The following is a 57,671-nucleotide window of genomic DNA, read 5'->3' as shown; positions in this document are numbered from 1 at the left end:
ATGGATTAGAATAGATGAAGTTCTTATATTGTCACATAAATCTATTGGGGCAGCATTGAAAACGGTGGGCAGCCTTACGCTTCAAATGGGAATTGCCGCATCACTTGCACTTTTATTTTTATCTTTATTTGATTATTTGTACCAGAGGTATGATTATGAAAAAAATATTCGGATGTCGAAACAGGACATTAAAGACGAATTTAAAAATACTGAAGGGGATCCTTTGATAAAGTCTAAGGTGAAACAAAAGCAGCGTGAAATGGCAATGTCACGGATGATGCAGGAAGTCCCAAAAGCCGATGTAATTATTACAAATCCTACTCATTATGCCATTGCTCTAAAATACGATGATGAAAATGACGATGCGCCAGTCGTAATAGCAAAAGGAATAGATTTTATGGCGCAAAAAATTAAAAGTATTGCTAGTGAACATAATATTATTATGGTTGAAAATCGCCTTTTGGCTCGTTCTTTATATGATCAGCTCGACATTGGGCAAAAAATTCCTGATGAGTTTTTTAAAGCAGTTGCGGAAATTCTTGCTTATGTCTATAGAATTAAACATAAAATCTAGTTTTTTAGTGGAGAGATAGTTATGAAAGTGAAAGACCTTGCAATTCTATTAAGTGTAATATTAATTGTTGCCATGCTGGTTATCCCTTTTCCTACATGGTTATTAAGCTTGCTCATCATAATAAATATTTCACTTGCTCTTCTGGTATTATTAACATCTATGAATATGCAAGAACCTCTCCAATTTTCAATTTTCCCGTCATTACTTTTACTGTTGACACTTTTTAGATTAGGCCTGAATGTTTCAACGACAAGATCGATCCTTTCAAAAGGTGATGCTGGCGGTGTCGTTGAAACGTTCGGGACTTTTGTTGTCGGTGGAAACGTACTAGTTGGTCTAGTCGTGTTCTTCATATTGGTTATTATTCAATTTGTGGTTATCACAAAAGGTGCGGAACGTGTTTCCGAGGTTGCGGCGCGTTTCACTTTAGATGCGATGCCGGGGAAACAAATGAGTATTGATGCTGATTTAAATGCTGGAGTCATATCTGAGCATGAAGCACGGGAACGAAGGGAAAAGGTTTCAAGAGAATCAGATTTTTACGGTGCAATGGATGGAGCAAGTAAATTTGTTAAAGGTGATGCGATAGCAGGAATCATCATAGTTATAATCAACCTTTTATTCGGAATCATTATTGGTATGCTTCAACAAGGACTACCGATAGGTGAAGCAGCATTGAAATATTCAATGCTGACAGTCGGGGATGGAATTGTGAGTCAAATCCCGGCGCTGCTTATTTCTACCGCCACCGGAATAGTCGTTACTAGGGCAGCTTCCGAAGGGAATCTTGGTTCTGACATTATCGGCCAGCTATTTGCTTTTCCGAAAATGTTGTACGTAGCAGCAGGTACCATCTTTCTGCTAGGCTTAGCAACACCAATCAACGATATTTTAACGATTCCAATCGCCGCTTCACTTGCTGTTGGTGGCATTGCTCTTTCTCGTGTACCTGCCAAGCAAGAGGCAGATTTGTTAGATCAGCTTGATGATACTGAAGCGGATGACTTAAAAAGCCCAGAAAGCGTAATTAATTTACTTAATGTAGAAGCTATAGAATTCGAGTTTGGTTATGGTCTAATCCCTCTTGCAGACGTGAACCAAGGTGGAGATTTACTTGATCGTATTATTATGATTAGAAGGCAGTTAGCATTAGAATTAGGTATTGTCATCCCTGTCGTTAGAATTAGAGATAATATTCAACTAGAACCTAATGCTTATCGATTAAAAATAAAAGGCAGTGAAATGGCGAGGGGTGAGCTATTATTAGATCATTACTTAGCTATGAGCCCAGGTGGAGAAGATATGCTGGAAGGAATTGATACGATCGAACCTTCATTTGGTCTACCAGCAAAGTGGATTACAGAAGAAGTAAAAGAACAAGCAGAAATACTAGGATACACAGTTGTGGATCCTCCATCTGTCGTTTCCACTCATATTACTGAAATATTAAAAGCGAATGCGTATGAGCTATTAGGAAGACAAGAAACAAAGCAGCTTATTGATCATCTAAAAGAATCATTTCCAATTCTGATAGAGGAAGTAACTCCAAACCCGCTTACCATTGGTGAGGTTCAAAAGGTTCTGGCAAAACTGTTGAAAGAGAATGTTTCAATAAGAAATTTACCTGTTATTTTTGAAACTTTGGCGGACTATGGGAAAATGAGCACGGATACTGATTTACTTTCAGAGTATGTAAGGCAAGGATTGGCTAGGCAAATAACAAATCAATATGCAGATGGAAATTCAATGTTAAAGGTGATTACTGTATCAGGTAAAGTGGAAAAATTAATTGCAGACAGTGTGCAGCAAACAGAACATGGGAATTACTTATCAATGGATCCCGATGATTCCCAATCAATTCTTGAAGCGACAGCAGCCCAAATTGAACAGCAATCATTAATGCAGCAAGCTCCTATTTTACTTTGTTCACCTGCTGTTCGGATGTATGTAAGACAATTAACAGAAAGATATTTTCCACAAGTTCCTGTCCTTTCATATAACGAACTGGAAGCAAACGTGGAAGTTCAAAGCACTGGGATGGTGAGTGTTGAATGAATATTAAAAAAATTATTGCCCCGACTATGCCGGAAGCAATGAAAAAAATTAAGCTAGAGTTAGGCGAAAATGCTGTCATATTAAATTCGAAAGTGATTTTCCATGGTGGCTTCCTTGGTCTATTTCGAAAAAAAAGCATTGAAGTTATTGCGGCCTTGGATGAACAACCAATTCATCAAGCGTTGACAAGAAAAAATAATAACAGAAAGAGTCCAATTGCAAATAATACAACAACTCCTACTTATATCCAACCAACAGCACATAAGGAACAGGATATATTCTCGGAAATTGCCGAGTTAAAATCTGAGCTTAAATCAATAAAGAAAAGTAACTATTCAAGTTACAATCAGTTTCCGGAAAACATCCAAAAGTCTTTGCTTAAGCTACAAGAGGAAGAGGTAGATGAGACATTTTTATTGAATATTGGCGAGGCGTTACTCGAAAATTGGCGAAGCTCTGAAAATGAACCAAGTGAATCTGAGATTGATCAATGGTGTATATCACAAATGATCAATCAACTAAATCTAGTCAACTTTGATGGAATATCATATGAAAAGAAATTTATCAATTTTGTTGGTCCAACAGGTGTCGGAAAAACAACAACTATTGCTAAATTAGCGGCGGAAGCAGTTCTAGAACATCATAAAAAAGTAGCTCTTATTACGACTGACACATATAGAATTGCTGCTATTGATCAATTAAAAACTTACGCACAATTATTAAATATTCCGGTTGAAATAATTTATGATGAAAAAGACATTCGTAAAGCTATCAACAAGTACTCGGAATATGATGTCGTCCTTATTGATACAGCAGGGCGAAACTATCAGGAAAAAAGATATATTGATGACTTAGTAAAACTGTTCGGCGATAAAGACAATATGGATACCTACTTAGTATTATCAATTTCCATGAAAGAAAAAGACATCGAAAGAATTGTGGAAAATTTCTTGGAAATGGCATTCAACAAATTTATCTTTACTAAAGCTGATGAGACGAGAAACTTTGGAGTTATGTATAATTTAATATGCAAATACAAAAAAGGGGCTGCCTACATTACTACGGGACAAGACGTACCGGACGATATTATAGCAGCCACTCCTGAAGTTATTGCAAAATATATTCTTAGGCGTGAATCCTCATGAAAGACCAAGCCGAAAAGTTGCGATTGAAAATGACTAGCCTATCCAAAAACAATGCTAAAACGATTGCAGTTGTAAGTGGGAAAGGTGGGGTTGGGAAATCCAATATTTCCATTAATATTGCATTATTGTTAAACAAAAAGAAGAAACGTGTCTTATTATTTGATTTTGATATCGGCATGGGTAACGTAAATATTATTCTTGGGAAACAGGCTCGTCTAACGCTCTCTGATTTTTTATATGAAGAGGCAACATTAACGGATGTTGTAAATGATACGCATGAAGGTTTTTCATATATTGCCGCCGGAAATGGTTTAAATGAAACAATCCAAATTGATGAAAGAATGTTGGCGAGACTCCTCGATGGTTTAAGGGAGCTGCAACAACAATATGACTATATTATTTTTGATATGGGAGCTGGTGCAAGTGCAGCATCCTTAAAGGTATTACTAGCAGTCGACGATATTCTAATTATTTCTACACCTGAACCTACAGCTATAACAGATGCGTATTCAATGATGAAATTTATTTGCTTGGAAGGGGCTGCCGGGAACTTTTTCTTAATTTGCAATCGTGCAGATACAGAAAGGCAAGGAAGAGAAACACTGGAACGATTAAAACAAACAGTTTTAAAGTTTTTACATAAAGAGTCTGTAATGCTCGGAGTTTTGCCTGAAGATAGTCATGTAAGGAAAGCTGTCATTAACCAAACGGCATTTACAACAGCTTATCCAAATTCGAATATTTCGGTGAAAATGGAGACGATCGTTCAATCATATTTAAACGAAAACAATTTAGGTTATAAAGAAACGGATTCATTTATTAATAGACTTCGACGATTTTTCTTTAAGTAAGTCTAGATTCTTTATGTTTGTTGTTTGTAAAAGCCCAAAAGCCGGCTTTTACTCCTAATAAGGAAGTTCTTATAATGCTAGTAGCTCTTTTCCCATATTACTATCAGTTTCAAGGATAAAATCTATTTCTCATTACTTATATTTACATCAAATAGCAACAATGATAAGGAAAAGAGCTTTTAGTAAAATTTAGAGGAGTAGTAGTAGATTATGACATCATGTAAAAAGCTGCAGAGGAAAAAAATCATATGTATCGGAACATCAACGGGTGGTCCTCGAGCATTGCAAGCGGTATTAACACAATTACCGAAAAATTTAGATGCATCTATTGTTATTGTTCAACATATGCCTCCGAAATTTACAAAGTCATTGGCTGATAGATTAAACACAATATGTGATATAGATGTGAAAGAAGCTGAAGATGGCGAGCAATTAAAGGAAGGTACTGCCTATATCGCTCCCGGCGGCAGACATATGACAATTATTCAAACCGGAGGAAGGGCAAAAGTGAAAATAGTGGATAGTCCCACTGTTAACGGACATCGTCCTTCTGTAGATGTCTTGTTCAACTCAATAAATAAATTAACAAATTTCGATAAAATTGTTGTAATTATGACAGGAATGGGAACTGACGGTGCGGCTGGTTTGGTAGAATTGAAGAAAGATAGTAATGTTTACTCGATAGCCGAATCCGAAGAAACTTGCATCGTTTATGGTATGCCAAACGCTGCCATTGCCACTAAGCAAGTTGACGTTATCGCAAAACTGGGTGATATAGCTGATACGATTTTGAATTATATTAGATAAAGGACGTGTGCTTATGGATATGAATCAATATCTAGAAGTATTCATTGATGAGAGTAAAGAGCATTTATTATCTTTGAATCAAAATCTCCTTGAACTAGAAAAGGATCCTCATAATCTTGAAATTGTGAACAATATTTTTAGAGCTGCCCATACGTTGAAAGGTATGTCGGCTACAATGGGGTACACAGACTTAGCTAACTTAACACATATAATGGAAAATGTGTTGGATGGAATTAGAAATGAGAAAATGCAAGTTAGTACGGAATTATTAGATATTGTGTTTCTTGCAGTAGACGATTTAGAAGCAATGGTAGAATCCATTGCCACCGGCGGAGATGGAACTCGAGATGTAAGTGTGGCCATTTCAAAGTTAGAACAAATAGAGCAAGGAAATATACAAGCAATAAGTGGTAAAGCCAAAGATGAAACAGCGGCAGCGCTTGCGTCAATTACATATCCAAAAAATAAATATGATCAATATGAAAAAACAGTTATCGAGCAATCAAGGGAACTAGGCTTTGATTGTTATGAACTAACAATTTCGTTGCGTCCAGATTGCTTATTAAAAACAGCCCGTGTATTTATGGTTTTTGAAGTTTTGGAAAAATGTGGAGAAGTCATAAAATCTATGCCTTCGGTTGAACAATTAGAAGAAGAACAGTTTGATTCTGAGTTTACTGTGACGTTAATTACAAAAGAATCTGGGGAAGACTTACGTAAAAAAGTCATGAAAATTTCGGAAATTGATTCGGTTGAGGCGAACTTAATCGATACATTTTCAATAGAACAAAATAGTGAAGAAGATGTGCTTGAAGATTTAGTTGTAAACGAAAAATCGCAAATAGAGATTTCTGTACCTCAATCTTCCAAAAAACCGGAAATTATTGAAAAGAAACAAAGTAAAGCTGCCAATAAAACGATTAGAGTGAATATTGAGCGTCTTGATATGTTAATGAATCTTTTTGAGGAGCTTGTCATTGATAGAGGCCGTCTAGAGCAAATTGCACAAGATATAGAGAACTTGGATTTATCTGAAACAGTTGAAAGAATGACGCGTATATCTGGTGATTTGCAAAGTATTATTTTAAATATGAGAATGGTGCCTGTTGACAATGTATTTAATCGATTTCCTCGAATGGTTAGACAGCTTGCAAAGGATTTGGACAAGTTGCTTGAATTGGACATTATCGGAGCAGAAACAGAATTAGATCGAACAGTTATTGATGAGATTGGTGACCCTATTGTTCATTTATTAAGAAATGCAATTGATCACGGTATCGAAAGCCCTGAAGTCCGCAGAGCAAATGGAAAATCAGAAACAGGAAAAATTCAATTAAAGGCATATCATAGTGGAAATCATGTGTTCATAGAGATTGAAGATGATGGTGCAGGCATAAATCGAAATAAAATTATTGCAAAAGCAATGTCAAAAGGAATTATTTCACAAAATGAAGCTGCTGAGTTAACCGATTCGGAAGCATTTGAATTGATCATGGCACCAGGTTTTTCGACAGCTGAAACGATTTCTGACATCTCAGGACGTGGAGTAGGATTAGACGTAGTAAAATCCAAAATTCAATCATTGGGCGGTACAGTTTCCATCGATTCAGTTGAAGGAAAGGGATCGAAGTTTTCTATCCAATTACCATTAACTTTATCAATTATATCCGCAATGTTGATTGAAATTGGACCTGAAAAATATGCTCTACCTTTATCCTCCATAATTGAAACAGCGATCATTAAAAAATCTGATATCATGTTAGCGCATGATCAACAAGTTATTGATTTTAGAGGTAAAGTAGTTCCGCTCATTTCTTTAAAGGAAATTCTTAGTCTTCATACCGACAGTGATATAGGTGAGTTCATTTCGATTGTAATCGTTCGTAAAGGTGATAAAATGGCAGCCCTTATCGTTGATTCTTTTATTGGGCAACAAGAAATAGTGCTTAAATCACTCGGGTCTTATTTGACAGAAGTATTTGCCATTTCAGGCGCCACTATTTTAGGTGATGGACAAGTTGCTCTCATCATTGACTGCAATGCATTAATCAAATAAATAGACTTTCAAAATTTCAAGCCGCAAATCTAACGGTTTTTGCAAACATTGTTGCTTTACAAAGATAGTGCGTGGTTGATTTCCGCTACAGTTGCTCGCTCTCCGGAAAGCGTCCGCCTGGAACGGAAATCAACGTTTGCAGGCACTTACTAGGTATGTAGTTTATTATTTCGTTCAATCATAAAATGGTTAATTCGGCAATTCTAATAATAAAAATTGAAATATCCCATGGATAGGAGCTGATAAAATGAATAATTCAATCGCTGCATCGGAACAAAAAGTAATCGTTTTAAAACTAAATGATAAGGAATATTCTATTTCAGTTGAGCATGTGACCGCAATTGAAAAAATGCTCCATTTAACAAGAGTACCGAACGTTCCTTCCTTTATTAAAGGAGTGACGAATTTACGCGGAGTTATAATTCCAATCATTGATTTGAAAAATCGTTTCGATCTTGGAGATGCAGTGTACACAGATCGTACTAGAATCATTATTGTTGCCTATAAGAATATGACTGTTGGGATGATTGTAGATGAAGCTAATGATGTTTTAGATATACCAGTATCCCTTATTGAGCCATGCCCAGATGTTGCAGGTGCGGCACCACCTGAATTCATCGAAGGAGTCGCAAATTTAGAAAAAAGACTAATTTTATTATTAAATCTCGAAAATATCGTGAGTCCTCTTTCTTTAAGGGGTGGAATGTATGGAGCTTAAAAAAATAATTACCCCTTTTCATTTAGACGTTTTAAAAGAAATTGGTAATATTGGCGCTGGTAATGCAGCAACTGCACTTTCCGTTTTAGTTGGAAAAAGTATTGACATGAAAGTTCCATCAGTCAGAATTGTTACTTTTGATGAAATGCTAGAAATGGCTGGTGGCCACGAAAAAATCGTTACTGCAGTGTTTTTGAGGGTAGAAGGTGATGCATCAGGAAGTATGTTTTTTATTCTCCCTATTGAACAGGCTACTAAATACGTACAAAAATTAACTGGAGATATGTCTTTTTCTTTTGAACATCCACCATATTCTGAAATGGGACTATCCGCAATGCAAGAATTGGGTAATATATTGTCCGGTTCTTATTTATCATCCTTATCAGATTTTACAGGCCTGGACCTTTACCCGTCTGTTCCATCTATTAGTGTTGATATGGCAGGTGCAATTATAAGTTACGGACTAATAGAATTATCACATTCCCAAGACTACGCAATTGTTATCGATACGGCCTTAAATGAGGAAAATACTAATTCCGAAAGTGTAAACGGTCATTTTTTTCTACTCCCTGATCCCAGCTCGTTTTCGGTCATATTTAATACACTGGGAGTCGAAATGAATGATTGATACAGTAGTAAGGGTAGGTATTGCGGAAATGAAAATAGTGAAATCACCAGATAAAATAAGAACTTCAGGACTGGGGTCGTGTGTTGGGGTAGTTGTTTATGATAAACAAGTTAATCTAGCTGGACTCGCGCATATCATGTTGCCTGATTCCGCACTTGCAAGAGGAGATAAGACGATAAATAAGGCGAAATTTGCTGATACTGCTCTGAGAGAACTGATTCATGTGCTTATATCTCTTGGAGCAAATCATTCAAGGCTTAAGGCAAAAATTGCCGGTGGAGCACAAATGTTTCATTTCTCGTCAAAAAATGATCAAATGAGAATTGGTCCACGTAATATTGAAGCGGTAAAACAAGAGTTGAAATCATTGAATATTCAACTCGTTGCTGAAGATACCGGAGGACATAACGGCCGAACGATAGAATTTGATACTAAAAACTGTATGCTGCAAATAAAAACAGTTTACCAAGAAACGATTGAAATCTGATCAGCATGCTAAAATCGCTTGTAACTGTGAGGAGGGATTATATGTCGAACTCACCACCGATGGAAGAGAAGAAATATTGGGAGCTTTGGACTCATTCCCGTGATGCTGATGCAGGAGATATGCTCGTAGAAAAATACATGCCTTTAGTTTCTTATCATGTTCAACGCATATCAGTAGGTTTGCCTAAAAATGTTAGTAGGGAAGAGCTCAAAAGCTTAGGACTATTGGGCCTTCTGGATGCTTTAAATAAATATGATATTTCAAGGGAACTTAAGTTCGATACATATGCTTCATTTCGAATTAGGGGTGCAATTATTGACGGGTTAAGGAAAGAGGATTGGCTCCCTAGGAGTACGAGAGAAAAGGTTAAGAAAATAGAAGCTGCCACACAAATGCTTGAACAAGAATTAATGCGTCATGCTTCGGTGGAAGAAATTGCGTCTGTTAGCGGATTTTCTGAAGATGAAGTATGCAAAACATTAAATGAGCACTTTTTTGCAAGTGTCTTATCAATTGATGAGCATATGTATGATCAAGACGAAGAAAGTCAAAGCCATAATATTAAAGATGACGAAACACTGACTCCGGAAGAACAGCTAGTTAAAAATGAATGGCTTAAAGATCTTGAGTCTGCACTAACGGGTCTTAATGAAAAAGAACAATTAGTATTAAGTCTATTTTATAAAGAGGAATTGACGTTTACAGAAATCGGAGAAATATTACAATTATCCACTTCAAGAATTTCCCAAATTCATTCTAAGACGATTGTTAAATTAAAGGGTGTACTTCTAAAATAACGGGGGTATAAAAAAGGTGAGTCTAAAATCGATTGAAATGCAAGTTGCCCTTCCCAGAACGGTTGAAGCGGGGAAAATCTCTGATCAACTCCAGCAAAGAGGGCAAATCATCTTAGACCAAGCAGCGAAAGAAATGGAAGAGAAACTTGAGCGAGAGCGTCACGGGATTATGGAAATGGATCGAAAAGACAAACTACTATTAAAAGATGGCCAATCCCATCATAATGGTGATGAAAATCCGCCTAATAGGAATAAAAAAAAGAAACCAATAAAAGTAGAGGGAACTCACCCTTATAAAGGTACGACAATTGATTACAACGGGTAGGGATAATATTGATCGGTATACTAATCTTTTTCTTATTTATGTTGAATATTTTCTTGATTTTAGCAGTGGTTATTTTATATCAACGTCAAAACCGTTTCATAGAAATTGAACGGAATCAACGTAAAATTCAAGAAGAGTCTGAAGAAATGTTATCAGCGTTTCTATTGGAGCTTAAGGAAGAAAATAAATCATTTATTACTCAATTTCAGCATTCACCAAAGAATAACAAACAATCTGGCGACGAGCAGTTAACTAAGATAGAACCTGAAGCAGTAGTAGAGAAGGAAGCTCCTATTACCGCAGAGACGTATTCACGGCTGCTGGCTACTGAAGTGTATAAAAATAATCAGACTGAAGTAGATACAAAAAAAACGTTCGCTGAACAAGTAGAAGATCTATCACAAAAAGGATTATCTAGCAGCGAAATAGCAAAACAATTAAAAAAAGGGAAAACCGAAGTGGAGCTGCTTCTTAAGTTTCATGAAAATCGAAGTAATACTTGATAGCAATCTTTTTTTATGCTATATTGATTGATGGTGTTAATACACACGTTCCGTGATTTTGTTGCATGGTGCTGTTTTTATAACAGAATGTACAAAAAATGAGCGGGACGGAGGAAAAAAACCAAGGAGGAAAAAACACTATGTCAGTAATTTCAATGAAGCAATTGCTTGAAGCTGGTGTTCATTTTGGACATCAAACACGCCGTTGGAACCCAAAAATGAAAAAGTACATTTTTACGGAACGTAACGGTATTTATATTATCGATCTTCAAAAAACGGTGAAAAAGGTCGAAGAAGCTTATAACTTTATGAGAGAGCTTGCTGATAACAATGGTAAAGTTCTTTTCGTTGGAACAAAAAAACAAGCTCAAGAATCTGTTAAAGAAGAAGCAGAGCGTGCCGGACATTACTATGTAAACCATCGCTGGCTCGGTGGAACTTTAACTAACTTTGAAACTATTCAAAAAAGAATCGAACGCTTAAAAGCAATCGAAAAAATGGAAGAAGATGGAACCTTCGAAGTATTGCCTAAAAAAGAAGTCGTTATGTTGAAGAAAGAATATGACCGCCTCGTTAAATTTTTAGGTGGCATTAAGGATATGAAAACTCTTCCAGATGCTATGTTCATAATTGATCCTCGCAAAGAGAGAATTGCTGTTGCAGAGGCACGTAAATTGAATATTCCTATCGTCGGAATCGTTGATACAAACTGTGATCCGGATGAAATCGATCATGTAATTCCTGCTAACGATGATGCAATCCGTGCAGTAAAGCTTTTGACTGCTAAAATGGCTGATGCATTGCTCGAATCCAAACAGGATGAAGAAGCAGAAGAAGCAGCTGAAACTGCAAACGTCTAACATATAAAAGAACTCAGCCTGGTATTTGACAGAGCTGTATCATTACGATAAAAGGTGATAAGAGTGATAGACACTTATCACCTTTTTTCAAACTATCATTTAGGAGGCAAAACAAATGGCAATTACTGCACAAATGGTAAAAGAATTGCGTGAAAAAACAGGCGCAGGTATGATGGATTGTAAAAAAGCCTTGACTGAAACTAACGGAAATATGGAAGAAGCTATTGATTTTCTTCGTGAGAAAGGGATTGCTTCCGCTGCGAAAAAGGCTGACCGTATTGCTGCTGAAGGAACAACATTTATTTTAAGTAAAGGTAATGATGCTGTAATCCTTGAAGTAAATGCTGAAACAGATTTCGTTGCTAAAAACGAAAACTTCCAAAACTTAGTTAAAGAATTAGCTGAGCATTTACTTGCAAATAAACCTGCATCTGTTGAAGAAGCATTAGAGCAAAAAATGTCTAATGGCCAAACAGTCGGTGAATATGTAAATGCTGCTATTGCAAAAATTGGTGAAAAAATCACGTTACGCCGTTTTGAAGTGAAAACCAAAACCGACAACGGTGCATTTGGTGAATACTTGCATATGGGTGGCCGCATAGCAGTACTAACTGTTTTAGAAGGTACTACAGAAGAAGCGGTAGCAAAAGATGTAGCAATGCATATCGCTGCTATTAACCCTAAATATATTTCCCGTGATCAAGTATCAGCAGAAGAAACTGAGCGCGAGCGCCAAGTGCTTACACAACAAGCATTAAACGAAGGCAAGCCTGAGAACATAGTTGCGAAAATGGTAGAAGGTCGCCTACGTAAATTCTTCGAAGATATTTGCTTGCTAGACCAAACATTCGTAAAAAATCCAGATCAAAAGGTTCGTCAATTTGTAGAGTCAAATGGTGCTAATGTTGTAGAATTTATCCGTTTTGAGGTTGGAGAAGGTCTTGAAAAGCGCCAAGAAAATTTTGCAGAAGAAGTTATGAGTCAAATTAAGAAATAATAACGAAGGGAACATTATGTGTTCCCTTTTTTTCAAAGAAAAGGAAGTTCACCAAAAGTGACTCTCTTACGCAAAAATAATACATAACTACATACGGAGGTTCTTATGAGCAAACCTAAATATAAACGAGTTGTACTTAAACTCAGTGGTGAAGCACTAGCTGGAAATGAAGGCTTCGGCATTAAACCAACCGTTATCAAATCAATTGCTGAACAGGTAAAAGAAGTAGCTGAATTAGGCGTTGAAGTAGCTGTAGTGGTTGGTGGAGGAAATATTTGGCGTGGAAAAGTAGGAAGCGAAATGGGAATGGACAGGGCAACGGCTGATTATATGGGGATGCTTGCAACTGTCATGAACTCATTAGCTTTACAAGATAGTTTGGAACAACTCGGAATAGAGACGCGAGTTCAAACTTCAATTGATATGCGCCAAGTTGCTGAGCCTTACATTCGTCGAAGAGCAATCCGTCACTTAGAAAAAAACCGCGTCGTCATTTTTGCAGCTGGAACTGGTAATCCGTATTTCTCAACAGATACTACTGCCGCCTTAAGAGCTGCTGAAATAGAAGCTGAAGTTATACTTATGGCTAAAAACAATGTAGATGGTGTCTACAATGATGATCCAAAAATCAACAAGGATGCAGTAAAATACGATCAGCTTTCTTACTTGGATGTTTTAAAGGAAGGATTGGGGGTAATGGATTCTACCGCTTCTTCTCTATGTATGGATAATGATATTCCTTTAATCGTATTTTCATTCACGGAAAAAGGAAACGTAAAGCGCGCTGTCATGGGTGAACAAATAGGAACATTAGTGAGGGGGAAAGATTAATGGCAAAACAAGTAATTTCCGAAACGAAGAACAAAATGGAGAAAGCTATCCAAGTTTATACTCGAGAACTTGCAAGCATTCGTGCTGGAAGAGCGAGCGCATCGCTGTTAGATAGGCTAACAATTGATTACTATGGTGCTCCCACGCCCGTGAATCAAATGGCTTCTATTTCTGTACCAGAGGCAAGATTGCTTGTCATTCAGCCCTATGATAAAACGATTCTTGGTGATATCGAAAAAGCTATTTTAAAATCAGATCTAGGCCTTACGCCTTCAAACGATGGCTCTTTAATTAGACTTTCCATTCCACAACTTACAGAAGAACGTAGAAAAGACCTTGTGAAAATTGTAAGAAAAGAAGGCGAAGATGCAAAAATTGCTATTCGTAATATCCGTCGGGATGGTAATGATGAGTTGAAAAAGCTAGAAAAAAATGGGGACATTACTGAAGATGATTTACGTGGTTATTCTGATGATATTCAAAAATTAACGGATAATCATATAAAGAAAATTGATGATATTACAAAAGAAAAAGAGCAGGAAATACTAGCTGTATAAATACAATTCATTGAAAAGACTATTCTCCCTTTATAATGAAGGGAGTTTTTTTGTCTAGCTCCAGTCGCCAGCCCCTCGAGGTCATAAACCAGCGTCAATAAAAGTCTAAATACAGACTTTTTTTGACTCAGAACATTTGCTTGTCAGGGCTGTTCAGGCGACTTCCGCTTTTTTGTCATAAATTGTAACTAATTCATTCTTTCTGCATCATTCTCTATCCAAATAGTAATATTTTCTTTATAATAGGAATTATGGCTCTTTCGAATATAAGGAAACAACTCTGATGGAGGATCCTTTCATGTTAAATAAAATTAAATTATGGAAAAGTTCACAAAAAACTCTAACATTAAATGATAGGGTAGAACAAGTGCAAAAACTGCCAATTCCAAATCATATCGCCATCATCATGGATGGCAATGGCAGGTGGGCAAAAAAACGAGCTCTTCCCAGAATAGCGGGTCATCACGAAGGAATGAGAGTAGTACGAAAAATTACGATGTTGGCGAATAAGCTTAATGTTGATACCTTAACGCTCTATGCATTTTCGACAGAGAATTGGAAACGTCCTAAGCATGAAGTTGATTATTTAATGGGATTGCCTGAGGAATTCCTTGGGAACTTTCTACCTGAATTGATTGATGAAAATGTAAAAGTTTGTATGATAGGCAATGATAATAGAATTCCTGATCGTACTAAACGAGCTGTTGAAAAAGCAATAGTAGAAACTTCCTCAAACACAGGGTTAAAATTAAACTTTGCTTTAAATTACGGAGGAAGGGCAGAAATTATTGAAGCAGTCAAGAAAATTTCCAATGATGTGAAAAATGAAAAATTACAACTCGTTGATATTGATGATGAATGCTTCTCGAAATATTTGATGACTCACCATCTGCCTGATCCAGACCTGTTAATCCGGACGAGTGGAGAGCTTCGCATCAGCAATTTCATGCTATGGCAAATCGCTTATTCGGAATTATGGTTTACAGACGTTTTATGGCCTGATTTTACTGAAATGCATTTGCTTGAGGCAGTTGAGGCATACCAGCGCCGTTCAAGACGATTTGGAGGAATACATAGCGAGGAGTCAAAAAAATGAAACAAAGAATTATTACAGCATCCATTTTGATTGCCATATTTTTGCCGGTTGCAATTATGGGTGGCATTCCTTTCTTGTTCCTAGCTTACATAATGGCTTCTATTGGATTATATGAACTTTTTCATATGAGAAAACTATCGGTTTTTTCATTTCACGGTTTAATAGCATTTATTTTATTGTGGATCTTTTTATTGCCAGATCATTATTTTAATCTGATTAATATAACAGAACTGTCCAAAATTGAAATTGCTTTTGCGGCCGTCTTAATATTTTTATCATATACAGTTATTGTTAAAAACCAGTTTACATTTGATGATGTTGGATTTATTCTATTGTCTGTTTTGTATATTGGCATTGGTTTTTTCTATTTTGTACAAATTCGTGAAGAAGGGCTCGTTTATCTTTTCTATGCATTATTCGTAGTATGGGTAACCGATTCGGGAGCCTATTTTTTTGGAAGGAAATTTGGTAGAAATAAATTATGGCCGGATATTAGCCCTAATAAGACGGTTGAAGGTTTTTTTGGTGGAATTGCATCCGGGTTGCTTGTCGCTGTTTTATTCATTTTCTTTTCCAACATTCAAATACATTTCTTTCATTTATTAATCGTTACAATAATCATTTCTATTTTTGGACAAATGGGCGATTTAGCTGAATCTGCATTAAAACGTCATTATGCGGTAAAGGATTCAGGGAACCTATTTCCAGGCCATGGTGGTATTCTTGATCGCTGTGACAGCTGGTTATTTGTATTGCCTCTTCTCCATTTCTTAATTTTTTAATTGATTTTATCTTCAAGGAGCGAAAAGAATGAAATATATAAGTTTGCTCGGAGCAACAGGTTCAATCGGTATACAAACTTTAGATGTTATACGGAAAAATCCAGAACAATTTAAGCTTTTGGCGATTTCAGCAGGGAAAAATATTGAACTTGTTAGAAAAATAATTGCTGAGTTTAATCCTGAATATGTTTCTATTCAAAATAAGGCAGATTATGAAACCTTAAAAACCGAGTACTCGCAAGGTATAACATTTGGATATGGTTCTGATGGATTAATGGAAGCTGCAGTTTATCCTAAAGCAAACTTACTTTTAAACGCAGTGATTGGAAGTGTAGGTCTTACACCAACTCTTCAGGCGATAAAAGAAAAAAAGACGATTGCACTCGCTAATAAAGAAACTTTGGTAACAGCGGGACATCTTGTCATGAATTTAGCGAAGGAAAATAATGTTCCTATTATTCCGGTTGATAGTGAGCATTCAGCGATTTTTCAATGTTTGCAAGGGGAAAAATTATCGAGCGCAAGAAGGCTGATCTTAACAGCATCTGGTGGCAGCTTTAGAGAATATAGTCGCGCGGAACTAAAAAATGTTACTATAGAACAAGCGCTTAATCATCCAAATTGGTCAATGGGTTCCAAAATTACGATTGATTCTGCTACAATGATGAACAAAGGACTAGAAGTGATAGAAGCTCATTGGCTTTTTGAGAAACCATATGAAAATATTGAAGTTCTTTTACATCGAGAAAGCATTATCCATTCTATGGTTGAATATGATGACAGCAGTATAATCGCACAATTAGGTAGTCCAGATATGAGAGTCCCTATTCAATATGCACTAACATACCCCGAGAGACTCGATTTTCAAACAGAAAATCGTCTCGATCTTGCAAAAATTGGTCATCTTCAATTTGAAGAAATGAACTTTGAAAGGTTTAGATGTCTAAAATTTGCATACGAAGCTGGGAAATTTGGAGGAACAATGCCTACTGTTTTAAATGCTGCTAATGAAGAGGCTGTACATGCTTTTCTATTAGGAAAAATATCTTTTCTTGCAATTGAAGATTTGATTGAAAAGGCGCTTGAACGCCATAATATGATTAAAGACCCTGATCTAGCTTCTATTCGAGAAGTAGATGAAGAAACAAGGGTATTTGTGAATTCACTTATTTAATACGGACCAAAATCAATTTAGAAAACGGCTTTTAATGAAAGGAGTTGTATGATTTGAATACCGTTATATCCTTTATCATTATATTTGGTGCTCTCGTATTTTTTCACGAGTTAGGGCATTTTATATTCGCTAAACGTGCAGGAATACTTGTTAGAGAGTTTGCGATCGGGTTTGGTCCGAAGATTTTTTCGTATAAAAAAGGAGAAACGATATATACCATTCGCCTTTTGCCGATAGGTGGTTTTGTAAGAATGGCAGGGGAGGATCCTGATACGCCAGAAATTAAACCGGGACATAGGATTGCTATTTTATTTGACCAAAGTAATAAAGTGAATAAAATTATATTGAGCGGTAAGAATCGTTATGCGAATGCAAAAATGATTGAAGTGGAAAAAGCAGATTTGGAGCATAGTCTAGTCATTTCTGGATATGAAGAAGGAGAAGAGGAGCTTCTTCAAACTTTTTCTGTGTCACGTGATGCAGTAGTTGTTGAGGATCAAGTTGAAACTCTAATTGCTCCTTGGGATCGCCAATTTGCTTCAAAAAAATTAAGTTCAAGAGCTATGACGATTTTTGCTGGTCCACTGTTTAATTTCATACTAGCAATTGTCGCTTTTACGATAATTGGCATTATACAAGGTGTACCCGTAGATGAGGCTAAGCTTGGTAAAGTGCTTTCAGATGGTGCGGCCCAAGAAGCTGGTTTGCAGCAAGGGGACTTAGTACTGAGCATCGACGGTTCAGAGGTTAACACTTTTACAGATATGACTACAATTGTAAGAGCCCATCCAGAGGAAGAACTTGTCTTTACAATAGAGCGTGAAGGGCAGACGCAGGATATACAAGTAACTCCTAAACGGATTGTTGAGGATGAAGGGGAAATCGGATTGATTGGTGTTCAATCTTATTTAGATAAATCATTCTCTAAAGTTGCACTAAGTGGTTTTATTGAAACATACCATTGGACGGTTAAAATTGTACAATTACTTGGACAATTAGTCATAGGTCAGTTTTCTATCGACATGCTCTCCGGACCAGTTGGAATTTATAAGTCAACAGAAGAGGTTGCTAAGGCAGGAATTCTTTATTTAATGAAATGGACTGGGCTTCTAAGCATTAATCTAGGCATTATGAACTTATTGCCGATTCCAGCGCTTGACGGTGGACGACTTCTATTTTTTGGTGTAGAAGCCGTTAGAGGCAAGCCGATTGATCGCCATAAAGAAGGAATGGTGCATTTTATTGGGTTTGCACTATTAATGGTCTTAATGATTGTCGTTACATGGAATGATATTCAGCGGTTCTTTATTAATTAAACGTTAAACGTGTAGATTTTTAAGATGGGGTGCGAGCAATGAGACAAAGTATGACACTAATCCCTACCCTTCGCGAGGTGCCAGCCGATGCTGATATTAAAAGCCATCAGCTCCTACTTAGGGCAGGATTTATAAGGCAAACAGCAAGCGGAGTATATACGTATATGCCCCTTGCTAAAAGAACATTGGATAAGATTGAAAAAATTATTCGTGAAGAAATGGAAAATGCCGGTGCAGCTGAATTACTGATGCCAGCTTTACAGCCAGCAGAGCTTTGGCAGGAATCTGGGCGTTGGTACACGTATGGTGATGAATTAATGCGTATGCATGATAGACATGGAAGGGACTTCGCTTTAGGGGCTACACATGAGGAAGTCATCACGAGTCTAGTCAATGATGAAGTACAATCGTACAAGCGCCTGCCTCTTACACTTTACCAAATCCAGACAAAATTCAGGGATGAACAACGTCCAAGATTCGGTCTACTGCGAGGACGGGAGTTTATCATGAAGGATGCATACTCATTTCATACATCTGCTGAAAGCTTAGATGAAGTATATAATAAAATGTATACAGCATATATGAATATTTTCACTAGATGTGCTCTCGATTTCAGAGCGGTCCTAGCTGATTCCGGAGCAATTGGCGGCAAGGATACTCAAGAATTCATGGTTTTGTCTGAAATTGGTGAAGACACAATTGCATACTCCGATTCTTCCGATTATGCTGCCAATATTGAAATGGCTGAGTGTGTAATTGAGTACGAGATTCCAAAAGAAGAAGAAAAAGAAGTTGAAAAAGTTAAAACACCAAATCAAAAAACAATTGCAGAAGTTTCGTCTTTTTTCAATGTAGGACCTGCAAATTGCATAAAATCTTTAGTATTTAAAGTGGATGATGAACCGGTTATGATACTTGTTCGTGGAGATCATGACGTCAACGATATTAAGGTGAAAAATGTACTGAATGCAAAAACAGTTGAGCTTTGTGCTCACGAAGAAACAGAGGAGATTTTAGGATGTCCTACTGGTTCACTTGGTCCTGTCGGTGTGGCAGGGAAAATCAAGGTATATGCTGATCATGCGGTTAAGGCGATGGTAAATGCCGTTTGTGGGGCTAATGTTGATGGTTTCCATTTAATTAACGTTAATCCTGGAAGGGATTTTGAGGTTGAAAATTATGCTGATTTTAGATTCATTATGGAAGGCGATCCTTCTCCGGATGGAAATGGGACAATCCGCTTTGCTCGTGGAATCGAGGTTGGTCATATTTTTAAGCTTGGAACAACGTATAGTGAAGCAATGGATGCGAATTATTTAGATGAAAATGGCCGAGCTCAAAACTATATTATGGGCTGTTACGGTATTGGAGTTTCTCGTACTTTATCGGCGGTCGCCGAACAATTTAATGATGAAAATGGACTTGTTTGGCCAAATCATATAGCTCCTTTCCATATACATGTCATTCCAGTGAATATGAAGGATCAAGATCAGGTTGGGCTCGCCGAAAAAATATATAATTTATTTAAAGCAAATCGATATGAAGTTTTACTAGATGATCGTTCTGAAAGACCTGGTGTTAAGTTCAAAGATTCAGATCTAATTGGCTTGCCAATCCGTGTTACAATTGGGAAGAGGGCTAGTGAAGGAATTGTTGAGGTAAAGGTAAGGAAAACAGGCGAATCATATGAAGTGGAAACAGCAGAGTTACTATCATTAATCAATCAATTAATTAAATAAAAAAAGAAAAGGTACCTAATTATAAGGTACCTTCCTTCATGGGAGGTTGAGGCAATGAATCCCGCCGATAAAAAAGAGAGATTTCAGTTGCTTCTTCAACAGCTTAATTTAACTGAAGATGCATATGCTCAACATTTTTATAATGCAGAAATTTCTAAGCTGACAATAGAACGAAATAAAAAACAATGGCATTTTTCCTTCGTTTTTGAAAAAATCATTCCGCATAATGTGTTTTCTACTTTTTCTAATCATCTTCAAAAATCTTTTCAACATATCGCCACTGTAAGTTTTGGAGTTGAAACAAAAGACCCTACGCCAACAGAGGAACTTATAGTGGATTATTGGAAAGGGTGCGTTAAGGAAATAGATGGCATTTCACCTATGCTATTAACCTTATTAAACGAACAGACCCCTAAAATAAATGGAAATAAAATCATCATCCGCACTCGGAATCATACAGAAGCGGAGACATTAAAAACGAAATATGGCAGCTTATTCCTTGAAATATATAGAAGCTTCGGCTTTCCTTTACTTCAATTCGATACCGAGGTCAGTGAAGAGCAACAAACAGAGGAAGATCAGAAAATCATCGAGGCTAATCGAAAAGAGGATGAGGAAAGGGCAAGACAAGCAGTTGCTGATATGCAACGTATTGATTCAGAAAAAGATCAAGGCAATGGGGTTCCGGCCGGACCGCTTACGATTGGTATTACTATTAAAAATGATGATGAAATTAAGAAGCTTGAAGAAATTATCGACGAAGAAAGAAGAATCGCCGTAGAAGGATATATTTTTGATGCTGAAGTTAGAGAGCTCAGAAGCGGACGTTCATTATTAACATTTAAGATAACAGATTACACGGATTCGATTTCAGTTAAAATGTTTTCAAGAGATAAAGAAGACGCGGAAATGTTAAAGATGGTTAAAAAGGGAATGTGGGTCAGAGTGCGAGGGAGCGTTCAAAATGATACGTTTGTGCGCGATTTAGTCATGATGGCCCACGATATTAACGAAGTACAACCGAAAGCGCGCCTTGATTTAGCCGACAAAGAAGCTAAGCGCGTTGAATTGCATCTTCATTCTCCAATGAGTCAAATGGATGCAGTATCTTCCATATCGAGTTATGTTGCACAAGCGAAAAAATGGGGACATAAAGCAATAGCGATTACTGATCATGCAGTTGTGCAATCTTTTCCTGAAGCTTTTAGTGCAGGCAAAAAAAATGAAATAAAAATCCTATATGGCTTAGAAGCAAATTTAATCAATGATGGTGTCCCAATTGCCTATAATAGTGTTCACCGTCTACTTGAAGATGCCGAATACATTGTTTTTGACGTGGAAACAACAGGTCTTTCTGCTATCTACGACACGATTATAGAGCTTGCTGCAGTGAAAATTCAAAATGGAGAAGTTATTGATAAATTTGAAAGTTTTGCCAATCCACATCATCCATTATCAGCGACGACGATCGAATTAACTGGAATAACAGATGATATGGTGAACGATGCTCCAGAAGTAGAAGAAATGCTTCAGAAATTTTACGAATGGTCGGAAGATGCCATTTATGTTGCACATAATGCATCCTTTGACATGGGCTTTTTAAATACAGGGTTCCAGAAAATCGGCATTGGCAAGTCAAAAAATCCGGTTATAGATACGTTGGAACTTGCTAGGTTTTTATACCCTGAATTTAAAAACCATCGCTTAAATACGCTTGCTAAAAAGTTCGATATCGAATTGACCCAACATCATAGAGCCATTTATGATGCCGAGGCTACCGGATATTTATTTTTAAAAATGTTAAAGGATGCTGGAGAAAAAGAGATAGAGTATCATGATCAGTTAAATGACTATATGGGTGAAGGCGACGCATATAAGCGTGCAAGGCCGAGTCATTGTACGTTGCTGGCTAAAAATGAAGTTGGCCTAAAAAACCTTTTCAAACTTGTATCTATTTCTCACTTAAACTATTTTTATCGAGTTCCACGAATCCCCAAGTCACTTCTAGAAAAATATCGAGAAGGGATTCTTGTTGGTTCTGGCTGTGATAAAGGAGAAGTTTTTGAGGCAATGATGCAAAAAGGACGAGCTGAAGCTGAGAAGGCTGCAGCATTTTACGATTACCTAGAAGTTCATCCTAAATCTGTTTATGCCCCTTTAATAGAAATGGAGCTTGTTAGAGATGAAAGAGATTTAGAAGATATTATTCGGAATATAGTGGATATGGGCGAGAAATTAACTTTACCGGTTGTTGCAACTGGTAATGTCCATTATTTAAATGAAGAAGATAAAATCTATCGTAAAATTTTAATTAACTCACAAGGTGGGGCAAATCCTTTAAATAGACATGAATTACCGGATGTTCATTTTAGAACGACAAATGAAATGCTTTCTGAATTTGCTTTTTTAGGGAAAGAACAAGCTGTGAAAATTGTTGTGGAAAATTCCAATGCTATTGCAGATCTGATTGAAAATATCAAGCCTATTAAGGATGATCTCTATACACCAAAAATAGAGGGAGCCGAAGAAGAGATACGTACGATGAGCTATGATATGGCTAAAAGCATTTATGGCGACCCTCTTCCAGATATAATAGAAGCAAGATTAGAAAAAGAGTTAAAAAGCATTATCGGGCATGGTTTTGCCGTTATATATCTTATTTCTCATAAACTTGTTAAAAAATCTTTGGATGATGGCTATTTAGTTGGTTCCCGTGGATCGGTTGGATCTTCATTTGTAGCTACGATGACTGAAATTACTGAAGTAAATCCGATGCCGCCGCATTATGTTTGCCCGAATTGTAAACACTCTGAGTTTTTTGTGGACGGATCGGTTGGTTCAGGATTTGATTTACCTGATAAAGATTGTCCACAATGTGATACTGCATACAAAAAAGATGGTCATGACATCCCGTTTGAAACATTTCTAGGCTTTAAAGGTGATAAGGTACCAGATATTGACCTTAATTTTTCCGGAGAATATCAGCCTCATGCCCATAATTATACGAAGGTTCTCTTCGGGGAAGATTATGTTTATCGTGCAGGAACAATCGGTACAGTAGCTGAAAAAACAGCCTTTGGTTATGTAAAAGGTTATGCCCAGGATAATAATCTTCACTTGAGAAATGCTGAAGTTGACCGATTAGTTCAAGGTTGTACAGGTGTTAAAAGGACGACAGGGCAGCATCCCGGTGGAATTATTGTTGTACCAGATGATATGGAGATTTTTGATTTTAGCCCTATCCAATTCCCTGCGGATGATAGTGATTCAGAATGGAAAACGACCCATTTTGATTTCCACTCAATCCATGATAATTTATTAAAACTTGATATTCTTGGTCATGATGATCCGACTGTCATTAGAATGTTGCAAGATTTAAGCGGTATTGATCCAAAAACGATTCCTACTGATGATCCCGAGGTAATGAAAATTTTTAGCGGGACGGAATCACTTGGTGTTACAGAAGAGCAAATAATGTGTAAAACCGGAACACTTGGCATACCGGAATTCGGAACTAGGTTTGTCCGCCAAATGTTAGAAGATACAAAACCAACTACATTTTCGGAGTTAGTACAAATATCAGGACTGTCTCACGGTACAGATGTATGGATTGGAAATGCTCAGGAACTAATTCATAATAAAATATGTACATTGCCAGAAGTAATTGGTTGTCGTGACGATATTATGGTTTATTTAATTTATCAAGGACTTGAACCATCACTTGCATTTAAAATAATGGAATCAGTTCGTAAAGGGAAGGGTCTATCTCCTGAATGGGAAGACGATATGAGGAAAAATAATGTTCCTGAATGGTATATTGACTCTTGTAAAAAAATTAAGTATATGTTTCCTAAAGCCCACGCAGCCGCTTACGTATTAATGGCTGTAAGGATAGCTTACTTTAAAGTACATCATCCACTTTATTATTATGCGGCTTATTTCACTGTAAGGGCAGAAGATTTTGATTTGGAAGCAATGGTAAGAGGATCGCAAACTATACGAGCGAAAATTGAAGAGATCAACATGAAGGGTCTTGACGCCTCTCCAAAAGAAAAAAGCTTACTTACAGTGTTGGAGCTTGCTCTTGAAATGTGTGAAAGGAATTTCAAATTCCAGCGTGTTGATCTTTATCGCTCAAGCGCGGCGCAATTTATCATTGATGGAGATTCATTAATACCTCCATTTAACTCCATCCCTGGACTCGGAACAAATGCGGCATTGAATATTGTAAAAGCCAGGAAAAATGGTGAATTCTTATCGAAAGAGGACTTGCAGCAGCGAGGGAAAGTTTCTAAAACAATTATTGAATATCTGGACAAGCACGGCTGTCTTGAGTCATTGCCAGAGCAAAATCAGCTCTCATTGTTTTAGAGCCGTAATTTGCATAAAAATGATGGATATGGTATATTTTTAATGGAAATACTGTGAATAACTCTCTGTTGACAAAAAGAGTGGGCGCCCCCCACTCTTTCGTGTATTTAGATACTCTAAAATTGAAACTATTGAAACTCTCATCATGGAGGTCATTATGAGTAAGGTAACTGAACTCGTTGAAGAACTCGTAACTCCCATTTTAGAAGATATGAAACTTGACCTTGTTGATACTGAATATGTAAAGGAAGGGAAAAATTGGTTTCTCCGAATCTTTATTGATAAGGAAAATGGTGTGGATATTGAAGAATGTGGTATTGTAAGCGAAAGATTTAGCGCAATTCTAGATGAATTGGATCCAATTCCTCATAACTACTTCTTAGAAGTATCTTCGCCAGGTGCCGAACGCCCATTAAAAAAAGAGTCTGATTTCGAATCTTCAATTGGTAAAAACATTCATATTAAAACATACGAACCTATTGATGGTGAAAAAACGTTCGAAGGTAAGCTCATTCATTTTAATGAAGGAATCATAACACTTGAGGTAAAAATTAAAACACGTGTTAAAACGATTGAAATTCCATATGAAAAAGTTGCAAAAGCTAGATTGGCCGTAGTTTTTTAAACAAGGTAAAAAGAGATGAATTAAAGGGGATGACCATAAAAATGAGCTCGGAATTATTGGATGCTCTCATTATTCTGGAAAGAGAAAAAGGAATTAGTCGTGAAGTATTGATTGAAGCAATTGAAGCGGCTCTTGTTTCAGCTTATAAGCGAAACTTTAATCAAGCACAAAATGTTCGTGTGGATTTGAATTTGGGAACTGGGACAATGCGAGTGTTTGCCCGTAAAGAAATCGTTGATGAAGTGTTTGATTCTAGACTTGAAATTTCTCTTGATCAAGCTAAAAACATTAATCCTGCTTATGAAGCAGGAGATATCGTTGAGTTAGAGGTCACTCCGAAAGATTTTGGAAGAATAGCGGCACAGACAGCGAAACAAGTTGTTACACAAAGGGTTCGTGAAGCAGAGAGAGGAATCATCTACTCCGAATTTATTGATCGAGAAGATGATATTATTACAGGAATTGTTCAGAGGCAAGATCCAAGGTTTATTTATGTTAGCCTTGGAAAAATTGAAGCATTACTTCCACAAAGTGAACAAATGCCAAATGAAACATACAAACCACATGATCGTATTAAAGTATATATCACAAAAGTTGAAAAGACGACAAAAGGTCCCCAGATATACGTTTCTCGTACGCATCCCGGTTTGTTGAAAAGATTATTTGAAATTGAGGTTCCTGAGATTTATGATGGCACCGTAGAAATTAAATCAGTAGCCCGCGAAGCAGGAGATCGTTCAAAAATATCTGTAAGTACTGATAACTCGGAAGTTGATCCAGTAGGGTCTTGTGTCGGGCCTAAAGGTGCTCGTGTCCAGGCTATTGTTAATGAATTAAAAGGTGAAAAAATTGATATCGTAGAATGGTCTTCCGATCCCGTCGTTTTTGTAGCAAATGCATTGAGTCCTTCGAAAGTATTGGATGTAGAAATACACGAGGAAGAAAAAGCAACGACAGTTGTCGTACCGGATTATCAATTATCATTAGCAATCGGGAAACGAGGACAAAACGCTAGACTGGCAGCAAAGTTAACAGGTTGGAAAATTGATATAAAAAGTGAATCCGATGCTCGTGCACAAGGCATTTATCCACGCGAAGAATCTCTTCTCTTTTTTGATGAAGATGAATCAAGTGATACATTCGATTTAATTGATGAAGAAATCGAATAGGGGTGAATTAGGTTGGCAATACAAAAAAAAATACCAATGAGAAAATGTTTGGCTACAGGCGAAATGAAGCCTAAGAAAGAAATGATCAGGATTGTCCGTTCCAAAGAAGGAGAAGTATCTGTTGATATAACCGGTAAAAAATCCGGAAGAGGTGCTTATGTTTCTTTAGACCGTGATGCCATTCTGGCGGCAAAAAAGAAAAATATTTTCGCTAGCCAGTTAAATGCTGAAGTAAATGATTCTGTTTACGAAGAACTTCTTGCCTTACTTGATAAAGAAAGCAAGTCTAAATAATGAAACAGGAAAAATGGATGTCACTGCTTGGATTGGCGAATCGAGCAAGAAAGATTATTTCTGGAGAAGAATTGGTCGTTAAGGAAATCAAAAATAGAAGGGCTAAGCTTGTTTTAATTTCCAAAGATGCCTCTTCTAATACTTCAAAAAAAATTCAGGATAAATGCACTTATTACGAGGTTCCTTTTCACTTTGTAGATTCAAGAGAAAAATTAGGCCACGCCATTGGGAAGGACGAAAGGGTAGTAGTAGCAATCCTGGAAGATGGCTTTGCAAAAAAGCTTACTTCAATGCTCGATGAATAAAACGGGGGTGAACCTATGAGTAAAGTACGTGTATATGAATACGCAAAAAAACATAACACATCTAGTAAAGATGTGATTTCAAAACTGAAAAGTTTGAATATAGAAGTCTCCAATCATATGTCTATGATTGATGCTGGGACTGCCGGAAAACTAGATTCTATTTATAAGGGAAAAGAAGCTCAAAGCAAAAACGGTGCAACAAAATCAAATCAACAGCGTAAAGTCCAACCCAATAGTGAGCATGGACAGAAACCTCGTAATAGCCAAGCGAGAAGTCCACAGGCAAAGGATAATAAAGCGACACAATCTAAAAATACGAATGAGCAGCCACGCCGTTCTGAAAACAATCATGCTAAATCAGCGCCTGCACAAAGAACTACTGGAAATGGAACTAAACGAAATAATGAGATGGGGCAAAATAATTTTAATATGAAAAATAGTACGGGAAATAATCAGAATAAAAACCAACAGCAAAAAGGCGGCAACAAAGGTTTTAATAAGAATCGCAAAGGCAATGTGAATAATAATAAAAACATTAAGCAAAGGCAGAAGCCGCAACAACATCAGCCAGCGCCTCAGAAACAAAAAGAACTCCCGGAAAAGATTACATTCAGCGGATCTCTTTCAGTTGGAGAATTGGCGAAAAAACTCCATCGAGAGCCATCAGAGCTTATTAAAAAATTATTTTTATTAGGAGTAATTGCAACCATTAATCAGGAATTGGATAAGGATGCAATTGAATTAATCTGTACAGATTACGGAGTAGAGGTTGAAGAAGAAATTCAAATTGATGCTACTGACCTTGAAGTGTATTTTACTGAAGACAATGAGGAAAACTTAACTGAACGTCCTTCCGTTGTTACAATTATGGGTCACGTTGACCACGGAAAAACAACTTTATTGGATTCCCTTCGCAACACTAAGGTAACTGCTGGCGAAGCTGGGGGCATCACGCAACATATCGGGGCGTATCAAATCGTAGCTAATGACAAAAAAATTACATTCCTAGATACACCAGGACACGCAGCCTTCACGACAATGCGTGCACGCGGTGCAAAGGTAACGGATATTACAATTCTTGTCGTTGCTGCAGATGATGGTGTTATGCCACAAACAATTGAAGCCATTAATCACGCAAAAGCGGCGGAAGTTCCAATTATTGTAGCTGTCAATAAAATGGATAAACCAACAGCGAATCCAGATCGCGTTATGCAGGAATTGACTGAACATGGTTTAGTTCCGGAAGCTTGGGGCGGAGACACGATATTTGTTCCGATTTCGGCACTTAAGGGAGAAGGAATCGACAGCTTACTTGAGATGGTTTTACTTGTAAGTGAAGTTGAAGAATTCAAAGCTAATCCGAACAGAAACGCTATTGGGACTGTTATTGAAGCCCAGCTAGATAAAGGACGCGGATCGGTTGCTACATTGCTCGTCCAAAATGGTACTTTGAAAATTGGTGACCCAATTGTAGTCGGCAGTACGTATGGTCGAGTCCGTGCAATGGTGAATGATATCGGGAGAAGGGTAAAGGAAGCAGCACCATCAACTCCAGTAGAAATCACAGGTTTAAACGATGTACCTCAAGCAGGTGACAGGTTTGTTGTATTTGATGATGAAAAAACTGCTCGCCAAATTGGGGAAGTCCGTGCACAGGAAGCATTGCTCGCATCGAGAAATGAAAGTTCCCGAGTTAGCCTTGACACATTATTTGAACAAATGAAACAAGGTGAAATGAAGGATTTAAATGTAATCGTAAAAGCAGATGTACAAGGTTCAGTAGAGGCACTTGCTGCAGCGCTAAGACAAATCAATGTCGAAGGCGTTAATATTAAAATTATTCATACTGCAGTTGGGGCTATTAATGAATCAGATATTACACTTGCTGCTGCCTCTAATGCTATTGTAATTGGATTTAATGTTCGCCCAGATGTGAATGCAAAGCGTGCAGCGGAATCAGAAAGTGTCGAAGTTCGTCTCCACCGAGTTATATATAAAGCAATTGAGGAAATTGAAGCGGCGATGAAAGGGATGCTTGATCCAGAGTTTGAGGAGAAAATTATTGGACAGGCGGAAGTCCGTCAAACATTTAAAGTATCCAAAATTGGTACGATTGCAGGGTCATATGTAACAGATGGTAAAATTACTCGTGATAGTGGAGTACGTCTTATCAGGAATGGCATTGTCATTTATGAAGGTGTTATTGACGACTTGAAACGATTTAAAGATGATGTAAAAGAAGTTAGCCAAGGATACGAGTGCGGTATTACAATTAAAAACTTCAATGATGTGAAAGAAGAAGATATTATTGAAGCTTTCTTAATGGAAGAAATTGAGCGTGCTTGATTGGATTCGTTGAATGTGAATTTCGCGTGTTTCATGCCCATTCTTTAAAAGAAAAAAGGGCTGTCCTGCAGCGTACCTTGACAAGACTTAGACAAAAATTCAATGTTTCTGCAGCTGAAGTGGATCATCAAGATACATGGCAGTTAACCAAAATTGCTATGACTACAGTCTCATCTTCAAGACAGGCTGCGGAACGTGAACTTAATCATGCCCTTACTTTTCTAGATTCATTTCCCGAGTGGGAAAGAGTAAGTACAACTTTTGAATGGCTGTAATGAGAGGTGTTTGTTATGAGTCTACGTGCCAATCGTGTTGGAGAACAGATGAAAAAAGAGCTTGGCGAAATAATCAGTAGAAAAATTAAAGATCCTCGAATCGGTTTTGTTACAATTACTGACGTACATGTTACAGGGGATCTTCAACAAGCAACTGTTTATATTTCCGTTCTTGGGGATGAAGAGCAAAAAGCAAATACACTAAAAGGACTTGCTAAAGCAAAAGGATTCATTAGATCAGAAATTGGTCATAGGATCCGTCTTCGCAAAACACCGGAAATCTCTTTTGAATTCGATGAATCCATTGGTTACGGAAATAGAATTGAATCATTATTGAAACAAATAAAAGATGACTAACCGTATAACTTAAGGCCGTTCCCATTTATGCTTTGTCTATTCACATTTGAGAATTAGTGAATGGTCTAAGCGCCTCTAATGGGACGGCTTTTTCATCGTGGAAAGGAGATGAATATTCTATGGATGGTATATTGCCATTATGGAAACCAAAAGGTATGACCTCCCATGATTGTGTCTTTAAAATCCGAAAAATGTTAAAAATGAAAAAGGTTGGACATACTGGCACACTTGACCCGGATGTTGAAGGAGTTTTACCTATTTGTTTGGGAAGAGCAACAAAAATTGCCGAGTACATTACCGATGCTGGTAAAGAGTATGAAGGGGAAGTGACCCTTGGCTATTCAACAACGACGGAAGACGCATCCGGAGACATAGTTGAAACAAAAAAAATTGAACGATGTATAAGTATTGATGAAATAAAAACAGTCCTTCAATCTTTTAAAGGAATAATTAAGCAGACACCGCCAATGTTTTCTGCAGTAAAGGTAAAAGGAAAGAGATTATATGAATATGCACGAGCGGGAATAACGATTGAACGCCCTTTAAGGAACGTACATATTTATGAAATAAACTTGCTAGATGAATTGATAAAAGAGAATGATGGGAATGTTTCTTTTCGCTTTCATGTCCATTGCAGCAAAGGAACGTACATTCGAACATTGGCAGTCATGATTGGAGAAAAACTTGGATATCCCGCCCATATGTCTTCTTTAACAAGAACAGCTTCCGCTTCAATAACAGCAAGTGACTGTGTTACTTTTGAGCAATTGGAAGAACTTATACAAAGTGGAGATATCATACATAATATCTATCCGCTAGAAAAAGGGATTTCTGACTTGTCCTTTTTTCCAATAGATAGTAATTTAGTAATAAAGATTAAAAATGGCGCAGTTCTTCCAAAGCCTAAAAATTGGCCAGATGGTCAAGTTGTCATGGCATTTGATGGGAATGCTTTTGCAATTTATCAAGTTCATCCTGATGATGAAACACTTATTAAACCAGTGAAAGTTTTAAGAAATGAGTAGGTGAAAAAATTGAAAGTATTGATGATCAATTATCCACATCAACTTAGTCAAAGTGATTTTCCGCCGCTGTCTCTAGCATTGGGTTTTTTTGATGGTGTACATAAAGGGCACCAAAAAGTTATTTCAACAGCCCATGATATAGCAATTAAAAATGGAATGAAGAGTGCCGTCATGACATTTGATCCTCATCCTTCTGTCGTACTTGGGAAGGAAAGAAAGACGGTACAATATATTACCCCACTTGAAGATAAAATAGATTTAATTTCTTCACTTGGAATAGATTTTTTATTCGTCGTTCGTTTTACCTCTTCATTTTCAAGTTTAGAACCAGAAGCCTTTGTTAAGGAATATCTAATTAATCTTAATGTTAAGCATGTTGTGGCAGGTTTTGACTATACTTACGGGAAATTCGGAAAAGGTACAATGGATACATTATCAACACATGGAAACGGACATTTCGACGTCACGACCATACCGAAATTAGAAAATGAGAATGATAAAATAAGCTCCACTAAAATTAGACAGCTTATACACGATGGCGAAATGATTCAAGCAAAAGATTTATTAGGAAGATTTTTTGTTACAAAAGGAACAGTGGTTCACGGGGAAAAGCGTGGTCGAAAATTGGGCTTCCCAACCGCCAATATTCAATTAGAAAATGATTATCTCATTCCAAAAATAGGAATTTATGCCGTCCGCTTCAATGTTGCAGGAAGGTGGTATAACGGTGTTTGCAGCATAGGATATAATCCTACATTTAAAGTACCAGGTGAAACTATGCTTTCTATCGAAGTACATATTTTAGATTTTGACGAAACTATTTATGGAGAAGAAGTACAGGTTGAGTGGCATATATACATGAGGAATGAAGAAAAGTTTAATGGAATTGAAGAATTAATATTACAAATATCGAAAGATGTACAAACAGCAGTCAAATACTTTGACTGGTTGGACAAATAAACTTGATTTTTGTCTTGGAAAGATGTATTCTAATACAGTATCAAGAACCTTTGCTTGGCAAGGCGACTCACCAACGTTTGCTAGGTAACAGGGGATAGAAAATAGGAGGTGAACAGGATGGCGATTTCTCAAGAACGTAAAAATGAAATCATCAACCAATATAAGATTCATGAAAATGATACCGGATCACCGGAAGTTCAAATTGCTGTTTTGACTGAAGACATCAACAAATTGAACGATCATCTTCGCATGCACAAAAAGGATCATCATTCACGTCGTGGTTTACTTAAAATGGTAGGTCGACGCCGAAACCTTTTAACATATCTTCGTAATAAAGATGTGCAGCGCTATCGTGAATTAATTAATAGCCTGGGCTTACGTAGATAATTCGTATAGCCTTTAAAAAGCGGGATTTTTTCCCGCTTTTTTATTAGGTATTTAGAAAGTGGTTTCATTAGGGATTCATTGATGCTAACCGAGGCAATACTGCTTAGGACTGTCACGTAATATGTGGCAGAACTGAACATTGGACATGTGTACGACATTTTTCATTTTCGTCCAGCTGCAGCGCCTATCGACTTGCAAACTTCTTGTCCTTTTCGCTTGCGTAGGAAGCCAGACTCGTCCCTCGTCGTGTTTCCTTTATCGCAAGTCTTAGGTCCTGAAGTTTGTACGTCGATGGTCAGGCGCTTCCGCTTTTGTTCGCGCCCATGTCTAATGTTCAGTAATCGGCGGCACTTTGATTCCAACTAATGACAAGAACTTTTTTTATGTTACTAGTCCACAATATATAAGACGGATGATTGAATTGTATGAAAGTGAGGAAAGAATGCATGGAACAAAGCAAACAAACATTTAGTATGGATTGGGCGGGAAGACCGCTGACAATTGAAATAGGTCAATTAGCGAAGCAAGCTAGTGGAGCGGCTTTAATTCGGTATGGAGATACTGCCGTTTTAAGTACCGCCACAGCATCTAAGGAAGCAAAAGCGGTGGACTTTTTCCCTTTAACTGTAAATTACGAAGAAAGACTATATGCAGTAGGAAAGATTCCCGGCGGATTCATTAAAAGAGAAGGACGCCCAAGTGAAAAAGCTATTTTAGCAAGTCGTTTAATTGATCGTCCAATCCGTCCACTTTTTGCAGACGGTTTCCGAAATGAAGTACAAGTCGTTAGTATCGTTATGAGTGTTGATCAAAACTGTTCTTCCGAAATGGCGGCAATGTTTGGATCTTCACTTGCACTAAGCGTATCCGATATTCCATTTGAAGGTCCGATTGCAGGTGTTGTAGTAGGTAGAATTGATGGTAATTTTATAATTAATCCTACTGTTGAACAAATGGAAAACAGTGACATAAATTTAACTGTTGCAGGAACGAAAGATGCGATCAATATGGTCGAAGCAGGTGCCGATGAGGTTACCGAAGAAATCATGCTTGAAGCGATCATGTTTGGCCATGAGGAAATTAAAAAGCTAATTCAATTCCAAGAAGAAATTGTAAAAGAAGTTGGAAAAGCAAAAAGAGAAGTCGTTCTTTACGAAGTAGACGCTGATCTTAATCAAGAAGTTCGTAATTTGTGTGAAAAAAATATTATTAAAGCCATTCAAGTAGAAGAAAAACATGCCCGTGAAGAAGCAATCCAAGCTGTAAAGGATAAAGTAATTGCAGACTTTACGGAACGTGAAAATGTCGAAGATGCGACAATTAAACAAGTGAAGCAAATTTTAAGCGACCTTGTAAAAGAAGAAGTACGTCGTTTAATTACAGTGGAAAAAATCCGTCCAGATGGAAGAAAGCCGGACGAAATCCGACCTCTTTCATCGGAAGTTACTCTTTTAGCGAGAACGCATGGTTCAGGTTTATTTACTCGTGGACAAACACAAGCATTAAGTATTTGTACATTAGGAGCACTTGGTGATGTGCAAATATTGGATGGACTTGGAATCGAAGAATCAAAACGTTTCATGCACCATTATAATTTCCCACATTTTAGTGTTGGTGAAACAGGTCCTATTCGTGGACCGGGAAGGCGTGAAATTGGGCATGGCGCGCTTGGCGAACGTGCACTGGAGCCTGTCATTCCTAATGAAGCAGATTTTCCATATACGATTCGCCTTGTATCAGAAGTTTTGGAATCGAATGGATCAACTTCACAAGCGAGCATATGTGCGAGCACCCTTGCTATGATGGATGCGGGAGTCCCTATTAAAGCTCCAGTAGCAGGAATAGCGATGGGTCTTGTTAAATCAGGTGAACATTACACTGTATTAACAGATATTCAAGGAATGGAAGACCATCTTGGTGATATGGACTTTAAAGTAGCTGGGACTGCAAAAGGTGTAACAGCGCTGCAAATGGATATTAAGATCGAAGGTTTATCAAGAGAAATTCTTGAGGAAGCGCTAATGCAAGCAAAACACGGCCGTATTCATATCTTGGATTCCATGCTGGAAACCATTAAAGAACCAAGAAACAAACTTTCTGAATATGCGCCAAAGATTCTCACAATGCAAATTAATCCAGATAAAATTAGAGATGTCATTGGACCAAGCGGTAAACAAATCAATAAAATCATCGAAGAGACCGGCGTGAAAATCGATATTGAACAAGATGGTAAAGTATTTATCGCTTCCGCGGATGAAGAAATGAATGTGAAGGCTAAGAAAATCATTGAAGATCTAGTTCGAGAGGTGGAAATCGGACAGATGTATTTAGGGAAAGTAAAACGTATTGAAAAATTTGGTGCATTTGTTGAATTATTCCCTGGTAAAGATGGCTTAGTTCATATTTCACAGCTTGCAGAAGAAAGAGTTAACAAAGTGGAAGATGTTGTATCCATAGGAGACGAAATTCTTGTAAAGGTAATCGAAATCGATAACCAAGGCAGAGTAAATATTTCAAGAAAAGTAGTCTTAAAAGAACAAAAAGAACAACAAAATAAGGAACAGTAAAAAATTAAGCCAGGGTTTCCTGGCTTTTTATTTTGCAAATTGTTACTGTCTAGCATTAGCGCCTATTTACTAGCAAACCTCTTGTTCTATACTTAAGATAAGTCAATATTGACTCGTTCCTCGTAGTGTTTCCTTTACCTCAGTCAGAGTACCTGAAGTTTCTACGTCGATGAGCAAGGCCCTTCCGCTTTCTTTAGGTCTAACGGTTCCACCTCATTCATAATCTAAAATGAGGGGGTAGGGACATGCTTAGTTCAAAAAACTTGATAGCCTTTAGTCTGATTGCTATTCTATCATTATCTGCCATATTTAATCCTTATACGAATAAATATTTAAAACAGTTACAAGGTGATAGTACTTTTGTAAGTAAACATAATGGAGAATTATATGATTTAATCGTAAAAGCTGCAGATTATTATCAAATTGAACCTCAAAATGCTAAAATAGATCGAGTCTGGAAAGCAATGCCTGGATATAATGGGATAAAGGTAGATATAAAAGCATCTTATCAAAACATGAAAAAGGATAAAAAGTATGATGAGAAAAAATTGGTTTTTGTTCAAATTCCACCAGAAGTTCATCTGTTGGATTTATCGCCCTCTCCAATATATCGGGGCCATCCCGAAAAACCTATGGTCAGTTTTTTAATAAATGTTGCTTGGGGAAATGAATTCATCCCCTCTATGCTTGATACCCTAAAAAAAAATAAGGTACACGCCACTTTCTTCTTGGAGGGCCGATGGGCAAAGGAAAATCCTGATTTAACGAAGATGATTGCAGATGGTGGACATGAAATTGGTAATCATTCGTACAGTCATCCAAATATGCAACTTTTAAATGAGGCCGAAACGAGGGAAGAACTTTCTAAAACAAATGAAATTATAGAAGCAACTACCGGTAAAAAAGTTACTTGGTTCGGTCCTCCAGCAGGGGCTTTTCGTAAAGAAACGATTGACATTGCCCATTCACTGAAACTAAGGACTGTGATGTGGACTGTTGATACAATTGATTGGCAAAAACCGCCAACAACTGTATTAATCCAAAGGGTTACATCAAAAGTGCACCCAGGTGCAATGATTTTAATGCATCCAACAAAACCTACCGATGAGGCTTTGCAAACGTTAATTACAGAAATAAAATCTCGAAATCTTAGAATCGGAACGGTTTCAAAACTAATGGATGAAGAAAGAATTATTAAATTGTATGGACCACAAAACATGGAACAAGATAAAAAGAATCCATAAGACTGTTTGATTATGGACACTTGGCATGTTTTTGCACCATGTTAGGAGGAATTGCATTGATGAAAAAATATATATGCCAAAACGGAGTAAGAGTTGTCCTAGAAACAATTCCAACTGTAAGATCGGTAGCGATAGGAATTTGGATTGGAACAGGTTCTCGTGATGAAAATCATCAAAATAACGGGATCTCACATTTTTTAGAACATATGTATTTTAAAGGTACCGAAACTAAGACCGCAAGGGAAATTGCTGAATCCTTCGACTCAATCGGCGGGCAAGTAAATGCCTTTACATCAAAAGAATATACTTGCTACTATGCAAAGGTACTAGATAACCACGCATCTTACGCTTTGGATACATTAGCGGATATGTTTTTTAACTCTACTTTTGATAAGGACGAGTTGGGCAAGGAAAAAAATGTTGTACTAGAAGAAATTAAAATGTATGAAGATACACCTGATGACATCGTCCATGATTTATTAAGTAAAGCGGCATATGAAACTCATCCCCTTGGGTTTCCAATTCTTGGTACAGAAGAAACACTTGAAACATTTACAAGTGACTTATTAAGGGAATATATTCATGATATGTATACTCCTGAAAATGTTGTGATCTCCATAGCTGGTAATGTACAGGAAGACTTTATTCATATTGTTGAACAATATTTTGGATCTTTCGCAAGAGGAAAGAAACAAGCTTTTGAAGCTAGCCCTAAATTTTATGCCAATAAATATACAAAACAAAAAGATACTGAACAAGCTCATTTATGTATAGGGTTTAAAGGCTTGCCTATCGGCCATAAAGATATTTACGACTTAATTTTAATGAATAATATATTTGGCGGGAGCATGTCTTCAAGATTATTTCAGGAAGTGCGTGAAGAAAAAGGGTTAGCGTATTCCGTATTTTCTTATCATTCTTCATTTAAAGATAGTGGCCTCGTTACGATCTATGGAGGAACTGGTGCAAATCAAATGGACGAATTATATAGCACCATTCATTCAACACTTGAATTATTAAAACTAGATGGCATTACAGCAAAAGAATTACGAAATAGTAAAGAACAATTAAAAGGCAATTTAATGCTCAGTTTGGAAAGTACCAATAGTAGGATGAGCAGAAACGGAAAAAATGAATTGCTATTAGGAAAACATAGAACACTGGATGAAATGATTGACGAGATTGATCAAGTCACCGTCGATAGTGTAAACAAAATAGCAAATCAAATTTTTACTGATGATTATACCATTGCGTTAATTAGTCCTGATAATCGATTACCAGAACGGCTTCATTAATCCCTTGTCGAAAAAGATAAGGGTTTTTTTATTCTAAAAAACCATTAGACAACTTATATATGTTAATAACGGCTAGTTTTAGGAGGGGGATTATGCGTCTTAGTGAATTGGGAGGCAAAGAAATTGTAGATTACAAAAAAGCTCAGCGGTTAGGAGTGCTAGGACAAACAGATTTGGAGATTAATTCAAAAACGGGGGAAATTAATCATCTAATCATCCCATCAGGAAAATGGATGGGGATGAGAAAAGGTGCAAACGAAATTAAAGTGCCTTGGCATTACATTAGAACAATCGGGACGGATATGATCATTCTTGAAGTCCCGGAAAATAAATAATCATTTATAAGGCGATAATGTCGCCTTATTTTTTTTTCTCATTTCTGTGTTCATGCACAGGGGAATTTATCCTACATACACTACTTGTGCGGTGTGATTTTGTATGCATAAAAAAGAAGGTGAAGAAATGTGATGTTGACTGATATGCACATAGCCGTATTAGGTGGGGATGCAAGGCAATTGGAAATCATTCGAAAGTTGACGGAACTAGATGCAAAATTATATTTAATTGGTTTCGAACAATTGGCTCAATCCTTTACAGGAGCCGTAAAAGAAAAGATGAAAGATGTTGATTTTTCAATTTTAGATGCTGTCATTCTTCCTGTTCCTGGAACGAACCTTGAAGGAGAAATAGAAACGATATTTTCTAGTGAAAAAGTTGTTTTGACAGAACAAATTCTTAATAAAACGCCTTCTTACTGTAAAATATACTCCGGCATAAGCAATAGCTATCTAGATCAAATATCGAATCTTTCAAAAAGAACTTTAGTGCAGCTTTTTGAACGGGATGATGTAGCCATTTATAACTCTATACCAACAGTAGAGGGAACAATTATGATGGCCATTCAAAATACTGATATTACCATTCATCAATCATCCATAGCGGTTCTTGGACTTGGACGGGTCGGTATGAGTGTCGCTAGAACTTTTGCCCTACTCGGAGCAAAAGTAAAAGTAGGGGCTAGAAAGAGTGCTCATTTAGCAAGAATTACAGAAATGGGAATGAAGCCGTTTCATTTTAACGATCTGAAAAATGAGGTTAAAGATCTTGATATATGTATTAATACTGTACCCAATATGATTTTAAATGCAGGAGTCATCGCCAATATGCCGCCGAATACATTGATTATTGACTTAGCATCCAAACCCGGTGGAACAGATTTCCGTTATGCTGAGAAACGGGGAATCAAAGCATTGCTTGCACCTGGGTTGCCCGGAATTGTAGCGCCAAAAACGGCCGGACAAATTTTAGCCAATGTACTTTCGCAGCTTCTTGCTGATGATCTCGAAAAACGGAAGGAGAATTCATAATGAGTTTAGCGGGAAAAAGAATAGGTTTTGGAATGACTGGATCCCATTGCACTTATGAAGCTGTTATCCCTGAAATTGAAAGATTAATGGAGCAAGGAGCAGAGGTAATCCCTGTCGTCACATTTACATTAAAAAATACAAATACAAAATTTGGCGACGGAGAAGACTGGGTTGGAAAAATTGAAGAAATTACTGGAAGAAAGGTAATAGATTCCATCGTCGATGCTGAACCTCTAGGACCGAAGATGCCTCTTGACTGTATGGTAATTGCACCTTTAACAGGAAACTCCATGAGTAAGTTTGCTAACGCTTTGACCGATAGCCCAGTTCTTATGGCTGCCAAAGCAACGTTAAGAAATCGCAATCCAGTTGTGTTAGGAATATCCACAAACGATGCACTTGGATTAAATGGGACTAATTTAATGAGACTAATGTCTACTAAGAATATTTATTTCATCCCTTTCGGACAGGATGATCCAATAAATAAACCAACATCCATGGTGGCAAAAATGGAATACCTCTCTGATGCAGTAGAAGCCGCAATAGAAGGCTACCAATTACAGCCTGTCATTAGGGAGTATAGTAAAGAATAAGAGACTGGATCAGGTAAGAATTCTTACCTGATGTTATTTTAAAGCCTTTTTTATTAAAATTATACCGGTAGCAAAGCTATATGTGATAATATGATAGTATAAATGAATGTAATATTAAAACAACAAAGATTGACTTTCTTTGGCTGGAAGGAGTTCTAAAAATGTCAAATAAAGACGGTTTTCATGTAGCAGTCATGGGTGCTACCGGTGCAGTTGGTCGACAAATCTTAAAAACACTGGAGAAAAGGAATTTTCCAATCCGGAAATTAACTTTACTTTCTTCTGCCCGTTCTGCCGGAAAAGAAATTACGTTTAATAATGAAGTTATTACAGTGGAAGAAGCGGTGCCTGAATCATTTGAAGGTGTTGAAATTGCCCTTTTTAGCGCAGGAGGAAGTATATCAGAAAAATTTGCACCTGAAGCAGTGAAACGTGGTGCAATTGTCATTGATAATACGAGTGCCTTTAGAATGAATCCTGAGGTCCCATTAGTAGTTCCTGAGGTTAATGAAGATGCTCTTCATGGACATAATGGAATCATCGCAAATCCGAACTGTTCCACTATTCAAATGGTGGCGGCGCTTGAACCTATCAGGGAAGCTTATGGGTTAAATAAGGTTGTTGTATCCACATACCAAGCTGTTTCCGGTGCAGGATCTGCAGCCATCAATGAACTTAACGAACAAACAAATGCTATTTTAAATAAAGAAGAAGTAAAACCTGCTGTCTTACCAGTAAGCAGTATGGATAAACATTATCAAATTGCTTTTAATGTCATTCCTCAAATAGACAAATTCACTGAAAATGGATTTACATTTGAAGAAATGAAAATGATTAATGAAACAAAAAAAATAATGGGAATGCCTGAATTAAAAGTAGCGGCAACATGTGTACGTCTTCCTGTTGAAACCGGACATTCTGAATCTGTCTATGTGGAATTAGGCAAACAAGATGTTACAGTAGAAAATATTAAAACATTACTTGCAAATGCGCCAGGTATTACTCTTCAAGATGAACCGGAGCAGCAAGTGTACCCAATGCCTGCCATGGCCGTAGGGAAAGATGACGTATTTGTTGGAAGAATTCGTAAAGATTTAGATGAGGAAACAGGATTCCATATGTGGATTGTTTCGGACAATTTATTAAAAGGTGCTGCCCTTAACACGATACAAATTGCGGAAAGTTTAATTAAATTAGGCTTAGTCTTGAGACGGGTAGAAGCATGAAAATCATCGTCCAAAAATTTGGTGGAACCTCCGTTCAAAGCTTAGAAACAAGAGTTCAAGCTGGGGCCCATATTAAGAAGGCGATTGAAGAAGGATATAAGGTTGTTGTCGTAGTTTCGGCAATGGGAAGAAAAGGTTCTCCTTATGCGACTGATACATTACTGTCATTAATCGGGGGCGAAAAAACATTATTGACTGAAAGAGAACAAGATGTTTTGCTTGCCTGCGGGGAAACCATTTCAAGTGTTGTATTTACACAAGAATTATTAGTAAACGGCATTAATGCGATATCAATGACGGGTTCCCAGGCTGGTTTTGTCACTAACAATGATCATACAAATGCAAAAATTTTAGAAATGAAATGCAAAAGATTACTAAATGAGTTCGAATCCCATGATGTGATTGTTGTAGCAGGTTTTCAAGGTGCGGCAAAAAATGGTGATATCACAACAATTGGCAGAGGTGGAAGTGATACGTCAGCCGCGGCACTTGGAGCAGCTTTAAAAGCTGAGTGGATAGATATTTTTACAGATGTTGATGGAATGATGACAGCAGATCCTCGGATTGTCAAAAAAGCCCGCCCTTTATCTGTTGTAACTTATAACGAAGTATGTAATATGGCATACCAAGGAGCGAAAGTCATCCATCCCCGCGCGGTAGAAATTGCAATGCAGGCAAAAATTCCGATAAGAATAAGATCAACTTACAATAACTCTCCTGGAACTTTAGTCACAACCTTAACTAAAGAAAACATAACAGCTGATATACGAGAGAGGCTTGTAACAGGAATTGCTTATGTACCAAATGTGTCGCAAATAAAGGTTACCGCAGGAAAAAATCAATATAATCTTCAATCTGATGTTTTTAAAGCGATGGCAAATGAAAACATAAGTGTCGATTTTATTAATATTTCTCCAAGTGGAGTGGTTTATACTGTCCCCGATTCTACAATAGAGAAGGCAATCGCTATATTAGAAAGTATCGGATATCAGCCAACTGTCATTAAAAACTGTGCCAAGGTTTCGGTTGTTGGAGCTGGAATTGCAGGCGTTCCCGGTGTCACATCCAAAATTGTTTCTGCATTATCTGAAAAAGACATACGGATTTTGCAATCAGCAGATAGTCATACAACTATTTGGGTCCTAGTCGACGGGAACGATTTAGAGCTAGCCGTCAATGCATTACATGATACTTTTGAATTACATTATGATATTTTGGAATACGATCGATAAGATTTGAGGTGCTATATAAATGGTCCGTTTTGGCCGAGTTTCAACTGCAATGGTTACACCATTTGACAGTAAAGGAAATATTGATTTCCAAAAAACATCAAAGCTTGTCAACCATTTGATTAATAATGGTACGGATTCTTTAGTCGTTGCAGGTACTACAGGAGAATCTCCAACATTGTCAACTGAGGAAAAACTTGCTTTGTTTAGACATATCGTGAATGCTGCAGATGGCAGGGTTCCTGTAATAGCAGGTACAGGAAGCAATAATACGTATGCATCTATTGAGCTGACAAAAAAGGCTGAAGAAATAGGTGTCGATGCAATTATGTTAGTTGCTCCTTACTATAATAAGCCAAATCAAAGTGGATTATATCAACACTTTGTTTCTGTAGCTAAATCTACTTCCTTACCGGTCATGATTTATAATATACCAGGTAGATCGTCTGTAAATATTGCTCCGGAAACGATGATCGAACTTTCAAAGGTTGATAATATTATTGCCGCAAAAGAAGCAAGTGGAGATCTTAATGCAATGGCAGAAATTATTTCCGGAACAGATGATGATTTCCTTCTATATAGTGGTGATGATAGTTTAGCACTCCCCGTAATGGCTATTGGTGGCTGTGGGGTTGTGTCAGTGGCAAGCCACATAATTGGCCCTGAATTACAAGAAATGATACGATTATTTGAAGAAGGGAATAATCAGGAAGCTGCTTCCTTGCATAGACGCCTTCTACCAATAATGAGAGGGTTATTTGCTGCCCCAAGTCCGACACCTGTAAAGACCGCTCTTCAAATGACAGGGTTTGATGTAGGTTCCGTTAGACTTCCATTAATTCCTCTTACAGAACAGGAAAGATTTGTTTTAGCAAAATTAATTGATGAAATAAAATAAGATAAAACCTTTTCGAAACAAGAAGCTGGTTCCCATTTCGGAATCAGCTTCTTTTTCTTTTAAAGTTGAACAGCGATTTCATATTCAAGTATAATGAAATTGACTGATGTAGATCGGGAATAAACAATAGGAGGAAATAGATTTGACAAAAATGAAAAATGAAGTTATAAAGATAATTCCACTTGGAGGGGTGGGGGAAATTGGGAAAAACATGTACGTCATCGAGGTAGATTCGGAAATTTTTATTATCGATGCAGGGCTCATGTTCCCAGAAAATGAAATGTTGGGTATTGATATCGTGATACCAGATATTTCATGGTTGGAAGAACAAAAAGATCGGATTAAAGCGATATTTTTAACTCATGGACATGAAGACGCGATTGGAGCATTGCCTTATGTGTTCCGGAAAATAAATGCTCCTGTTTATGGGTCAAAATTAACAATTGCCTTAGCTAAGGAAAAAATGAAAGAACATAATATGAAATCGGAAGTACAATTTCATACTGTAAGGTCGAATTCAAAGATTAATTTTGACTATGCTTCAGTAACCTTTTTCCATACAACCCATAGTATCCCAGATTCATTGGGAGTTTGTATTCATACGTCAGAAGGCAAGATTGTTCATACAGGTGATTTTAAATTTGACCAAGCTGCAACAGGCTTGTATCGTTCGGAAATGGGCAAGATGGCGAGCATTGGGGATTCTGGTGTACTTTGTCTTTTATCGGACAGCATAGACGCCGAACATCCCGGATTTTCAACATCTGAATCTGTCACAGCCCGTGAAATTTCTAATTCATTTCACACTGCACCAGGCCGGATGATCGTTGCTTGTTTCGCTTCAAATTTTATTAGAATTCAACAAGCGCTTGATGCTGCTTATGAAAATGGACGAAAAGTGGCTGTAGTCGGAAAAAGCATTGAGAAAAGCTTTGAAATAGCACTAAAATTAGGGTTTATCTCTGTTTCAGATCCAGAATTAATCATTCCTATTCAAGATGTTGGAAAATATAAAGATCATGAGATTACCATTATATCAACTGGAATCATGGGAGAGCCTATTGAGGTCCTTCAAAAAATGGCTCGAGGAAATCATAAACAAATAAATATTAAAAAAGGTGATACTGTTTTAATCACTGCAACACCTTCTGCTGGACTCGAGACCAGTCTTTACAAAACAATGGACATGTTATACCGCGCTGGTGCAGTTGTAAGTTCTGCGAATCGCAAAGTTCATGTTTCTGGCCACGGAAGTCAGGAAGATTTAAAACTAATGCTAAACTTAATGAAGCCTAAATACTTTATCCCAATTCAAGGCGAGTACAGAATGCTCGTTTCACATGCAAAAGTGGCGAAAGAAGTAGGCCTAAGCCAGGAGCAAATCTTTATTCCCGGAAACGGTGAAGTGATCGAATATAAAGATGGAAAAATGACGACAGGAAATCGTGTTCCTGCAGGAAATATATTAATAGATGGAAGCGGAGTAGGAGATGTTGGAAATATCGTTCTTCGTGATCGCAAGCTTCTATCCCAAGATGGAATATTTACGATTGTTGTGACGATTAATAAGAAACAGAAAAAAATTGCCTCCGGTCCAGAAATTATTTCTCGCGGCTTTGTGTATGTCAGGGAATCAGAACAATTGCTTGAAGAAGCAAGTGAAATCGTTCGTTCTATTGCCGAGGAGGCAATCGCTGGAAATTCTTTTGATTGGTCTAGCTTTAAGCAAGATATACGCGATCGCCTTAATTATTTTTTATATGAGAAAACAAAAAGACGACCGATGATCCTCCCGATTATTATGGAAATTTAAATTAAGATATGAGAAAGCAGTCCAAGTTTTGGATTGCTTCTTTTTTATGGAATGAAAAGTGTTATGCAGTTCATACTATGGATAACTCATTCAGATGTAGGAGGCCATTATGCAAAATCAGAATATGTCTAAAACTGACATTGAAGATGATTCGAACGAAACAAAAGATGGAAAACCAGAGGGCATTATAGAAAAAATCCAGCAGCTTGGACAAACAAGTGTGCCACAACTATCACAAGATACTAATATTCATTGCTTAACGATCATTGGACAAATTGAAGGTCATATGCAATTGCCTCCGCAAAATAAAACGACAAAATATGAGCATATTATTCCACAATTAGTGGCGATAGAACAAAACCCAAATATTGAGGGACTCCTTGTTATTCTAAATACAGTAGGCGGAGATGTGGAGGCAGGACTCGCTATTTCGGAAATGATTTCAACCTTATCTAAGCCAACAGTTTCTATTGTCTTAGGTGGCGGACATTCGATAGGCGTACCAATAGCTGTTTCCTGTACATATTCATTTATTGCAGAAACAGCAACTATGACGATTCACCCGATTAGATTAACTGGGCTTGTCATCGGAGTGCCGCAGTCTTTTGAATATATGGATAAGATGCAGGAACGAGTCGTAAAGTTTGTAACAAAACATTCGGATATCTCTGAGGAAGTGTTTAAAGATTTAATGTTTGCTAAAGGAAATTTAACAAGGGATATTGGGACGAATGTTATTGGACCTGATGCAGTTAAGTATGGATTAATTGATGAAGTAGGGGGCATCGGTCATGCATTAGGAAAATTAAATGAATTAATCGTCAAAAGAGGAAAAGACAAAATGGAAGAAGGGTTGATACAATGATTTTACACACAATCGTTCCTCCTGAACTCATTTTCCAAAACAATGAAGATATTTTTTCCGGGCAAATTCCAATTACGAGAAATGGAATACCAATGATTGTAGAACAGGATGGACAGGTGTATAAGGTAATTCGAATTATGAGCAGCAATCCCGCTGACTACCTTAACGCTGAATTATCTCCCGGCACTTCTATTCCGATGTATGAATAACCATCCTGTGGATGTCCTAAGTATAATTTTAGGGGCATCTTTTTTTTGCTTAGAACGTAGTCCGTTGATTTTCCTTCCAGGCGCTTCGCTTTCCGCGGTGCAAAAAGGTGAGCCTCTTCGTCGCTAAAGCTCCTGTGGGGTCTCACCTGTTCGCTTTCACCGCAGGAGTCTTCGCGCCTTCCACTACAATCAACTCAGTAAAAAATAATAGTCTGAAATTTTCTCTGAAGTCCCCTATCCTTCGGTGTCTTTCTTCTGTTTAAAAAATATAATTTTGTATCTATTCTTTTCGACCGATATGTGATTAAATTATATAATCTGAGAAGAAATAGACAGAATGAAATAGGGGATTTCGCATGAAAAACTGGAAGAAAATACTAACGCTTGCCATTCCATCGATTGCATCATTTGCATCTATGACCTTAACTGGAATGATTAACTTAATTATGATAGGGAATCTGGGCGCACTTGCCATTGCCATCGTTGGCGTTTCCAATGTCATTATGTATAATGCATGGGCAATGTTTTCAGGGATTGGAAGCACTGTCAATTATTTAGTCGCTCAAAACTATGGTTCTAACACAATGAAAAAAGGGTTGGATCGGACCTTTTTGGCACTTATCTTTGGTTCTGTAGCAGGGATTTTTACGATGCTCGTTGGATTTTTCGGAGCAGAAGGAATTTTAAGGGTAATGGGAAGTCCGGAAAATATGGTGAAAGAAGGAACCTTATATTTGCAAATTAGATTTTATGCAATGCTTTTTTCGATATTGACATTCACATTATTCAGCTTTTTTAGAGGCATTGGCGATACGAAAACACCAATGTATGCTTCTATAATTGGGAACGGCGTCATGATCTTTTTTACGTATTCACTGACATACGGAAATCTTGGCTTTCCTGAACTAGGGTTAAAGGGTGCAGGAATAGCTTTATTTTTAGGGGAACTATCTGCCTTCTTACTTATTACGTACGCATTTTTCAAAAATCTCAAAGAAAAGTTTTTTATTCGTTTTAAACCCGTCTTTGATTTTTTGGAAATGAAGCTAATCTTTAATGAAAGTTTTAAGTTAGGAACTCAAGAGTTTTCTAAAAGTATGGCAATGCTTGTGTATACAGCGTTTGTCACAAGACTTGGAACAAATGCCCTCGCAGCAAATGAAATATCCTTAAGTGTCATGAACTTAGGGTTTATGCCAGCCGCTGCATTCGGATCAACCGCAACTATTTTAGTTGGGCAGGAAATTGGCAGGAATAAACCACACTTAGCTAAGAAACTTGGAATCGAAACTGCGAAAATTGGTGCCATTTTCATTTTAATTCTTGGGACTGCAGAATTCTTTTTTGCGGAATCAATTTCAAAAATCTATACAGATGTCCCTGAAGTTTTCGCGCTTTCCGCCAACCTAATTATGATTTCTGCTTTCCTACAGTTATTTGATGCGACGGCTGGTTTTTTTGCAGGGGGTTTACGTGGCATCGGTGATACGACCTTCTTGTTAAGGGCTTCCTTGATTCATGCATGGGGTATATTTGTTCCTCTCTCCTATTTATTAGTATTCGTATTTGATTTTGGAAGCTACGGAGCTTGGATAGCCTTATATGGTTATTTGACTGTGTTTGGAACAACAATGGCTATACGATATTTACGAAAAGACTTTTCTAAGGTTAGTGTGAAAAAATCCCTTAAAAAAACTGCATAACTGACAAAAGCGGAAGCGCCTGTTTAGGGACGTACAAACTTTCTAGGGGTCTGACGAGATAAAGGAAACACGGTGAGCCTTGGCGAGCCGATGTTGAACTTATCGTAGGAAAGAAACCGAAAGTTTGCTAGTCGCCAGGTGCTGTAGCTAGACTGATACATTAAACAGGCTGCCTAAATTTTTGGCAGCCTGTTTACTTGCTTTAGGGTGAATACGCTAAATATGGTATAATGTACTAATAAAAAGCGTGGACAAGGTGATTGAATGGTTAAGAAAAAACGGAGAAGACGTACTTCTAAGAAAATGAATCGAATTCTTAAATTTGAAATATCAGGAATTGCATTAGTCGCTTTATGTTTAATCATAATGGTAAATGGAGATAAGCTGTCACTCTTAAATTCTCCTTTTTATTTTTTATTTGGTGAGTGGCATATCGTCGGACCATTAATTATTTTAGTAATGGCCATATATATGGTTATAAAACGAGAGGTACCGCACATTTTAGGGCAAAGAATAGTCGGTATATTTTTGTTCATCGCTTGTTTTTTATTGTTATCACATATTAAATTTTTTGATTTGAAAATAGAAAATGAAAAGATAAAAGGTTTTAGTATTATTGCCAATACGTATAATGACTTTTTTCAAATTATGAAAGGTAATACATCAACAAAGGAATTAGGCGGAGGGATGATAGGAGCCTTATTGACAACTGTTACCTATTTCATTTTTGGTTCAGTTGGAACGAAAATATTTAGTTTCTTCCTTATGCTTATATCATTGATTCTTATTACTGGTAAATCAATTGGAGCAGTTTTAGGAAGTGTCGGGAAGTGGATTGGGAATTTCTTTAAATCGCAATGGCAAGTATTTATGACAGATTTAAAAGAATGGAAGGAAGAAAGAAAAGAAAAGAAAAGTAAGAAACCATTAAAAGAAAGTAAAAAGACTCAAGCACAAATCCCAGCTCCACTAATAAATCCAACTTATGATGAACAGGAAAATGTAATTGAACCAATCATATCAAGCTTTACAGAAAAAGCCTTTCCAGATGGGGATGACGGAGTCGAAATAGAAGATGACGAGAATATTGATGATGAGGTAGAGATAGCAGCACCTATTGTCTTTACTGAACATGAAAACAAAGATTATAAGTTACCGCCATTAACATTGTTGACAAGACCTGGGCTGACAGATCAAAGCAGTGAATATAAGATGATTCATGAAAATACTGCGAAACTAAATAAAACCTTTCAAAGCTTCAATGTAAAAGCTAGAGTGGCTCAAGTCCATCTCGGTCCTGCGGTCACCAAATATGAAATTCATCCTGAGGCAGGAGTAAAAGTAAGTAGAATTGTGAGCTTAAGTGATGATATCGCTTTGGCCCTTGCAGCAAAAGGAATACGTATTGAAGCGCCAATCCCAGGAAAATCAGCTATTGGGATTGAAGTGCCAAATACAGAAGTAGCAGTCGTTTCACTTAGACAAGTTTTAGAGTCAAAAGAACATGATAAACCAGAAGCAAAACTTCAGATAGGGCTTGGTAGAGATATTACTGGACAAGCGGTTGTGGCTGAATTAAATAAAATGCCGCATCTACTCGTGGCGGGTGCGACCGGAAGTGGAAAAAGTGTCTGCATTAATGGCATTATTACGAGTATTTTAATGAGAGCTAAACCACATGAAGTGAAAATGATGATGATTGACCCCAAAATGGTCGAATTAAATGTATACAACGGAATTCCGCATTTATTGGCACCGGTAGTAACCGATCCAAAGAAAGCATCACAAGCTTTGAAGAAAGTTGTAAATGAGATGGAAAGAAGGTATGAACTGTTTTCTCATACTGGGACGAGAAATATTGAAGGCTATAATGAACATATGAGAAGGTACAATGTGGAATCAGGAGAAATCAAACCTTTACTCCCATATATAGTCGTTATTGTGGATGAATTAGCCGATTTGATGATGGTTGCTTCAAATGATGTAGAGGATTCAATCACAAGGCTTGCACAAATGGCAAGAGCTGCTGGAATTCATCTGATCATAGCGACCCAAAGACCTTCAGTTGATGTAATTACAGGAGTCATAAAGGCTAATATCCCATCTAGAATTGCCTTTGCCGTCTCATCTTCAACAGATTCGAGGACAATTTTAGATTCGGGTGGAGCGGAAAAATTGCTTGGAAGAGGCGACATGCTCTTTCTACCAGTCGGTGCTTCCAAGCCAGTAAGGGTCCAAGGCGCATTTTTATCTGATGAGGAAGTTGAAAACATTGTAGACTTTGTCATCGCACAGCAAAAAGCTCATTATCAGGAAGAAATGATTCCAGAGGATGTTCCGGAAGTACAATCAGAGGTAGAAGATGAATTATATGAAGAAGCGGTTCAATTAATTAGTGAAATGCAAACAGCTTCGGTTTCCATGCTTCAGCGTAGATTTAGAATTGGTTATACAAGAGCAGCACGATTAATCGATGAAATGGAAGCGAGGGGAGTTGTTGGACCATATGAAGGCAGCAAGCCCCGGGCTGTACTCGTGCCAAAACCTGCTGAGGAACATACGTCATAATATTATTGGGTATCCTAAAAATAGGATGCTCTTTTTTTTGTGCTTAACTGACATCATTTTTACTAAATAAAAATGTTTATTATGGACAATTGGTAGGAATGATAAAGATATGTTGTATTTTAGCAAATATTAAACTTTAGGAGGTACTCTAAGTGAGAATACGGGAAACAGGAATATTGCTATCACTCATTTTAGTAGTTGGAATGATTTTAGGAGCATGTGGAACAAGCGATAACAACAAGAATAATAAGAATAACGAAGGTGCTAACGGAACAGAGGAGAAAAACTTTACTGCTGCAATGGTTACCGATGAAGGTGGAGTGGATGATAAGTCTTTTAACCAATCCGCTTGGGAAGGTCTTGTAGCTTACGGTGAAGATAATAATTTAGAAAAAGGAAAAAATGGTTACAACTATTATCAATCAAAAAATGAGGCGGATTTCTCGACTAACCTAAATGCGGCTGTAAGAGATAAATTCGACATCATTTATGGTGTTGGATTTAAATTAACTGATGCAATTGCGAAAATTGCAGATCAACGTAAAGATAACCATTTCGTTATTGTAGACGCAGTAGTTCCTGACAAAGATAATGTTGCAAGTCTTACGTTTAAAGAGCATGAAGGGTCCTATCTAGTTGGTGTAGTTGCTGGACTTACAACCAAATCCAATAAGATTGGTTTCATCGGTGGAATTGAAAGTGATCTAATTAATAAATTTGCTGCTGGTTTTCAAGCGGGAGTAAAAGAGGTAAATCCGAATGCAAAAGTGGAAATGCAATTCGCTGGAACATTTACTGATTCTTCAAAAGCCCAAGCGATTGCCGCGGCACAATACAGTTCAGGTGTAGACATTATTTATCATGCAGCTGGAGGGGCAGGCTTAGGTGTTTTCACTGAAGCAAAAAATCTTAAACAAAAGGATCCAAATAGAGATATTTGGGTAATTGGTGTAGACCGAGATCAACATCCTGAAGGAGATGTTAAAATCGGAGACAAAACAGATAATATCACTTTAACATCAATGGTAAAACGGGTTGATGTCGCTGTTCAAGACGTTACAACTAAAGCTAAGGATGGGAATTTCCCAGGTGGAGAAATTGTTGAATATGGTATGGAAGAAAACGGGATCAAAATCTCCGATTCAAAAGAGCATTTAACTGATGAAGTATTGACAAAGGTGACGGAATATGAAGGAAAAATTAAGAATGGTGATGTAACAGTTCCCGATAAATTAAAATAACTAAATTTGACGGGCTTGGCTTCTTGGCCAGCCCGTCCTTTTATCAATACAAGGATTCATATGTTACTAAAAGTGGTATCTATCCAGTAGTAAACCTTTTGAAGCTTAACAACAAGATAGTGCTTGGTTGATTTCCGCTACAGTTGCTCGCGGACCTTAGGGGCGGGCGGTGAGCCTCCTCGGCGTAAACGCCTGTGGGGTCTCACCTGTCCCGCAAATCCCGCAGGAGTCTCGCACTTTCGCTACAATCAACCTTCTACAGATTTCGTTTTTATAAACAACAAAATCTTGGAAAAGATCCTTTAAAAAGATGAAGCCATCGAATTAAAATATTGCCGTTAAGGAACAACAGTTCATCTTTTTTATGAGCATACAAATCGTCAATGTGTTGACACATCATGATTACACAATTGTGTATATATCGCATTTTTGTAGACAAATGCCGTTCTGATTCCTAAGTGGTAATCAACTTTTTCATGCTGGTTTAAGCCTTACAGATGTCATTGATAATGCGGTTATTGTGGTGTTATAAAAAAAGATAAGTTTTTTCAACAAAAATTGCAATGATTTTTCATTTAATACAAAAACTTAAGAATTTCTTAAAAAAGGCGTAATTTGGAAGGGTATTCTTTTACTGCTTTCCATGAGCAAAAGAATATCTCAGTTGATCTACGTTCCAAGCGGCGACTCCTGGGGGATTAGCGTGATAGGTGAGACCCCGCAGGGCGCGAAGCGATCGAGGAGGCTTATGGAAATGCGTAAGCGCCTTGACCAGCCTCGACAAGCGTAAGGCAGATTACGCAGTGGCTTGCTTTTTAGCCACGTGGTGATATGCCTTATGACCTCGAGGGGCTAGGCGCTGCAGCTAGACAAACCGCACGCCCACCGGAAAGCGTCCGCCTGGAACGGAAATCAACGGTGGCTAGCACTTACGTTGTTTGTAGCTTATTATCTCACTCAATATTCATTGAGCCATTCCACTAATAAAAGAGTATCTTTTACCATCTGACTCGGTGAATACCGAGAGTATATTATGTCTAAAGGAGGGAGGATCATGATGGATTATGTTATAGAGATGTTAAACATCCGTAAGGAGTTTCCGGGGATTGTTGCTAATGATAATGTAACGTTGCAAGTGAAAAAAGGTGAAATTCATGCGTTGCTCGGTGAAAATGGAGCAGGAAAGTCAACATTAATGAATGTTTTATTCGGCTTATATCAGCCGGAACGCGGCGAAATTAAAGTTAATGGAAAAAAGGTAGAGATTACGAGTCCTATCATTGCAAACGATTTAGGAATTGGAATGGTTCATCAGCATTTTATGCTAGTAGAGCCATTTACTGTTACTGAAAATATTGTACTTGGAAAAGAACCAAGGAAGGGTTTATCAATAGATATTAAAAGTGCAGAAAAACAAGTAAAAGAAATCTCAGAAAAATATGGGTTATCCGTAAATCCTAGAGCTAAAATTGCAGATATCTCCGTCGGAATGCAGCAAAGAGTAGAGATTTTGAAAACATTGTATAGAGGCGCGGATATTTTAATATTCGATGAACCTACAGCGGTGCTAACCCCACAGGAAATCAAAGAATTAAGTCAAATCATGAAAACGTTAATTAAAGAAGGAAAATCGATTATTCTAATTACACATAAGTTAAAGGAAATAATGGAAATATGTGATAGAGTGACAGTAATTCGTAAAGGAATAGGGATTGGTACGGTTGATGTAAAAGATACGAATACGAATGAACTTGCCAATTTAATGGTTGGCCGTGAGGTATTATTTACAACCAAAAAAACGAAAGCAGAGCCAAAAGAAACGGTTCTTGAAATTAAAGATTTATATGTGAAAGATAATCGCGGTGTTTCAGCAGTTAATGGACTTAATTTAACATTAAGATCAGGGGAAATAATTGGAATCGCTGGAGTAGATGGAAACGGTCAAACGGAGCTAATTGAAGCGATAACTGGATTACGTAAAACTGATAGCGGATCGATTAAACTAAATAGTAAAGACATTATGAACCTTAAGCCAAGAAAAATAACTGAATCTGGTTTAGCGCATATTCCTCAAGATCGTCATAAGCATGGACTTGTCCTTGATTTTTCCATAGGGGAAAACATGGTATTACAAACTTATTATCGGGATCCCTTTTCAAAATTCGGGGTTTTAGACTTTAAGGAAATATACAAAAAAGCGAACACTCTTATTTCCGAATATGATGTTCGTACACCAAGTGCCTATACCCAAGCACGTGCCTTATCAGGCGGAAATCAACAAAAGGCCATAATTGGACGAGAAGTGGATCGAGATCCCGACCTTTTACTTGCTGCACAGCCTACAAGAGGTCTAGATGTGGGCGCAATCGAATTTATTCATAAGCGTCTTATAGAACAGCGGGATAGCGGGAAAGCCGTTTTGCTAATTTCTTTTGAACTTGATGAAATTTTAAATGTCAGTGATCGAATCGCTGTTATTTTTGAAGGAGAAATCATTAAAATAGTCAATGCCGATGAAACTTCAGAACAAGAACTTGGACTATTAATGGCTGGTATGAGGCGAGAAGCAGTAGGGGGAGATTCTTATGTCTAATCGTTTAACAAACATATTAGTTCCAGTCATTGCTGTTATTTTTGGACTTATTACAGGGGCTATTATCATGTTGGTAAGTGGCTATAATCCAATTGCCGGATATGCTGCTTTATGGAATGGAATATTTGGGGAATCTTATTTGATCGGTGAAACATTAAGACAAATGACTCCATATATTTTTGCCGGTCTGGCAGTTGCTTTTGCTTTTAGGACAGGCCTTTTTAATATTGGAGTTGAAGGTCAACTACTAGTGGGATGGGTTGCCTCTATTTGGGTTGGGTTGTCTTTCGATCTTCCGAAAATCATCCATTTACCTTTAGCTATCATTGTTGCTGGACTTGCTGGTGCTCTTTGGGGCTTTATTCCGGGCTTTTTAAAAGCTCGCCTTAGGGTCCATGAAGTAATTGTAACGATTATGATGAACTATATTGCCTTGTATGTAACAAATTATATGATTCGCTACGTGTTATCTGATCAAAGAGATTCCACAGCAATAATCCCTAACACTGCTTCACTCCATTCGCCATTTTTTGAACGGATAACGGATTTTTCTACTTTGCATAATGGAATTTATCTTGCACTTATCGCAGCTTTGGTCATGTGGTTTCTTTTAGAAAAAACGAAGGCAGGATTTGAACTTCGCGCGGTTGGTTTTAATCATCATGCAGCTGAATATGCCGGAATGAGCGTGAATCGAAACATCATTTCTTCTATGGTCATTTCGGGGGCCTTTGCAGGGCTTGCGGGAGCGATGGAAGGATTAGGGACGTTCGGGAATGCTTTTATTCATACAGGATTTTCAGGTGTAGGATTTGACGGAATTGCTGTTGCTTTGCTTGGTGGCAACTCCGGAATAGGGGTTGTACTCGCAGCATTTTTGTTTGGTGGCTTGAAAGTCGGAGCTTTGCAAATGCCAAATGCGAATGTTCCAGAAGAACTAGTAGAAATCGTTATTGCATTTATCATTTTCTTTGTAGCATCAAGCTATATGATTAAATGGCTGATAGCACGTTTCCGAAGGAGTGTGAAATAAGTGGAAATTACTACACTTTTATCTCTTATCATCTCCTCATCCATTTTGGCAGCCGCACCACTCATTCTCACTGCTCTTGGTGGAGTTTTTTCAGAACGTTCCGGTGTTGTTAATATTGGCTTGGAAGGTTTAATGGTAATTGGTGCATTTAGCGGTATACTTTTTAATTTATATACAGCTAATATTTTTGGTACTGCTACTCCTTGGATCTCCATTCTCATTGCTATGATTGTTGGAGGAATATTTTCTTTATTGCACGCTTTAGCATCCATTACATTTAGAGCGGACCAGGTTGTTAGTGGTGTAGCAATTAATTTCTTGGCACTAGGGCTAGCAATTTTCCTCGTTAAAAAGATTTTTGGAAAAGGACAAACCGATATGATTGTAGAAAACATAAGAAAGGTAGATATTCCTTTTTTAAGTGATATACCAATCATCGGAAAAATATTTTTTACGAATGTCTCGTACGTTGCATATGCAACAATTATTGTTTCGTTTGTAGCTTGGTACATCATTTACAAAACTCCATTTGGTCTAAGGATTCGAACTGTTGGGGAACATCCAATGGCGGCGGATACGATGGGGATAAATGTGACACGATTACGATATATCGGAGTATTTTTATCCGGTGTCTTGGGAGGTGCAGGTGGGGCCGTATACGCGCAATCCTTTACTGGTAATTTTAGTCATACAACAATTACAGGGCAGGGTTTTATGGCGCTCGCGGCGATGATTTTTGGTAAATGGCATCCACTCGGTGCCATGGGGGGAGCTTTATTTTTTGGCTTTGCTCAAAGCCTTAGTATAGTAGGATCAAGAATACCTATTCTTCAAAATGTGCCATCTGTATTTTTATTTATAGCTCCTTATGTACTAACCATTCTGGCATTAGCAGGATTTATTGGACGGGCAGACGCGCCGAAAGCATCGGGAACTCCCTATATTAAAGGAAAGAGATAAGCTCTCCTCCTGCCTGAATAAAGGGTTTATTGTAGTCATAAACTATAAAGAGCTGTTGTATAGAACTATAATAATATTATGTAAAGTGGGACTGTGTGCAATAGCATTTGTCTCACTAACAAAATCGGTTTGTGAACTATATTGAAAGTATTGGAGGATCCTAAATGGAACTTGTTAAGGAGCATGTTGTAGAAAAGTCTGGATATACCCTTCATATCATTCCAACTGAAAAGTATAAAACAAATACAATTGTATGGAAAATGAAAGCACCTCTTGAAAAAGAAACTGCTACATATCGTGCCCTATTACCTAATGTTCTTCAAAGTAATTCGAAAAAATATAACACTACAAGTGCATTGCGTTCATACTTGGATGATCTTTATGGTGCTTCATTTTATACAGATGTAAGTAAAAAAGGCGAGTTCCATATTATTTCTTTTACAATAGAGGTTGCCAATGAAAAATTCCTCCAGGATAAAACACCGCTTTTACAAAGAGCGATTGAATTTTTAGGTGAAGTATTACAAAATCCGAATATAACAGATAATGCATTTCATGAAGCAACTATGCAGAAAGAAAAAAGGAGCTTAACAAGACGGATTCAATCTTTATTTGATGACAAAATGCGCTATGCAAGTGTCCGGCTCGTTGAAGAAATGTGTAAAGATGAGCCTTACTCAATTCAAGCATCAGGCGAAGAAGATCAAGTCGATGAAATAACAGGGGCTTCTTTATTTGAATATTACAAACGTGCATTTACGGATGATAAAATGGACCTTTATATTATTGGGGACATTGATCTTGATGAAGTAGAAAATTTCTGCTCGGTTTTCCAATATCAAGAACGTACGAAGTCACCGCAAAAGAATTCACCAGAAAAAGATGTATCAACAGTTAAAGAAGTCAGGGAAACTCAAGATCTTAATCAGGGAAAACTAAATATGGGTTGCCGAACAAATATCTCATATGGAGATTCTGATTATTTTGCTTTGCAATTGTTCAATGGGATTTTCGGCGGGTTTCCACATTCAAAGTTGTTCATAAATGTACGTGAAAAAGAAAGCTTAGCCTATTATGCTGCTAGCAGAGTCGAGAGCCATAAAGGATTATTAATGATTATGTCGGGAATAGACTCAGGAAATTATGAAAAAGCAGTTTCCATCATTAAAGAACAATTAAAATTAATGAAGGAAGGCAGTTTCACAGATGAGGAAATATCTCAAACGAAGGCTGTCATTCAAAATCAGTTTTTGGAAACAATTGATTCTGCAAGAGGAGTCATTGAAGTGTTCTATCATAACATTGTTGCCGGTACTGAAGTTGAATTTAGTGAGTGGATTGATAAAACAAACACAACTACACGTGATGAAATTATCGCTGTTGCAAATAAAGTTAAGCTTGATACCATATATTTTCTTTCCGGAATGGAAGGTGGGCATGTATGAAGACAATTGAATTTGATCAAATTCAAGAAACCCTCTACTATGAAAAATTGGATAATGGATTACAAGTATATATTCTTCCGAAAATGGGATTTAATAAAACATTCGCGACGTTTACAACTAACTATGGCTCCATTGATCACCAATTTAAGCCATTGAATAAAGATGAAAATATTCGCGTCCCTGACGGCATTGCCCATTTTTTGGAGCATAAAATGTTTGAAAAAGAACAAGGGGATGTATTTCAGCAGTTTAGTAAGCAAGGTGCATCTGCAAATGCTTTTACTTCCTTCACTAGGACTGCTTATTTATTCTCAAGTACAAATGATGTGGAAAAAAATCTAATTACATTAATGGATATGGTGCAAGAGCCATATTTTACGGAAAAGTCCGTAGAAAAAGAGAAAGGCATT

The 57,671-nt window shown here is 37.3% G+C and carries 52 protein-coding genes (2 of these 52 cut by a window edge); all 52 read left to right on the top strand.

What is annotated here, in order from left to right; translation table 11 throughout:
• Positions 1–574, top strand: the 3' portion of a protein-coding gene (flhB, locus tag NQ185_RS03430; protein WP_257580152.1) for a flagellar biosynthesis protein FlhB. It extends 509 nt beyond the left edge of the window; only the last 574 of its 1,083 coding nucleotides appear in the window; its start codon lies beyond the left edge, outside the window; it ends in the stop codon at positions 572–574.
• Positions 575–595: 21 nt separating this feature from the next.
• On the top strand, positions 596–2,629 hold the full coding sequence (gene flhA / locus NQ185_RS03425) for a flagellar biosynthesis protein FlhA (RefSeq protein ID WP_257580151.1): 2,034 nt from the start codon (positions 596–598) through the stop codon (positions 2,627–2,629).
• On the top strand, positions 2,626–3,774 hold the full coding sequence (gene flhF, locus NQ185_RS03420) for a flagellar biosynthesis GTPase FlhF (protein WP_257580150.1): 1,149 nt from the start codon (positions 2,626–2,628) through the stop codon (positions 3,772–3,774). The genes flhA and flhF overlap by 4 nt, the downstream gene beginning before the upstream one ends.
• On the top strand, positions 3,771–4,625 hold the full coding sequence (locus NQ185_RS03415) for a MinD/ParA family protein (protein WP_257580149.1): 855 nt from the start codon (positions 3,771–3,773) through the stop codon (positions 4,623–4,625). The genes flhF and NQ185_RS03415 overlap by 4 nt, the downstream gene beginning before the upstream one ends.
• A gap of 210 nt (positions 4,626–4,835) precedes the next feature.
• On the top strand, positions 4,836–5,432 hold the full coding sequence (locus NQ185_RS03410; RefSeq protein WP_257580148.1) for a CheB methylesterase domain-containing protein: 597 nt from the start codon (positions 4,836–4,838) through the stop codon (positions 5,430–5,432).
• A 13-nt stretch (positions 5,433–5,445) separates the two neighbouring features.
• The gene (locus NQ185_RS03405) at positions 5,446–7,488 is read left to right on the top strand and encodes a chemotaxis protein CheA (RefSeq protein WP_257580147.1); all 2,043 of its coding nucleotides are present in this window, start codon (positions 5,446–5,448) and stop codon (positions 7,486–7,488) included.
• A gap of 247 nt (positions 7,489–7,735) precedes the next feature.
• A complete protein-coding gene (locus tag NQ185_RS03400; RefSeq protein WP_257580146.1) occupies positions 7,736–8,206 on the top strand; it encodes a chemotaxis protein CheW in 471 nt (156 codons plus the stop codon).
• Positions 8,196–8,834: a chemotaxis protein CheC gene (locus NQ185_RS03395; RefSeq protein ID WP_257580145.1), complete on the top strand. Its 639-nt coding sequence runs from the start codon at positions 8,196–8,198 to the stop codon at positions 8,832–8,834. The genes NQ185_RS03400 and NQ185_RS03395 overlap by 11 nt, the downstream gene beginning before the upstream one ends.
• Entirely contained in the window at positions 8,827–9,321 is a 495-nt protein-coding gene (locus NQ185_RS03390; RefSeq protein ID WP_257580144.1) for a chemotaxis protein CheD, read from the top strand. The genes NQ185_RS03395 and NQ185_RS03390 overlap by 8 nt, the downstream gene beginning before the upstream one ends.
• Before the next feature lie 41 nt (positions 9,322–9,362).
• Positions 9,363–10,118, top strand: coding sequence for a FliA/WhiG family RNA polymerase sigma factor (locus NQ185_RS03385; protein WP_257580143.1), 756 nt, complete (start codon positions 9,363–9,365; stop codon positions 10,116–10,118).
• A gap of 16 nt (positions 10,119–10,134) precedes the next feature.
• The gene (locus NQ185_RS03380; protein ID WP_257580142.1) at positions 10,135–10,443 is read left to right on the top strand and encodes a hypothetical protein; all 309 of its coding nucleotides are present in this window, start codon (positions 10,135–10,137) and stop codon (positions 10,441–10,443) included.
• Between the two features lie 8 nt (positions 10,444–10,451).
• Positions 10,452–10,946, top strand: coding sequence for a hypothetical protein (locus tag NQ185_RS03375; RefSeq protein ID WP_257580141.1), 495 nt, complete (start codon positions 10,452–10,454; stop codon positions 10,944–10,946).
• A 140-nt stretch (positions 10,947–11,086) separates the two neighbouring features.
• Complete coding sequence (gene rpsB / locus NQ185_RS03370; RefSeq protein WP_213128212.1) at positions 11,087–11,806, top strand: 30S ribosomal protein S2; 720 nt, start codon at positions 11,087–11,089, stop codon at positions 11,804–11,806.
• A 115-nt stretch (positions 11,807–11,921) separates the two neighbouring features.
• Positions 11,922–12,803, top strand: coding sequence for a translation elongation factor Ts (tsf, locus tag NQ185_RS03365; RefSeq protein WP_257580140.1), 882 nt, complete (start codon positions 11,922–11,924; stop codon positions 12,801–12,803).
• 105 nt (positions 12,804–12,908) lie between these two features.
• Positions 12,909–13,634: a UMP kinase gene (gene pyrH / locus NQ185_RS03360; protein ID WP_257580139.1), complete on the top strand. Its 726-nt coding sequence runs from the start codon at positions 12,909–12,911 to the stop codon at positions 13,632–13,634.
• Positions 13,634–14,191, top strand: coding sequence for a ribosome recycling factor (frr, locus tag NQ185_RS03355; RefSeq protein WP_257580137.1), 558 nt, complete (start codon positions 13,634–13,636; stop codon positions 14,189–14,191). Before pyrH ends, frr begins: the two co-directional genes overlap by 1 nt.
• Before the next feature lie 298 nt (positions 14,192–14,489).
• Positions 14,490–15,287, top strand: a complete 798-nt coding sequence (uppS, locus tag NQ185_RS03350) for an undecaprenyl pyrophosphate synthase (protein WP_257580136.1) — start codon at positions 14,490–14,492, stop codon at positions 15,285–15,287.
• Positions 15,284–16,069 carry a phosphatidate cytidylyltransferase gene (locus NQ185_RS03345; protein WP_257580135.1) on the top strand — a complete coding sequence of 262 codons (786 nt, stop codon included), beginning with the start codon at positions 15,284–15,286 and terminating at the stop codon, positions 16,067–16,069. Before uppS ends, NQ185_RS03345 begins: the two co-directional genes overlap by 4 nt.
• A 28-nt stretch (positions 16,070–16,097) precedes the next feature.
• Positions 16,098–17,243, top strand: a complete 1,146-nt coding sequence (dxr, locus tag NQ185_RS03340) for a 1-deoxy-D-xylulose-5-phosphate reductoisomerase (RefSeq protein WP_257580133.1) — start codon at positions 16,098–16,100, stop codon at positions 17,241–17,243.
• 53 nt (positions 17,244–17,296) lie between these two features.
• On the top strand, positions 17,297–18,559 hold the full coding sequence (rseP, locus tag NQ185_RS03335; protein ID WP_257580132.1) for an RIP metalloprotease RseP: 1,263 nt from the start codon (positions 17,297–17,299) through the stop codon (positions 18,557–18,559).
• Positions 18,560–18,597: 38 nt separating this feature from the next.
• Positions 18,598–20,298 carry a proline--tRNA ligase gene (locus tag NQ185_RS03330; RefSeq protein ID WP_257580131.1) on the top strand — a complete coding sequence of 567 codons (1,701 nt, stop codon included), beginning with the start codon at positions 18,598–18,600 and terminating at the stop codon, positions 20,296–20,298.
• Positions 20,299–20,352: 54 nt separating this feature from the next.
• Entirely contained in the window at positions 20,353–24,669 is a 4,317-nt protein-coding gene (locus NQ185_RS03325; RefSeq protein WP_257580130.1) for a PolC-type DNA polymerase III, read from the top strand.
• A 157-nt stretch (positions 24,670–24,826) separates the two neighbouring features.
• The gene (rimP, locus tag NQ185_RS03320) at positions 24,827–25,294 is read left to right on the top strand and encodes a ribosome maturation factor RimP (RefSeq protein WP_257580129.1); all 468 of its coding nucleotides are present in this window, start codon (positions 24,827–24,829) and stop codon (positions 25,292–25,294) included.
• Between the two features lie 41 nt (positions 25,295–25,335).
• Positions 25,336–26,463: a transcription termination factor NusA gene (nusA, locus tag NQ185_RS03315; RefSeq protein ID WP_257580128.1), complete on the top strand. Its 1,128-nt coding sequence runs from the start codon at positions 25,336–25,338 to the stop codon at positions 26,461–26,463.
• 12 nt (positions 26,464–26,475) lie between these two features.
• Positions 26,476–26,757 carry an RNase P modulator RnpM gene (gene rnpM, locus NQ185_RS03310; RefSeq protein ID WP_257580127.1) on the top strand — a complete coding sequence of 94 codons (282 nt, stop codon included), beginning with the start codon at positions 26,476–26,478 and terminating at the stop codon, positions 26,755–26,757.
• On the top strand, positions 26,757–27,062 hold the full coding sequence (locus tag NQ185_RS03305) for a YlxQ family RNA-binding protein (RefSeq protein ID WP_257580126.1): 306 nt from the start codon (positions 26,757–26,759) through the stop codon (positions 27,060–27,062). The genes rnpM and NQ185_RS03305 overlap by 1 nt, the downstream gene beginning before the upstream one ends.
• Positions 27,063–27,077: 15 nt before the next feature.
• Positions 27,078–29,408 carry a translation initiation factor IF-2 gene (gene infB / locus NQ185_RS03300; protein ID WP_257580125.1) on the top strand — a complete coding sequence of 777 codons (2,331 nt, stop codon included), beginning with the start codon at positions 27,078–27,080 and terminating at the stop codon, positions 29,406–29,408.
• Positions 29,405–29,683 (top strand): DUF503 domain-containing protein, encoded by a 279-nt coding sequence (locus NQ185_RS03295; protein ID WP_257580124.1) that lies wholly within the window; start codon positions 29,405–29,407, stop codon positions 29,681–29,683. The genes infB and NQ185_RS03295 overlap by 4 nt, the downstream gene beginning before the upstream one ends.
• Before the next feature lie 15 nt (positions 29,684–29,698).
• Positions 29,699–30,040 carry a 30S ribosome-binding factor RbfA gene (rbfA, locus tag NQ185_RS03290; RefSeq protein WP_257580123.1) on the top strand — a complete coding sequence of 114 codons (342 nt, stop codon included), beginning with the start codon at positions 29,699–29,701 and terminating at the stop codon, positions 30,038–30,040.
• A 119-nt stretch (positions 30,041–30,159) separates the two neighbouring features.
• Complete coding sequence (gene truB / locus NQ185_RS03285; protein WP_257580121.1) at positions 30,160–31,065, top strand: tRNA pseudouridine(55) synthase TruB; 906 nt, start codon at positions 30,160–30,162, stop codon at positions 31,063–31,065.
• A gap of 9 nt (positions 31,066–31,074) precedes the next feature.
• Complete coding sequence (gene ribF / locus NQ185_RS03280; RefSeq protein WP_257580120.1) at positions 31,075–32,025, top strand: bifunctional riboflavin kinase/FAD synthetase; 951 nt, start codon at positions 31,075–31,077, stop codon at positions 32,023–32,025.
• 117 nt (positions 32,026–32,142) lie between these two features.
• Positions 32,143–32,412: a 30S ribosomal protein S15 gene (rpsO, locus tag NQ185_RS03275; protein WP_257580119.1), complete on the top strand. Its 270-nt coding sequence runs from the start codon at positions 32,143–32,145 to the stop codon at positions 32,410–32,412.
• A 446-nt stretch (positions 32,413–32,858) separates the two neighbouring features.
• On the top strand, positions 32,859–34,979 hold the full coding sequence (pnp, locus tag NQ185_RS03270) for a polyribonucleotide nucleotidyltransferase (RefSeq protein WP_257580117.1): 2,121 nt from the start codon (positions 32,859–32,861) through the stop codon (positions 34,977–34,979).
• Positions 34,980–35,224: 245 nt separating this feature from the next.
• Entirely contained in the window at positions 35,225–36,223 is a 999-nt protein-coding gene (locus NQ185_RS03265; RefSeq protein ID WP_257580116.1) for a polysaccharide deacetylase family protein, read from the top strand.
• Positions 36,224–36,279: 56 nt separating this feature from the next.
• A complete protein-coding gene (locus tag NQ185_RS03260; RefSeq protein ID WP_257580115.1) occupies positions 36,280–37,518 on the top strand; it encodes a M16 family metallopeptidase in 1,239 nt (412 codons plus the stop codon).
• Positions 37,519–37,610: 92 nt separating this feature from the next.
• Complete coding sequence (locus NQ185_RS03255) at positions 37,611–37,853, top strand: YlmC/YmxH family sporulation protein (RefSeq protein ID WP_257580114.1); 243 nt, start codon at positions 37,611–37,613, stop codon at positions 37,851–37,853.
• A gap of 132 nt (positions 37,854–37,985) precedes the next feature.
• Positions 37,986–38,885, top strand: coding sequence for a dipicolinic acid synthetase subunit A (gene dpaA, locus NQ185_RS03250; RefSeq protein WP_257580113.1), 900 nt, complete (start codon positions 37,986–37,988; stop codon positions 38,883–38,885).
• Positions 38,885–39,478 carry a dipicolinate synthase subunit B gene (gene dpaB, locus NQ185_RS03245; protein ID WP_257580112.1) on the top strand — a complete coding sequence of 198 codons (594 nt, stop codon included), beginning with the start codon at positions 38,885–38,887 and terminating at the stop codon, positions 39,476–39,478. The genes dpaA and dpaB overlap by 1 nt, the downstream gene beginning before the upstream one ends.
• Before the next feature lie 161 nt (positions 39,479–39,639).
• Positions 39,640–40,704, top strand: coding sequence for an aspartate-semialdehyde dehydrogenase (gene asd, locus NQ185_RS03240; RefSeq protein ID WP_257580111.1), 1,065 nt, complete (start codon positions 39,640–39,642; stop codon positions 40,702–40,704).
• Positions 40,701–41,936 carry an aspartate kinase gene (gene dapG, locus NQ185_RS03235; protein ID WP_257580110.1) on the top strand — a complete coding sequence of 412 codons (1,236 nt, stop codon included), beginning with the start codon at positions 40,701–40,703 and terminating at the stop codon, positions 41,934–41,936. Before asd ends, dapG begins: the two co-directional genes overlap by 4 nt.
• Positions 41,937–41,955: 19 nt before the next feature.
• Positions 41,956–42,831, top strand: coding sequence for a 4-hydroxy-tetrahydrodipicolinate synthase (dapA, locus tag NQ185_RS03230; RefSeq protein WP_257580109.1), 876 nt, complete (start codon positions 41,956–41,958; stop codon positions 42,829–42,831).
• A gap of 142 nt (positions 42,832–42,973) precedes the next feature.
• Positions 42,974–44,644: a ribonuclease J gene (locus tag NQ185_RS03225; protein ID WP_306999953.1), complete on the top strand. Its 1,671-nt coding sequence runs from the start codon at positions 42,974–42,976 to the stop codon at positions 44,642–44,644.
• 109 nt (positions 44,645–44,753) lie between these two features.
• Entirely contained in the window at positions 44,754–45,509 is a 756-nt protein-coding gene (locus tag NQ185_RS03220) for a ClpP family protease (protein WP_373370768.1), read from the top strand.
• The gene (locus NQ185_RS03215; RefSeq protein WP_257580108.1) at positions 45,506–45,718 is read left to right on the top strand and encodes a YlzJ-like family protein; all 213 of its coding nucleotides are present in this window, start codon (positions 45,506–45,508) and stop codon (positions 45,716–45,718) included. Before NQ185_RS03220 ends, NQ185_RS03215 begins: the two co-directional genes overlap by 4 nt.
• Positions 45,719–46,074: 356 nt before the next feature.
• Positions 46,075–47,421, top strand: coding sequence for an MATE family efflux transporter (locus NQ185_RS03210; protein ID WP_257580107.1), 1,347 nt, complete (start codon positions 46,075–46,077; stop codon positions 47,419–47,421).
• A gap of 264 nt (positions 47,422–47,685) precedes the next feature.
• Complete coding sequence (locus NQ185_RS03205) at positions 47,686–49,989, top strand: FtsK/SpoIIIE family DNA translocase (RefSeq protein WP_257580105.1); 2,304 nt, start codon at positions 47,686–47,688, stop codon at positions 49,987–49,989.
• Between the two features lie 152 nt (positions 49,990–50,141).
• A complete protein-coding gene (locus NQ185_RS03200; protein ID WP_257580104.1) occupies positions 50,142–51,230 on the top strand; it encodes a BMP family lipoprotein in 1,089 nt (362 codons plus the stop codon).
• A 1,057-nt stretch (positions 51,231–52,287) separates the two neighbouring features.
• Entirely contained in the window at positions 52,288–53,823 is a 1,536-nt protein-coding gene (gene nupO, locus NQ185_RS03195) for an ABC transporter ATP-binding protein (protein WP_257580593.1), read from the top strand.
• Entirely contained in the window at positions 53,816–54,856 is a 1,041-nt protein-coding gene (locus NQ185_RS03190; RefSeq protein ID WP_257580103.1) for an ABC transporter permease, read from the top strand. Before nupO ends, NQ185_RS03190 begins: the two co-directional genes overlap by 8 nt.
• Positions 54,857–55,816 carry an ABC transporter permease gene (locus tag NQ185_RS03185; RefSeq protein ID WP_257580102.1) on the top strand — a complete coding sequence of 320 codons (960 nt, stop codon included), beginning with the start codon at positions 54,857–54,859 and terminating at the stop codon, positions 55,814–55,816. It abuts the gene before it with no gap.
• A gap of 164 nt (positions 55,817–55,980) precedes the next feature.
• Complete coding sequence (gene yfmF, locus NQ185_RS03180) at positions 55,981–57,261, top strand: EF-P 5-aminopentanol modification-associated protein YfmF (protein WP_257580101.1); 1,281 nt, start codon at positions 55,981–55,983, stop codon at positions 57,259–57,261.
• A protein-coding gene (gene yfmH, locus NQ185_RS03175) for an EF-P 5-aminopentanol modification-associated protein YfmH (RefSeq protein ID WP_257580100.1) crosses the window boundary here: on the top strand, positions 57,258–57,671 show its start. 876 nt of this gene lie beyond the right edge of the window; the window shows 414 of its 1,290 coding nt (coding positions 1–414); the start codon lies at positions 57,258–57,260; the stop codon falls past the right edge of the window. Before yfmF ends, yfmH begins: the two co-directional genes overlap by 4 nt.

It is taken from the genome of Lederbergia panacisoli (assembly GCF_024626525.1).
Lineage (GTDB): Bacteria > Bacillota > Bacilli > Bacillales > Bacillaceae_C > Lederbergia > Lederbergia panacisoli.
This window is presented reverse-complemented; position numbering and strand designations above follow the sequence as displayed.

Bases quoted from the DNA above. Each gene is read 5' to 3' on its own strand.
- flhA (WP_257580151.1), top strand. From the start codon at position 596: ATGAAAGTGAAAGACCTTGCAATTCTATTAAGTGTAATATTAATTGTT.
- flhF (WP_257580150.1), top strand. From the start codon at position 2,626: ATGAATATTAAAAAAATTATTGCCCCGACTATGCCGGAAGCAATGAAA.
- NQ185_RS03415 (WP_257580149.1), top strand. From the start codon at position 3,771: ATGAAAGACCAAGCCGAAAAGTTGCGATTGAAAATGACTAGCCTATCC.
- NQ185_RS03410 (WP_257580148.1), top strand. From the start codon at position 4,836: ATGACATCATGTAAAAAGCTGCAGAGGAAAAAAATCATATGTATCGGA.
- NQ185_RS03405 (WP_257580147.1), top strand. From the start codon at position 5,446: ATGGATATGAATCAATATCTAGAAGTATTCATTGATGAGAGTAAAGAG.
- NQ185_RS03400 (WP_257580146.1), top strand. From the start codon at position 7,736: ATGAATAATTCAATCGCTGCATCGGAACAAAAAGTAATCGTTTTAAAA.
- NQ185_RS03395 (WP_257580145.1), top strand. From the start codon at position 8,196: ATGGAGCTTAAAAAAATAATTACCCCTTTTCATTTAGACGTTTTAAAA.
- NQ185_RS03390 (WP_257580144.1), top strand. From the start codon at position 8,827: ATGATTGATACAGTAGTAAGGGTAGGTATTGCGGAAATGAAAATAGTG.
- NQ185_RS03385 (WP_257580143.1), top strand. From the start codon at position 9,363: ATGTCGAACTCACCACCGATGGAAGAGAAGAAATATTGGGAGCTTTGG.
- rpsB (WP_213128212.1), top strand. From the start codon at position 11,087: ATGTCAGTAATTTCAATGAAGCAATTGCTTGAAGCTGGTGTTCATTTT.
- tsf (WP_257580140.1), top strand. From the start codon at position 11,922: ATGGCAATTACTGCACAAATGGTAAAAGAATTGCGTGAAAAAACAGGC.
- pyrH (WP_257580139.1), top strand. From the start codon at position 12,909: ATGAGCAAACCTAAATATAAACGAGTTGTACTTAAACTCAGTGGTGAA.
- frr (WP_257580137.1), top strand. From the start codon at position 13,634: ATGGCAAAACAAGTAATTTCCGAAACGAAGAACAAAATGGAGAAAGCT.
- uppS (WP_257580136.1), top strand. From the start codon at position 14,490: ATGTTAAATAAAATTAAATTATGGAAAAGTTCACAAAAAACTCTAACA.
- NQ185_RS03345 (WP_257580135.1), top strand. From the start codon at position 15,284: ATGAAACAAAGAATTATTACAGCATCCATTTTGATTGCCATATTTTTG.
- dxr (WP_257580133.1), top strand. From the start codon at position 16,098: ATGAAATATATAAGTTTGCTCGGAGCAACAGGTTCAATCGGTATACAA.
- NQ185_RS03330 (WP_257580131.1), top strand. From the start codon at position 18,598: ATGAGACAAAGTATGACACTAATCCCTACCCTTCGCGAGGTGCCAGCC.
- NQ185_RS03325 (WP_257580130.1), top strand. From the start codon at position 20,353: ATGAATCCCGCCGATAAAAAAGAGAGATTTCAGTTGCTTCTTCAACAG.
- rimP (WP_257580129.1), top strand. From the start codon at position 24,827: ATGAGTAAGGTAACTGAACTCGTTGAAGAACTCGTAACTCCCATTTTA.
- nusA (WP_257580128.1), top strand. From the start codon at position 25,336: ATGAGCTCGGAATTATTGGATGCTCTCATTATTCTGGAAAGAGAAAAA.
- NQ185_RS03305 (WP_257580126.1), top strand. From the start codon at position 26,757: ATGAAACAGGAAAAATGGATGTCACTGCTTGGATTGGCGAATCGAGCA.
- infB (WP_257580125.1), top strand. From the start codon at position 27,078: ATGAGTAAAGTACGTGTATATGAATACGCAAAAAAACATAACACATCT.
- rbfA (WP_257580123.1), top strand. From the start codon at position 29,699: ATGAGTCTACGTGCCAATCGTGTTGGAGAACAGATGAAAAAAGAGCTT.
- truB (WP_257580121.1), top strand. From the start codon at position 30,160: ATGGATGGTATATTGCCATTATGGAAACCAAAAGGTATGACCTCCCAT.
- rpsO (WP_257580119.1), top strand. From the start codon at position 32,143: ATGGCGATTTCTCAAGAACGTAAAAATGAAATCATCAACCAATATAAG.
- pnp (WP_257580117.1), top strand. From the start codon at position 32,859: ATGGAACAAAGCAAACAAACATTTAGTATGGATTGGGCGGGAAGACCG.
- NQ185_RS03265 (WP_257580116.1), top strand. From the start codon at position 35,225: ATGCTTAGTTCAAAAAACTTGATAGCCTTTAGTCTGATTGCTATTCTA.
- NQ185_RS03255 (WP_257580114.1), top strand. From the start codon at position 37,611: ATGCGTCTTAGTGAATTGGGAGGCAAAGAAATTGTAGATTACAAAAAA.
- dpaA (WP_257580113.1), top strand. From the start codon at position 37,986: ATGTTGACTGATATGCACATAGCCGTATTAGGTGGGGATGCAAGGCAA.
- dpaB (WP_257580112.1), top strand. From the start codon at position 38,885: ATGAGTTTAGCGGGAAAAAGAATAGGTTTTGGAATGACTGGATCCCAT.
- asd (WP_257580111.1), top strand. From the start codon at position 39,640: ATGTCAAATAAAGACGGTTTTCATGTAGCAGTCATGGGTGCTACCGGT.
- dapG (WP_257580110.1), top strand. From the start codon at position 40,701: ATGAAAATCATCGTCCAAAAATTTGGTGGAACCTCCGTTCAAAGCTTA.
- dapA (WP_257580109.1), top strand. From the start codon at position 41,956: ATGGTCCGTTTTGGCCGAGTTTCAACTGCAATGGTTACACCATTTGAC.
- NQ185_RS03220 (WP_373370768.1), top strand. From the start codon at position 44,754: ATGCAAAATCAGAATATGTCTAAAACTGACATTGAAGATGATTCGAAC.
- NQ185_RS03215 (WP_257580108.1), top strand. From the start codon at position 45,506: ATGATTTTACACACAATCGTTCCTCCTGAACTCATTTTCCAAAACAAT.
- NQ185_RS03210 (WP_257580107.1), top strand. From the start codon at position 46,075: ATGAAAAACTGGAAGAAAATACTAACGCTTGCCATTCCATCGATTGCA.
- NQ185_RS03205 (WP_257580105.1), top strand. From the start codon at position 47,686: ATGGTTAAGAAAAAACGGAGAAGACGTACTTCTAAGAAAATGAATCGA.
- nupO (WP_257580593.1), top strand. From the start codon at position 52,288: ATGGATTATGTTATAGAGATGTTAAACATCCGTAAGGAGTTTCCGGGG.
- NQ185_RS03190 (WP_257580103.1), top strand. From the start codon at position 53,816: ATGTCTAATCGTTTAACAAACATATTAGTTCCAGTCATTGCTGTTATT.
- yfmF (WP_257580101.1), top strand. From the start codon at position 55,981: ATGGAACTTGTTAAGGAGCATGTTGTAGAAAAGTCTGGATATACCCTT.